General features: G+C 72.8%; 56 protein-coding genes (1 of these 56 running past the window's edge). 19 read left to right on the top strand and 37 right to left on the bottom strand.

What is annotated here, in order from left to right; genetic code table 11:
- The 7 genes in view from smc to folD are tightly spaced (at most 58 nt apart) and all read right to left on the bottom strand, a layout consistent with a single transcriptional unit that may run on beyond the window.
- A protein-coding gene (gene smc / locus E6J59_07340) for a chromosome segregation protein SMC (protein ID TMB20884.1) crosses the window boundary here: on the bottom strand, window position 1 shows a 1-nt sliver of it. 3,581 nt of this gene lie to the left of the window's left edge; only 1 of the gene's 3,582 nt is visible here; only part of the start codon is in view: it crosses the left edge, with 1 base visible at window position 1; its stop codon lies off the left edge, out of view.
- 58 nt (window positions 2-59) lie between these two features.
- A complete protein-coding gene (locus tag E6J59_07335; GenBank protein TMB20883.1) occupies window positions 60-653 on the bottom strand; it encodes an HNH endonuclease in 594 nt (197 codons plus the stop codon).
- 50 nt (window positions 654-703) lie between these two features.
- On the bottom strand, window positions 704-2,176 hold the full coding sequence (locus E6J59_07330; protein TMB20882.1) for a glycine dehydrogenase subunit 2: 1,473 nt from the start codon (window positions 2,174-2,176) through the stop codon (window positions 704-706).
- A 4-nt stretch (window positions 2,177-2,180) separates the two neighbouring features.
- On the bottom strand, window positions 2,181-3,512 hold the full coding sequence (locus E6J59_07325; GenBank protein TMB20897.1) for an aminomethyl-transferring glycine dehydrogenase subunit GcvPA: 1,332 nt from the start codon (window positions 3,510-3,512) through the stop codon (window positions 2,181-2,183).
- A 38-nt stretch (window positions 3,513-3,550) separates the two neighbouring features.
- Window positions 3,551-3,949, bottom strand: a complete 399-nt coding sequence (gcvH, locus tag E6J59_07320) for a glycine cleavage system protein GcvH (protein TMB20881.1) — start codon at window positions 3,947-3,949, stop codon at window positions 3,551-3,553.
- A complete protein-coding gene (gene gcvT, locus E6J59_07315; GenBank protein ID TMB20880.1) occupies window positions 3,946-5,043 on the bottom strand; it encodes a glycine cleavage system aminomethyltransferase GcvT in 1,098 nt (365 codons plus the stop codon). Before gcvT ends, gcvH begins: the two co-directional genes overlap by 4 nt.
- Window positions 5,044-5,052: 9 nt before the next feature.
- The gene (gene folD, locus E6J59_07310; protein ID TMB20879.1) at window positions 5,053-5,898 is read right to left on the bottom strand and encodes a bifunctional methylenetetrahydrofolate dehydrogenase/methenyltetrahydrofolate cyclohydrolase FolD; all 846 of its coding nucleotides are present in this window, start codon (window positions 5,896-5,898) and stop codon (window positions 5,053-5,055) included.
- A gap of 94 nt (window positions 5,899-5,992) precedes the next feature.
- Here folD and ald point away from each other — a divergent pair, with 94 nt between their 5' ends.
- Window positions 5,993-7,102, top strand: coding sequence for an alanine dehydrogenase (gene ald, locus E6J59_07305; GenBank protein ID TMB20878.1), 1,110 nt, complete (start codon window positions 5,993-5,995; stop codon window positions 7,100-7,102).
- A 110-nt stretch (window positions 7,103-7,212) separates the two neighbouring features.
- Here the strand turns inward: ald and aspS are convergent, their stop codons facing one another.
- Window positions 7,213-8,991, bottom strand: a complete 1,779-nt coding sequence (aspS, locus tag E6J59_07300) for an aspartate--tRNA ligase (GenBank protein ID TMB20896.1) — start codon at window positions 8,989-8,991, stop codon at window positions 7,213-7,215.
- 8 nt (window positions 8,992-8,999) lie between these two features.
- On the bottom strand, window positions 9,000-10,292 hold the full coding sequence (locus E6J59_07295; protein TMB20877.1) for a histidine--tRNA ligase: 1,293 nt from the start codon (window positions 10,290-10,292) through the stop codon (window positions 9,000-9,002).
- A gap of 158 nt (window positions 10,293-10,450) precedes the next feature.
- Between E6J59_07295 and E6J59_07290 the strand changes: the two genes are divergently transcribed.
- Window positions 10,451-11,020 carry a hypothetical protein gene (locus E6J59_07290; protein TMB20876.1) on the top strand — a complete coding sequence of 190 codons (570 nt, stop codon included), beginning with the start codon at window positions 10,451-10,453 and terminating at the stop codon, window positions 11,018-11,020.
- A 179-nt stretch (window positions 11,021-11,199) separates the two neighbouring features.
- Here the strand turns inward: E6J59_07290 and E6J59_07285 are convergent, their stop codons facing one another.
- The 10 genes from E6J59_07285 to E6J59_07240 all read right to left on the bottom strand — a co-directional run bounded on the left by E6J59_07285 (window position 11,200) and on the right by E6J59_07240 (window position 20,566).
- Window positions 11,200-11,889 (bottom strand): class I SAM-dependent methyltransferase, encoded by a 690-nt coding sequence (locus E6J59_07285; GenBank protein TMB20875.1) that lies wholly within the window; start codon window positions 11,887-11,889, stop codon window positions 11,200-11,202.
- 91 nt (window positions 11,890-11,980) lie between these two features.
- On the bottom strand, window positions 11,981-12,172 hold the full coding sequence (locus tag E6J59_07280; protein TMB20874.1) for a helix-turn-helix domain-containing protein: 192 nt from the start codon (window positions 12,170-12,172) through the stop codon (window positions 11,981-11,983).
- A gap of 521 nt (window positions 12,173-12,693) precedes the next feature.
- Window positions 12,694-13,677, bottom strand: a complete 984-nt coding sequence (gene secF / locus E6J59_07275) for a protein translocase subunit SecF (GenBank protein ID TMB20873.1) — start codon at window positions 13,675-13,677, stop codon at window positions 12,694-12,696.
- The gene (gene secD / locus E6J59_07270; protein TMB20895.1) at window positions 13,674-15,200 is read right to left on the bottom strand and encodes a protein translocase subunit SecD; all 1,527 of its coding nucleotides are present in this window, start codon (window positions 15,198-15,200) and stop codon (window positions 13,674-13,676) included. Before secD ends, secF begins: the two co-directional genes overlap by 4 nt.
- Before the next feature lie 38 nt (window positions 15,201-15,238).
- Window positions 15,239-15,574 (bottom strand): preprotein translocase subunit YajC, encoded by a 336-nt coding sequence (gene yajC / locus E6J59_07265; GenBank protein ID TMB20872.1) that lies wholly within the window; start codon window positions 15,572-15,574, stop codon window positions 15,239-15,241.
- 1 nt (window position 15,575) lies between these two features.
- Window positions 15,576-16,685 (bottom strand): tRNA guanosine(34) transglycosylase Tgt, encoded by a 1,110-nt coding sequence (gene tgt / locus E6J59_07260; GenBank protein ID TMB20871.1) that lies wholly within the window; start codon window positions 16,683-16,685, stop codon window positions 15,576-15,578.
- Window positions 16,682-17,698, bottom strand: a complete 1,017-nt coding sequence (queA, locus tag E6J59_07255) for a tRNA preQ1(34) S-adenosylmethionine ribosyltransferase-isomerase QueA (protein TMB20870.1) — start codon at window positions 17,696-17,698, stop codon at window positions 16,682-16,684. The genes tgt and queA overlap by 4 nt, the downstream gene beginning before the upstream one ends.
- A 7-nt stretch (window positions 17,699-17,705) precedes the next feature.
- Window positions 17,706-18,461: a slipin family protein gene (locus E6J59_07250; protein ID TMB20869.1), complete on the bottom strand. Its 756-nt coding sequence runs from the start codon at window positions 18,459-18,461 to the stop codon at window positions 17,706-17,708.
- 12 nt (window positions 18,462-18,473) lie between these two features.
- Window positions 18,474-19,850 (bottom strand): nodulation protein NfeD, encoded by a 1,377-nt coding sequence (locus E6J59_07245; protein ID TMB20868.1) that lies wholly within the window; start codon window positions 19,848-19,850, stop codon window positions 18,474-18,476.
- A complete protein-coding gene (locus E6J59_07240; GenBank protein ID TMB20867.1) occupies window positions 19,793-20,566 on the bottom strand; it encodes a uracil-DNA glycosylase in 774 nt (257 codons plus the stop codon). Before E6J59_07240 ends, E6J59_07245 begins: the two co-directional genes overlap by 58 nt.
- Between E6J59_07240 and E6J59_07235 the strand changes: the two genes are divergently transcribed.
- Window positions 20,428-21,441 carry a zinc dependent phospholipase C family protein gene (locus tag E6J59_07235; GenBank protein ID TMB20866.1) on the top strand — a complete coding sequence of 338 codons (1,014 nt, stop codon included), beginning with the start codon at window positions 20,428-20,430 and terminating at the stop codon, window positions 21,439-21,441. The genes E6J59_07240 and E6J59_07235 overlap by 139 nt on opposite strands.
- On the opposite strand, the gene coaBC is transcribed toward E6J59_07235, so the two are convergent.
- From coaBC to E6J59_07205, 6 genes are all read right to left on the bottom strand, one after another.
- Window positions 21,371-22,645, bottom strand: coding sequence for a bifunctional phosphopantothenoylcysteine decarboxylase/phosphopantothenate--cysteine ligase CoaBC (gene coaBC / locus E6J59_07230; GenBank protein ID TMB20865.1), 1,275 nt, complete (start codon window positions 22,643-22,645; stop codon window positions 21,371-21,373). The two genes, E6J59_07235 and coaBC, sit on opposite strands and share 71 nt — an antisense overlap.
- Before the next feature lie 4 nt (window positions 22,646-22,649).
- Entirely contained in the window at window positions 22,650-23,750 is a 1,101-nt protein-coding gene (locus E6J59_07225) for a flippase-like domain-containing protein (protein TMB20864.1), read from the bottom strand.
- A complete protein-coding gene (locus E6J59_07220; GenBank protein TMB20863.1) occupies window positions 23,707-23,901 on the bottom strand; it encodes a hypothetical protein in 195 nt (64 codons plus the stop codon). The genes E6J59_07225 and E6J59_07220 overlap by 44 nt, the downstream gene beginning before the upstream one ends.
- Entirely contained in the window at window positions 23,898-24,656 is a 759-nt protein-coding gene (locus tag E6J59_07215; protein TMB20862.1) for a CDP-alcohol phosphatidyltransferase family protein, read from the bottom strand. Before E6J59_07215 ends, E6J59_07220 begins: the two co-directional genes overlap by 4 nt.
- A 2-nt stretch (window positions 24,657-24,658) precedes the next feature.
- On the bottom strand, window positions 24,659-25,762 hold the full coding sequence (locus E6J59_07210; protein ID TMB20861.1) for an inositol-3-phosphate synthase: 1,104 nt from the start codon (window positions 25,760-25,762) through the stop codon (window positions 24,659-24,661).
- 348 nt (window positions 25,763-26,110) lie between these two features.
- Complete coding sequence (locus tag E6J59_07205) at window positions 26,111-27,190, bottom strand: Mrp/NBP35 family ATP-binding protein (protein TMB20860.1); 1,080 nt, start codon at window positions 27,188-27,190, stop codon at window positions 26,111-26,113.
- A 37-nt stretch (window positions 27,191-27,227) separates the two neighbouring features.
- Between E6J59_07205 and E6J59_07200 the strand changes: the two genes are divergently transcribed.
- From E6J59_07200 to E6J59_07190, 3 genes are read left to right on the top strand one after another with little or no spacing between them, the layout of a single operon-like run.
- Complete coding sequence (locus tag E6J59_07200) at window positions 27,228-28,310, top strand: polyprenyl synthetase family protein (GenBank protein TMB20859.1); 1,083 nt, start codon at window positions 27,228-27,230, stop codon at window positions 28,308-28,310.
- Window positions 28,311-28,365: 55 nt separating this feature from the next.
- Window positions 28,366-29,355, top strand: coding sequence for a GTP 3',8-cyclase MoaA (gene moaA / locus E6J59_07195; protein TMB20858.1), 990 nt, complete (start codon window positions 28,366-28,368; stop codon window positions 29,353-29,355).
- A gap of 56 nt (window positions 29,356-29,411) precedes the next feature.
- A complete protein-coding gene (locus E6J59_07190; protein TMB20857.1) occupies window positions 29,412-30,035 on the top strand; it encodes a hypothetical protein in 624 nt (207 codons plus the stop codon).
- Between the two features lie 199 nt (window positions 30,036-30,234).
- Here E6J59_07190 and E6J59_07185 read toward each other — a convergent pair whose 3' ends face one another.
- A complete protein-coding gene (locus E6J59_07185) occupies window positions 30,235-31,098 on the bottom strand; it encodes a YihY/virulence factor BrkB family protein (protein TMB20856.1) in 864 nt (287 codons plus the stop codon).
- Between the two features lie 120 nt (window positions 31,099-31,218).
- Between E6J59_07185 and E6J59_07180 the strand changes: the two genes are divergently transcribed.
- From E6J59_07180 to E6J59_07160, 5 genes are all read left to right on the top strand, one after another.
- Window positions 31,219-31,467 carry a hypothetical protein gene (locus tag E6J59_07180; GenBank protein TMB20855.1) on the top strand — a complete coding sequence of 83 codons (249 nt, stop codon included), beginning with the start codon at window positions 31,219-31,221 and terminating at the stop codon, window positions 31,465-31,467.
- 1 nt (window position 31,468) lies between these two features.
- Window positions 31,469-32,662 carry a CoA transferase gene (locus tag E6J59_07175; GenBank protein ID TMB20854.1) on the top strand — a complete coding sequence of 398 codons (1,194 nt, stop codon included), beginning with the start codon at window positions 31,469-31,471 and terminating at the stop codon, window positions 32,660-32,662.
- Entirely contained in the window at window positions 32,663-33,880 is a 1,218-nt protein-coding gene (locus E6J59_07170; protein ID TMB20853.1) for a CoA transferase, read from the top strand.
- 127 nt (window positions 33,881-34,007) lie between these two features.
- Complete coding sequence (locus tag E6J59_07165; GenBank protein ID TMB20894.1) at window positions 34,008-35,300, top strand: selenium-binding protein; 1,293 nt, start codon at window positions 34,008-34,010, stop codon at window positions 35,298-35,300.
- 1 nt (window position 35,301) lies between these two features.
- On the top strand, window positions 35,302-36,012 hold the full coding sequence (locus E6J59_07160; GenBank protein ID TMB20852.1) for an SCO family protein: 711 nt from the start codon (window positions 35,302-35,304) through the stop codon (window positions 36,010-36,012).
- A 113-nt stretch (window positions 36,013-36,125) separates the two neighbouring features.
- Here the strand turns inward: E6J59_07160 and E6J59_07155 are convergent, their stop codons facing one another.
- From E6J59_07155 to pfkA, 3 genes are read right to left on the bottom strand one after another with little or no spacing between them, the layout of a single operon-like run.
- Window positions 36,126-37,307, bottom strand: a complete 1,182-nt coding sequence (locus E6J59_07155) for a sodium:calcium antiporter (protein TMB20893.1) — start codon at window positions 37,305-37,307, stop codon at window positions 36,126-36,128.
- A 50-nt stretch (window positions 37,308-37,357) separates the two neighbouring features.
- The gene (locus E6J59_07150) at window positions 37,358-37,888 is read right to left on the bottom strand and encodes a GNAT family N-acetyltransferase (GenBank protein TMB20851.1); all 531 of its coding nucleotides are present in this window, start codon (window positions 37,886-37,888) and stop codon (window positions 37,358-37,360) included.
- Complete coding sequence (gene pfkA / locus E6J59_07145; protein ID TMB20892.1) at window positions 37,828-38,790, bottom strand: 6-phosphofructokinase; 963 nt, start codon at window positions 38,788-38,790, stop codon at window positions 37,828-37,830. The genes E6J59_07150 and pfkA overlap by 61 nt, the downstream gene beginning before the upstream one ends.
- Before the next feature lie 65 nt (window positions 38,791-38,855).
- Here pfkA and E6J59_07140 point away from each other — a divergent pair, with 65 nt between their 5' ends.
- Entirely contained in the window at window positions 38,856-39,212 is a 357-nt protein-coding gene (locus tag E6J59_07140; GenBank protein ID TMB20850.1) for a sulfite exporter TauE/SafE family protein, read from the top strand.
- A gap of 11 nt (window positions 39,213-39,223) precedes the next feature.
- Window positions 39,224-39,706 (top strand): PTS sugar transporter subunit IIA, encoded by a 483-nt coding sequence (locus E6J59_07135; protein TMB20849.1) that lies wholly within the window; start codon window positions 39,224-39,226, stop codon window positions 39,704-39,706.
- Here E6J59_07135 and E6J59_07130 read toward each other — a convergent pair.
- Window positions 39,703-39,915: a hypothetical protein gene (locus E6J59_07130; protein TMB20848.1), complete on the bottom strand. Its 213-nt coding sequence runs from the start codon at window positions 39,913-39,915 to the stop codon at window positions 39,703-39,705. The two genes, E6J59_07135 and E6J59_07130, sit on opposite strands and share 4 nt — an antisense overlap.
- 60 nt (window positions 39,916-39,975) lie before the next feature.
- Between E6J59_07130 and E6J59_07125 the strand changes: the two genes are divergently transcribed.
- The 5 genes from E6J59_07125 to uvrA all read left to right on the top strand — a co-directional run bounded on the left by E6J59_07125 (window position 39,976) and on the right by uvrA (window position 50,311).
- Complete coding sequence (locus tag E6J59_07125; protein ID TMB20847.1) at window positions 39,976-40,821, top strand: DUF4912 domain-containing protein; 846 nt, start codon at window positions 39,976-39,978, stop codon at window positions 40,819-40,821.
- Window positions 40,822-40,838: 17 nt separating this feature from the next.
- Complete coding sequence (locus E6J59_07120; GenBank protein TMB20846.1) at window positions 40,839-42,416, top strand: DUF1957 domain-containing protein; 1,578 nt, start codon at window positions 40,839-40,841, stop codon at window positions 42,414-42,416.
- 49 nt (window positions 42,417-42,465) lie between these two features.
- A complete protein-coding gene (locus E6J59_07115) occupies window positions 42,466-43,011 on the top strand; it encodes a hypothetical protein (protein ID TMB20845.1) in 546 nt (181 codons plus the stop codon).
- A 63-nt stretch (window positions 43,012-43,074) separates the two neighbouring features.
- A complete protein-coding gene (locus E6J59_07110; protein ID TMB20844.1) occupies window positions 43,075-44,574 on the top strand; it encodes an AAA family ATPase in 1,500 nt (499 codons plus the stop codon).
- A gap of 2,785 nt (window positions 44,575-47,359) precedes the next feature.
- On the top strand, window positions 47,360-50,311 hold the full coding sequence (uvrA, locus tag E6J59_07105) for an excinuclease ABC subunit A (GenBank protein TMB20891.1): 2,952 nt from the start codon (window positions 47,360-47,362) through the stop codon (window positions 50,309-50,311).
- 12 nt (window positions 50,312-50,323) lie between these two features.
- Here the strand turns inward: uvrA and E6J59_07100 are convergent, their stop codons facing one another.
- The 6 genes from E6J59_07100 to E6J59_07075 all read right to left on the bottom strand — a co-directional run bounded on the left by E6J59_07100 (window position 50,324) and on the right by E6J59_07075 (window position 54,652).
- Complete coding sequence (locus tag E6J59_07100) at window positions 50,324-50,581, bottom strand: hypothetical protein (GenBank protein TMB20843.1); 258 nt, start codon at window positions 50,579-50,581, stop codon at window positions 50,324-50,326.
- 635 nt (window positions 50,582-51,216) lie between these two features.
- Window positions 51,217-51,465 (bottom strand): hypothetical protein, encoded by a 249-nt coding sequence (locus E6J59_07095; GenBank protein TMB20842.1) that lies wholly within the window; start codon window positions 51,463-51,465, stop codon window positions 51,217-51,219.
- Between the two features lie 228 nt (window positions 51,466-51,693).
- Window positions 51,694-52,065, bottom strand: coding sequence for a hypothetical protein (locus E6J59_07090; GenBank protein TMB20841.1), 372 nt, complete (start codon window positions 52,063-52,065; stop codon window positions 51,694-51,696).
- Between the two features lie 384 nt (window positions 52,066-52,449).
- Entirely contained in the window at window positions 52,450-52,758 is a 309-nt protein-coding gene (locus E6J59_07085; GenBank protein ID TMB20840.1) for a hypothetical protein, read from the bottom strand.
- Between the two features lie 314 nt (window positions 52,759-53,072).
- On the bottom strand, window positions 53,073-53,276 hold the full coding sequence (locus E6J59_07080; protein TMB20839.1) for a cold shock domain-containing protein: 204 nt from the start codon (window positions 53,274-53,276) through the stop codon (window positions 53,073-53,075).
- 212 nt (window positions 53,277-53,488) lie between these two features.
- The gene (locus E6J59_07075) at window positions 53,489-54,652 is read right to left on the bottom strand and encodes an acyl-CoA dehydrogenase (protein ID TMB20838.1); all 1,164 of its coding nucleotides are present in this window, start codon (window positions 54,650-54,652) and stop codon (window positions 53,489-53,491) included.
- Window positions 54,653-54,844: 192 nt separating this feature from the next.
- Here E6J59_07075 and E6J59_07070 point away from each other — a divergent pair, with 192 nt between their 5' ends.
- Window positions 54,845-55,021: a glutaredoxin family protein gene (locus tag E6J59_07070; GenBank protein TMB20837.1), complete on the top strand. Its 177-nt coding sequence runs from the start codon at window positions 54,845-54,847 to the stop codon at window positions 55,019-55,021.
- A 12-nt stretch (window positions 55,022-55,033) separates the two neighbouring features.
- On the opposite strand, the gene E6J59_07065 is transcribed toward E6J59_07070, so the two are convergent.
- Window positions 55,034-56,372: methylcrotonoyl-CoA carboxylase (locus E6J59_07065; protein TMB20836.1), on the bottom strand; the 1,339-nt coding region annotated here is incomplete at its 5' end.

Here is a 56,372-nt window from a genome sequence, read left to right as displayed (position 1 = left end):
TCCGGGTTCCTTGCCGGCCGCCGCGCGGCCGTCACACCCGGGGATGGGGGCCCCGAGCGCTACTCCGCCACCAGCTCCGTGTTCCAGTACGCCGCATCCACCGCGCTCAGAAAGGGCATCCACTCCTTGTAGCGACGGAGGCTGTAGGTCTCCGTCATGAACGGCGTCCACTGCGGCCGCCGCGGCTGCCGGACGAGCCGCATGCCCGCCTCCGCCGGCGTGCGCCCGCCCTTCAGGCGGTTGCAGCGGTGGCACGAGCAGACGACGTTCTCCCACACCGACGTGCCGCCCCTCGAGCGTGGCACGACGTGGTCGAGGTTCAGCTCGACGCGCGCGAACTGCCGGCCGCAGTACTGGCAGCGGTTCCCGTCGCGCGCGTAGATGTTGAAGCGGCTGAAGCGCACGTAGCGGCGCGGGATGCGATCGTAGCCCTGCAATAGGATGACGCGCGGGACGCGGATCGCCCGGTCGACCAGACCGATCCTGTCCTCCTCGGCCACCAGGTCGGCCCAGCTGGCGAAGTCGAACGTGCGGTACTGCTCGTCCACGGCGTGCGCGATGCCCTGGTAGAGGAGCGAGAGCGCGCGCCGAACCACCGTGATGTGGATCGGCAGGTACGACCGGTTGAGGACGAGCACCTTGGTGTTCAACACCGACACGTTCCGCGCAGGGTACCGGCGGGCTGCGGCGAAGTCAACGAAACTCAAGCGGATCCTCCAGGATTCGAAGGTCGCTCGGGCCACCAGCGCAGCACCGGCCGGCGCGCGGCGCGGGTCTCGTCGAGGCGGGCGAGGCGCGTCGAGTGCGGGGCCTCGCGCACGCGGGCGGGGTCGGTGCGGGCCTCCTCGGCGATCGCGAGCATGGCGTCGGCGAACCGGTCGAGTGTCTCCTTGGTCTCGGTCTCGGTCGGTTCGATCATGAGGGCGCCCTTCACCACCAGCGGGAAGTAGATGGTGGGCGCGTAGAAGCCGTAGTCGAGCAGACGCTTGGCGACGTCCAGGGTGTGGACATCGTAGTCCTGGAGGCAGCCGTCGGAGAACACGCACTCGTGCAGCGAGGGCGTGTCATACGGGAGATGGTAGGTCCCGCTGAGGCGCGCCCGCAGGTAGTTGGCATTCAGGACCGCGAAGCGCGTCGCTTCCGCCAGGCCGGGGCCGCCGAGCCGGGCGAGATAGGCGTAGGCGCGCACCAGGACGCCGAAGTTGCCGGAGAACGCCCGCAGGCGCCCCACGCTCTTGGGTGCATCGTCCGTCCACTTGAGGACGCCGTCGCCGCGCACGAGCCGCGGCACCGGTAGGTAGTCCGCGAGCGCCGCGCGAACCGCGACCGGCCCCGCGCCCGGCCCGCCCCCGCCGTGCGGCGTGGAGAACGTCTTGTGCAGGTTGAACTGCATCACGTCCACGCCCATGTCGGCGGGCTTCGCGATCCCCATGATGGCGTTCAGGTTCGCGCCGTCCAGGTAGACGAGGCCGCCCTGCGTGTGGACGGCGGCCGTGATGCCGTCGATCTCGCGCTCGAAGAGCCCGAGTGTGTTCGGGTTGGTGATCATGAGCGCGGCGACCGACTCGTCCATGGCGGCCGCCACCGCCGCGGCGGTCAAGAGCCCGCGGGCGTCCACCGCGACCTCGGTCACCTCGTAGCCGCACAGCGTGGCGCTCGCCGGGTTCGTGCCGTGCGCGCTCGCGGGGATGAGGACGCGCCGGCGCGCCTGCCCGCGGTCGGCGTGGTAGGCGCGCACGAGGAGCATGCCGAGCAGCTCGCCGTGCGCCCCGGCGGCGGGCTGGAGGCACACCGCATCGAGGCCGCTCACGGCGGCGAGCCCCGCCTCCAGGGCCGCGAGCAGCTCGAGCGCTCCCTGCGCGAGCGCCTCGGGCACGAGCGGGTGGAGAGCCGCGAAGCCCGGGAGGCGCGCCAGCTCCTCGTTCACCACGGGGTTGTACTTCATGGTGCACGACCCGAGCGGGTAGAGCGTCGTCGCCGCGCTGTAGTTCCACTGCGAGAGGCGGAGGAAGTGGCGCAGCACCTCGAGCTCGCTCACCTCGGGCATGCCCGCCAGCTCGTCCTCGCGCCGGAGGTCCGCCGGCAGGTCGGCGACGCCCGCACCCGCGGCCGCCCGCACCGGCCAGCCGACTCGCCCGGGCGATCCCCGCTCGAAGATGAGCGGTTCGTCGAACATCGGCTCATCCACCCGCAGCACGCGCGGCCGGCGCCGGCGCCGCGAGCACGCCGATCAGCCGATCGACCTGCTCGGGCGTGTGGGTCTCGGTCACGCAGAGGACGAGGCTGCCCTCCAGCTCCGGGTACCAGCGGCCGAGCGGGAACCCGGCCACGACCCCGGCCTGCGCGGCCGCTTCCCACGCGCGCGCCGCCGCGGGTGCCCGGACGACGAACTCGTTGAAGAAGGGCCCCGCGAAGCGCGCCGGGACCCCTGCCGCCTCGAGGCGGGCGGCGGCGGCGTGCGCGGCGCGGTAGTTCGCCCGGGCCAGGCTCGCGAGCCCGTGCCGCCCGAGGAGCGAGAGGTAGACGGTCACGGCAAGGGCGCACAGCGCCTGGTTCGTGCAGATGTTCGAGGTAGCGCGCTCGCGGCGGATGTGCTGCTCGCGCGTTGCGAGCGTCAGCACGTAGCCGCGGCGACCGCGGGCGTCGACGGTCTCGCCGACCAGGCGGCCCGGCATGCTGCGCACGAAGCGCTCGCGGGTGGCGAAGAGCCCGACGCCCGGGCCGCCGTATGACAGCGGGAGGCCGAAGCTCTGCCCCTCCGCCACCGCGATGTCGACGCCCGAGGCGCCGGGCGAGCGCACGAGGGCCAGCGCGAGCGCCTCGGGCGTCGCCGTGATGGTGAGCGCGCCAACTGCGCGCACGGCGTCGGCGAAGAGCGCAACGTGCTCCACCACCCCGAAGACGTTCGGGTAACCGAGCACCAGACAGAGCGTGTCGCCGCCGAGCCCGGCGCGGAGCGCGCCCAGGTCGGTGCGGCCATCGGCGCCGAACGGTACCTCGCGCACCTCCACGCCGCCGAGGCCGCGCAGGTAGGTTGCGACCGTCGCGCGATAGTGGGGATGGAGCGCGCGCGCCAGCCAGACCACCCGGCGGCCGGGCCGGAGGCGGCGGGCCATGAGCACCGCCTCGGCGGTCGCCGACGCACCGTCGTACAGGCTGGCGCTCGCCACCTCGAGGCCGAGCAGCAGCGCCGAGAACGTCTGGAACTCGAAGGTCGCCTGCAGCGTGCCCTGGCTCACCTCCGGCTGGTAGGGAGTGTAGGCGGTCGCGAACTCGCTGCGCAGGAGGATCTGGTCCACCACGGCCGGGACCCAGTGCGGGTACGCGCCCGCGCCCAGGAAGACGGCCGCGCCCGCCGCGTCCGCGTTGCGGGCCGCCAGCGCGCCCAGGTGGCGCCGCAACTCGGGCTCGGTCATGCCCTCCGGAAGCGCGATCGCCGCGCGTGCCCGCAGGCGGGCCGGAACGTCCGCGAACAGGTCGTCGATCGAGCCGACCCCGATCGCCTCCAGCATGGCGGCGATGTCCCGCGCGGTGTGAGGGCTGTAGCCGCTCACTTCCTCAGCTCGCTCGCGATGTGAGCGCGGTAGGCGGCCGCGTCGAGGAGCCCATCGACCTCGTCCGGCCTGACGACCCGCAGGCGGATCATCCAGCCCGCGCCGTAGGGATCCGTGTTGACGTGCTCCGGCCCGTCGCGCAGGACGTGGTTCACCGCGATCACGCGTCCGCTCACCGGCGCGAACAGATCGGAGACCGTCTTGTTGGATTCCACCACGCCGAGCACCTGCCCCTGCGCGAGCGTGGCGTCCACCGCCGGGAGCTCGACGAAGACCACGTCGCCGAGCGCGTCCTGCGCGAAGTCGGTGATGCCGACCACGCCTTCGTTCCCCTCCATGCGGAGCCACTCGTGATCCCTCGTGTACCGGAGGTCGTCGGGGAACTCCATGCTCAATCCTCCCGCTGCACACGGCGATAGAAGGTACGCGCGACGACCCGCGCCGGAACGCGGCGCCCGCGGATCTCGACCGCGACCGGCGTGCCGGGCGCCGCCGCGCCGGCCGTGACGTAGGCGAGGCCGATGTAGCGCCCGAGGGTGGGCGACCTGGTGCCGCTGGTCACGCTGCCGACGGCGTCGCCGTCGCGCCACACGGCGCAGCCATGGCGCGGGACGCCGGGCTCGGCGAGCTCGATGCCGACCAGGCGGCGCACAACGCCGCGGGCGGCCTGCTCGGCCAACGCTGCGCGGCCGACGAAGTCCCCCTTGCCGAGCTTCACCACCCAGGCGAGACCCGCCTCGAGCGGCGTCGTCGTCTCGTCCATGTCGGTCCCGCAGAGCGGGAGGCCGGCCTCCAGCCGCAGCGTGTCGCGCGCGCCGAGCCCCGCCGGGAGCCCGTCCCGCCGCCGCGTGGCGTCGAGCACAGCCTCCCACAGCCGCGGCGCATCCGAGGCGGCGACCAGGAGCTCGAACCCATCCTCGCCGGTGTACCCCGTGCGCGACACCAAGGTCCGCACGCCGGCCACGGGCCCTTCGAGGGCGGTGAAGGGGCGGAGCGCCGCCAGGTCGAGGGCGGTGAGCGTGCGGAGCGCGCGCTCCGCCTCGGGTCCCTGCAGCGCCAGGAGCGCGAGCTCGGCGCTGCGGTCGACCACCTCGGCGCGCTCGCCCGCGCGCGCGCGGACCCAGGCGTAGTCGGTCGCCGTGTTGGCCGCGTTCACCACCAGGAGGTAGCGCTCGGCGCCGAGGCGGACGACGATCAGGTCGTCCAGCACGCCGCCGCGCTGGTTGCAGAAGAGCGTGTACTGCCCGTCGCCGATGCGGAGGCGGCGGATGTCGTTCACGGTGAGCTCCTGGCAGACCACGGCGGCCCCGGGGCCACGCAGCTCGATCTCGCCCATGTGGCTCACGTCGAAGAGCGCGCAGCGCTCACGGACCGCGCGGTGCTCCTCCGCGGCCCCGCGGTAGGAGAGCGGCATCTCCCAGCCCGCGAACTCGCCCATCCGGGCGCCGAGCGCGCGATGGACGTCGAAGAGCGGGGTGCGGCGGGCCATGCGCGGGCTCTAGGCCGCCTGCTCCGCGGCGCTCAGGGTGTTGGCGAGCAGCATCGCGACCGTCATCGGTCCCACCCCGCCCGGAACCGGAGTGATGTGAGAGGCGCGCTCGCGCGCGCCGGCGAACTCGACGTCGCCGCAGAACCGGCCGTCCGGCCCGCGGTTCATGCCGACGTCGATCACGACCGCACCGGGGCGGATCCATGCGCCCCGGACGAGTCCCGCCTGCCCGGTAGCCGCCACCAGCACCTCCGCGCGTCCGACCTCGTGCTCCAGGTCCGCGGTGCGGGAGTGACACACGGTGACGGTCGCGTGGCGCTCGAGGAGGAGGAGCGCCACCGGCTTGCCGACCAGCAGGCTGCGGCCCACCACCACCGCGCGCGCGCCCTTGAGCGCGACACCGGTCTCGTCGATCAGTCGGAGCACCCCGAGCGGCGTGCAGGGACGCAGACCCGGCTCGCCCGCCAGCAGGCGACCTTGACTCACGGGATGCAGCCCGTCGACGTCCTTCTCGGGTGGGAGCGCCTCGATCACCGCCCGGGCATCGAGCCGGGGAGGCAGGGGAAGCTGGACGAGGATGCCGTGCACATCGCGCCGGCGGCCGAGCTCGCGGACCAGGGCGAGCAGCTCCGCTTGCCCTGTGCTCGCCGCGAGCCGATGGCCGAAGGAGCGCATGCCCACCTCCTGGCACGCCTTCTCCTTGTTGCCGACGTAGAGGTGCGAGGCGGGATCGTCGCCGACGAGCACGGTGGCCAGACCCGGGATCACCCCGCGGCTGGCGAGGCGCGCGACGCGCTCCCGCACCTCGCTCCGTACCACCGCCGCCACGCTCTTGCCGTCGATCGTGTGTCCCACGCAGCGATCCCGATCGGCTTCTTCTATAGGGCTGCTCGCGGGCAGGGCAAGTCGGCGGTCGCACGCGCCCCGGGCCGTGCTACACTCTGGACGCGTGATCGTCGGCGTCCCGCGCGAGATCAAGGCGGAGGAGAACCGCGTCGCGCTCACGCCGAGCGGCGTCGGCGCGCTGGTGGCGCACGGGCACACCGTGGTGGTGGAGCACGGCGCGGGCACCGGCTCGAGCCTGCCCGACCGGCTCTACCGCGATGCCGGCGCGACGCTGGCCGACGCCGCCGCGGTCTGGGGCCGGGCAGAGCTGATCCTCAAGGTGAAAGAGCCGCTCCCCTCCGAGTACGACCTCCTGCGCCCCGACCAGATCCTGTTCACGTATCTGCACCTCGCGGCCAACCCGCAGCTCGTGCGGGTGCTCGTCGCGCGCCGCGTGCGCGCCCTGGCCTACGAGACGCTGCAGCCCCCGGACGGCTCGCTGCCGCTGCTCGCTCCCATGAGCGAGATCGCGGGGCGGCTCGCGGTGCAGGTGGGCGCCTGGTGCCTTCAGGCCCAGAACGGCGGCCGCGGCGTGCTCCTCTCCGGTGCGTCGGGCGTGCGGCCCGCGAAGGTCGTCATCCTGGGCGCCGGGATCGCGGGGACCAACGCCTGCCAGGTGGCCGTCGGGGTGGGGGCCCACGTGTCGATCCTCGACGTCGACCCCGCCAAGCTCCGCTATGTGCACGACATCCTCGGCGGCCACGTGACCACCGTCATGTCGAACCGGGCCAACATCGAGGAGGAGGCGGTGAGCGCCGATATGATCGTGGGCGGCGTGCTCATCCCGGGCGCCCGCGCGCCGCGGCTCATCTCCCGCGCACTGGTCGCGGCCATGCGTCCCGGCGCGGCCCTGGTCGACCTCTCGATCGACCAGGGCGGGTGCGCCGAGACCTCGCGCCCCACTACGCACGCCGATCCGACCTACCGGGTCGAGGGCGTGGTGCACTACGCCGTCGCCAACATGCCGGGAATGGTGCCCCACACCGCGACCCTCGCGCTCACCAACGCGACCCTCTCCTACGCGCTCGCGATCGCGGACCATGGCTTCGCGGATGCGCTGCGCCGTGACCCGGCGCTCTGCCGGGCGTGCAACGTGCTCGCCGGGCGCGTGACCCACCCGGGCGTGGCGGAGGCGATCGGCGTCTCGGCGACGGCGCCCGAGACGTTGCTCTAGGAGCCGCCGTCCGTCTTCCTCGGAGGCCCGTCCAGTGCTCGTGCGCTGCCCGCTCCCCATGCCCGGAGCGCAACCCCCGCGCGGCTAGGCGCCTCTCGGCGCCGGCCTCCCTACGACACGACCCGGATGCCCAGCTCACGCAGCTGCGCCGGGTCGACCGGGGTCGGCGCCTCGGTGAGGAGACAGACCGCACGCTGCGTCTTCGGAAAGGCGATCACCTCGCGGATCGAGTCGGCGCCCGCGAGCAGCATCACCAGGCGGTCGAGGCCGAGGGCGATGCCGCCGTGCGGCGGCGCGCCGAAGGCGAGCGCCTCGAGCAGGAAGCCGAAGCGCGCCTGTGCCTCGCTCTCCGACATGCCGAGGAGCGCGAACACGCGCTGCTGCACGTCGGGGCGATGGATACGGATGCTGCCGCCGCCGAGCTCGATGCCGTTGAGCACCAGGTCGTAGGCCTGCGAGCGGACGGCGAGCGGGGCGCGCTCGAGACGGTCGAGATCCTCCTCGGCGGGTGCCGTGAAGGGATGGTGCACGGCGACGTAGCGACCCGCGTCCGGGTCGCGCTGGAGGAGCGGGAAGTCGACCACCCAGAGGAAGCGATCCTCGTCCCGCGCCACCCGGCCCAGCCGCTCCCCGAGCCGGAGGCGCAGCTGTGAGAGGATGGGCGCCGCCGTAGCCTCCGGCTCGGCCAGCAGCACGAGGAGGTCGCCGATCTCGAGGCGGGCCGCCGCCGCCAGGCGCGCCCGCTCGGCGCCGGAGAGGAACTTGACCGCCGGCGATTGCCAGCCGTCGGCGCCGACCTTGATCCAGGTGAGGCCGCCCGCGCCCTCCGCGGTCGCGAAGCCGACCAGGTCGTCGAGCTCGCGGCGCGAGAGCGCCGCGCCGCCGCCGGGGACGGCGAGGCCGCGGATGGGATTGCCCGCGGCGAGCGCCTCCGCGAACACGCGGAAGCCGGTCCCCGCGAAGCAGGCGGTGAAGTCGGCGAGCTCGAGGTCGACGCGCAGGTCGGGCCGGTCGATTCCATAGCGCAGCATCGTCTCGGCGTGGCGAAGGACCGGAAACGGGCGCGGCGTGGGCCGCCCGCGCACCTGCGTGAACAGCGCCGCGATCATGGGCTCCACGACCGCCATCACGTCGCCCGGGCCGACGAAGGACATCTCGAGGTCGATCTGCGTGAACTCCGGCTGCCGGTCGGCGCGCAGGTCCTCGTCGCGGAAGCAGCGGACGATCTGGTAGTAGCGATCGAGTCCGGCCACCATGAGCAGCTGCTTGAAGAGCTGCGGCGACTGCGGCAGCGCGTAGAAGCTGCCGCGCTGCACGCGGCTCGGCACCAGGTAGTCGCGTGCCCCCTCCGGGGTGGAGCGCGTCAGCACCGGGGTCTCGACCTCCACGAAGCCGGCCGCGTTCAGGTGCTCGCGCACGGCGCGCGTGACCTCGTGGCGCAGGAGGAGGTTCCGCTGCATGCGCGGCCGGCGCAGATCGAGGTAGCGGTAGCGGAGGCGGTTCGGCTCGCTCACCTCGGTGACGTCGTCGATCGGGTACGGCGTCGGCCGTGCGGTGTTGAGCACCCGGAGCTCGCGGACGGACACTTCGATCGCGCCCGTCGGCAGCTCGACGTTGACCGTCTCCGGGGGACGGGCCCGCACCTCTCCGCGCACCGCGATCACGTACTCGAGCCGCACCTCGCCCGCACGGGCATGCGCGGCCGGGCTCTCGGCGGGGTTGCAGACTACCTGCACGAGGCCGCTGCGGTCGCGCAGATCGATGAAGAGCACGCCCCCGTGGTCGCGCCGCGCATGCACCCAACCGCAGAGCGTCACCGCACGCCCGATGTCCGTGGGGCGGAGCGTGCCGCACGGGTCGCTGCACCGCCAGTCGCCCAGCGGCTCGATCGGCGCGCTCACTCCCCGCCCCCGATCATCGCCTGCAGCAAGCGTGCAAGCTCGGGCCCGCTCGCGTCGAGCGGGAGGACCTGGCGGCGGTCCTGGTGCCGCACCAGGTCGCGCACCGTCGCCCGCCCGGCCCGCAGCTCCTCCTCGCCCAGGATGGCCGCGAGGCGCGCGCGCCGGCGGTCGGCGGCGCGGAGCAGCGCCTTCAGGCTCCGCCCCGCCGGCTCGAGCCCGATGGCGAGCCCGCCGTCGCGGAGTCGGGTCGCGAGCGCGAGCGCCGGACCGATCGCGCCGGCCTCGAGCGGGAGGATGACGGCGGCCGGACCCGCCGCCTCGGCCTCGGTCCCGGGCGCCGCCATGGCGAGGCGCTCGAGGCCGAGCGCGAAGCCGACGCCGGGGACGTCCGGGCCGCCGAGCGCCGCCACCAGCCCGTCGTAGCGCCCGCCGCCGCCCACCGCGTTCTGCGCGCCGAGCCCGCTGGCGACGACCTCGAAGGCCGTCCGGCAGTAGTAGTCGAGTCCGCGCACCAGGCGCGGATTCATCACGTAAGCCACCCGTTCCTGCTCGAGGAGCGCGCGCACTTGGGCCAGGTGCGCCCGGCAGCCGTCGCACAGGCTGTCGGCGGCTACCGGCGCTCGGGTCATGATCTCCCGGCACGACTCCACCTTGCAGTCGAGCATGCGCAGCGGGTTGCGCTCCACGCGCCGGTGGCAGTCAGGACAGAGCCCCGCCAGGTGAGCGCGCCCGAACTCCCGCAGGCGCTCGCGGTAGACCGGGCGGCAGACGCGATCGCCGACCGAGTTGAGCTCGAGCCGCGCCGCGCGCGCGCCCACCGCCGCGAGGTAACGCTCGAGCATGACGAGCAGCTCGGCGTCGGCGAGCGGGTCGTCCCGCCCGAGCACCTCGGCCCCGATCTGGTAGAACTGCCGGTAGCGACCGCGCTGCGGCCGCTCGCGCCGGAACATCGGCCCGCGGTAGAACAGGCGTGCGGTCGGGTCGCTCTGCACGAGGCCGTTCTCGAGGTAGGCGCGCACCACCCCTGCCGTCGCCTCGGGGCGGAGCGTGAGCCCCGTCGTGTCGCGGTCCGCGAACGAGTACATCTCCTTCTCGACGATGTCCGTCGTCTCGCCGAGTGAGCGGGCGAACAGCTCCGTGCGCTCCACCACCGGCAGCCGGATCTCGCCGAACCCGTAGCGCGTGAACGTGCGCTCGGCCGCCTCTTCCAGGGCACGCCAGCGCCGGCTCTCGTCGGGGAGGACGTCCCGGAAGCCCTTGACGGCAGCGATCGCCTGGGGAGCCGACATGCGGAGGGGTGAACGGCGATTTGTAGCAAAGGCCCTCACCCCCTTCAATGCGAGTACGTTTGATACTGCGGCGTTTTGTCACCACAATGGTGAACGTGAAGTCGTGCGGGTGGCCGCGATATCGCGCGCGGGGCCCGAGCCACGCTGAGCGAGTCGGCATGCTGTCCACGAGCAATCTCACCGTCATCTTCCGCGACATGGTGCGCACCGCCATGGCCGCGCAGCGGGTCGCGTCGTCGGAGACCACCGAGTTCTACCTCGTCCGGCTGCTCGAGGGTTTCGCACGCCCCGCGCGCGGGGATCTGCTCGACCCGCCCCTCGCCCTCGACTATCTGGAGGCGTTCCATCTCCCGGCCGCCAGGGGTTACGAGAAGCTGAAGCGCGTCGCCGACACCGCGCTCTTCATCACGGGCATGTTCGTCGACAGCCTCGAGCGGAGCCTGGTGGGGCCCGAGTACTACGCCGCGCTCGGCCGCAACGCCTACGCGCGCCTGTCGGCGCAGTCATCCCGCGGCGCCCTCGCCACCCTGTTCGAGGAGCTCGCGGGACGCTTTCCGGAGTTCGTGCGGGTGCTCACCGAGATCAGCGCGCAGGAGCTCTTCCGTCGCGAGCAGGACACGCTCCGGCTCTACAAGCGCTGGCTCCACACGCGCGGGCGGCGCGAGGCCGACCTCCTCATGCGGCGGGGCATCATCCCGTTCGCCCCGCCGGCGAAACACCGGCACTGATCGGCCAGCACACTCGCTAGTGTCCCGGACCCGAAATCCGTTGCCAAAGTCGGGGGTGGATCGGCGGCGCTGGCAAGGCGCGACAACGAGGAATAGTTGGCGCTATTCCGAGGAGGAGCAACGCAGCCAGTGTCGCCGAGACGCCCCCGAATTTGGTGACGGACTTCGGGTTCGGGACACTAGGCGAGGGCAGCCTCGGAGCGGCGGGCCCGCGTGCTGGGCCTCCGGCGCGCCGCCGGCACGGCCTTGGCATTGCGCGCCACCACGATGGTGAAGAGCGAGCGCGGCGACGTCTTCCACTGCCGCTCGACGTGCAGGGTTTGCTGATCGAGCACGTCCGAGAGCTGGAGGGTCGTCCAGCCGAGCCAGCGCGTGACCGGGTCGATCGTACGCTGGAGGCGGGCGAGCCCCGGCTTCGGGCTGCGGAAATGGTTGATGAGGGTGATGACCCCGCCCGGCCGGCACACGCGCCGGGCTTCGGCCATCATGCGATCCGGATCCGGCACCACGCTCACCACGTGGAAGGCCATCACGTAGTCGAAGCTGTCGTCGGGGAACTTCAGGCTGAGCGCATCCCCTTGCTCGAGCGTGATGTGCCGCCAGCCGTTGCGGTTCACCTTGTCCTGCGCCCGCTCCAGCATGTCGGGCGCGAGATCGATCCCGGTCACGTGGCAGTGCGAGGGATAGGCGTCGAGGGAGAGCCCGGTCCCGACCCCGAGCTCGAGCACGCGCGCCCCGGGCTCGATCGCGAGCGAGCGGATGACCCGGGCGATCCGCGGATAGAATACGCGCCGGAAGAGCAGGTCGTAGAGATGCGAGAACTCGTAGTACAGCCGGCTTTCGTGCGGCTGCGCGTTCGCGAGAGCCATACGCCTCCTTCGTGTTGTCGCGTGCCCGGAGCGCGGGACGCCCGGGGCGCCGGTCCCTAGCGCGAACGCCCGCCGCGGGGTGCCGCTCCGTTCATGCGGCGGTCTTGCCTCGCAGCTGCCGCTTGAAGGAGGTGATGTCCCGCTTGCGGAAGCGCCACTGCCGGCCCCGCTTGAAGGCGGGCAGGATGCTCTTCCTCGCCAGCTCGTTCACCGTGTCCGGACTGCAATCGAGGAGCTCGGCTACCTCTTTGCTATTAAGTAAGTTATCTTCGACGTCCAGCATGGCACCGCCCGCGGCTGTTCCGGGACGGCGTTTTGGTAGCAGGGCGGTCCGCCGCCGTCAAGGAACGCCGAATTCGCGTGCATTCTCGGTTACTTGAGGCGCTCGCGGAGGGCTGCTCCCGCGCCGGTCGAGGACCTCCGGCTCGAGGCGCTCCCTGCCCTGCCACCGCGCCAGCCGGGCCCGGAAGACGACGTCGGCGCGCTGCCCCGGCCGTACAGCGGGAGCCCTCCCGGAGCGTAGCCCGATGGCGGGCAACGTGCGACCGTCCTGCCCGGAGCCGCAGGCGGAGGTGCGGGCGGGTCGGGTCCACCCGGCGCGCGCCCTCGATCTCCACCCGGCGCGCGAGGAGCACCGGCTCGGGACTTCCGGGACCGGACGGCTCGAGGGTCGCCAACGCCTCGGCGGGCGCGGGCGTGATGATCCCGAAGGGCATCTACGCGTCGATCTCGAGCAGCGGCTCCGGGTCGGCGGGCGTCGTCTGGCCGCGGAGCACCCTCCTCGAAGCGCGTCGCCGGCTCGCGTCAGCGCCGCGCCTGCCGTCCCTCCAGATAGAGCACCACGGGACTCGCCACGTAGATCGACGAGTACGTGCCCACGATGAAGCCGACCAGCAAGGCGAAGGCGAAGCTGTGGATCACCGGGCCACCCAGCACGAAGAGCGCCGCGGTCACCAGGATCGCCGTGCCGCTCGTGATGAGCGTCCGCGACAGCGTCTCGTTGATCGAGATGTTCATGATGGTGGCCAGGCTCTCGCGCCGCATCTTCTTCATGTTCTCGCGGATGCGGTCGGAGACGATGACGGTGTCGTGCACCGAGTAGCCCACGACCGTGAGCAGCGCCGCCACCGTGGTCAGATCGAACTCCATGTGGGCGATGGCGAGCGCCCCGATCGTCATGAGCACGTCGTGCACGAGGGCGATGGCGGCGCCGATCCCGAAGCGCAGCTCGAAACGGAGCGCGATGTAGACACCCATGACGAGCGTCGCGGCGAGGACCGCCAGCGCGGCGCTCCGGCCGAGATCCTTGCCGACCCTCGGCCCCACCGTCTCGACGCGCAGCACGTCGTGCGTCCCCTCGCCGAACTTCTCGCGCAGGGCGGCCCGGATGGCGTCCGCCACCGAGCCGCTGCCGCCCTTCTCCGCCCCGCGGACCCGGATCTGGAACTCGTTGCCCGCCCGCCCCACGTCCTGGACGAGGACCTCACCGATCTCCGGCTTCGAGAGCGCCGCGCGCACGTCGCCGATGGGGGTCGGTGCCGCGAACTTGACGTGCACCATCGTGCCGCCGGCGAAGTCGATGCCCCAGTTGATGCCCCTCGCGTAGGCCCACGCGAGGCCGATCGCGATCAGGGTCCACGAGAGGACGAGCATCTTGAAGCGCAGCCCGACGAAATCGATCTTCGTCCCGGGCGGGATCAGCTCGAAGAAGCGGTGCTCGACGGGCGCGGGCTCCGCCGCGCCCCGGACCGGGCGGCTCGTGGGCATGGTGCTCGTGTCCCCCTTCATACGCTCACCGTCGCGAGCCGTCGGCGCGAGGTCAGGAAGTCGTAGACCACGCGCGTGCCGAACACGCCGGTCGCCAGACTGGTCAGGATGCCGAGGCAGAGGGTGATCGCGAAACCCCGCACCGGGCCGCTGCCGAACTGGAACAGGATGAGCCCCGAGCAGAAGGTGGTGACGTTCGAGTCCCGGATCGCATACCACGCCCGCTCGTAGCCCGCCTCGATCGCCGCGCGCGCGGTCTTTCCCAGGCGCAGCTCCTCGCGGATGCGCTCGAGGATGAGGACGTTGGCATCGACGGCCATGCCGATGGTGAGCACGATACCGGCGATGCCCGGCAAGGAGAGCGTGAAGCCGAAGGCGGCGAAGGCGCCCACGAGGAGGAGGACGTTCAGCAGGAGGGCCCCGTCCGCGATCACCCCGCCGCCGCGGTAATAGACCAGCATGAACACGATCACGAGCGCGCTCCCCACCACGAAGGAGAGCACGCCCTTGCGGATCGAATCCTTCCCGAGCGACGGGCCGACCGTGCGCTCCTCGATCAGCTTGAGGGGGGCGGGCAGCGCCCCGTTGCGCAGCACGTTGGCCAGGTCCTGCGCCTCGGTGAAGTCGAAGCGGCCGCGGATGAGCCCCCGGCCGCCGGTGATCGGCGTCTCGATCACCGGCGCCGACTCGACCACGCCGTCGAGGACGATGGCGAGCTGGCGGCCGACGTTCGCGCTGGTGATCTCGCCGAACTCCTTGGTGCCGCGCGCGTCGAGCACGAAGTCGACCACCATGCCCTCGGTGGCCGCGCCCTGGGAGACGAACGCATCCGTCAGCACGTCGCCGGTCATGAGGGTGCGCCGCTCGACCGCGACGGGGCTCGCGCGGCGACCCTTCTCGCTCTTGCCCGGCAGGTACTGCACGTTCGGCCCGGGGTGGTCGGGAGTCCCCGCGTCGCCCGCCCGCGCCACCAGCTTGAACTCGAGGAGCGCCGTGCGCCCGATCAGCTCCTTGGCGCGCTGCGGATCTTGGACGCCGGGCAGCTGCACCACGATCTCGTCCGTCCCCTGCGCCTGCACGGTCGGCTCCGCCACGCCGAACTGGTCGATGCGGTTGCGGATGATCTTCAAGGCCTGCTCCTGGACGTTGTCGCGCAGGCGCTGCACCTCGCGCGGCTCGAGCGTGTAGGCGAGGTCGCCCGCCTCGACGTCCGATTCGGGTACGGCGACCAGGCTCGGGAAACGGTCTTTCACGAGCGCCTCGACCTGCGCACGCTTGTCCTTGTTGGCGAGCCGCAGGTGGACGGTCCGGCCCTCCCGCTCGACCGAGGCGGCGCCGATCTGCTCCTCGCGCAGCGTCCGCTCGAGGTCCTGCATCTGTCGATCGACCGTGTTGTCGACCGCCTGATCGATGTCGACGCCGTAGAGGAGGTGGGTCCCGCCCTGCAGATCGAGGCCAAGCCGGATCGGCTGGCGCCAGGGCCAGAACGCCGGCGCCGGCCGCACGAAGCTCGGCACCAGGAAGACGAGGGCGGCCACTGCCAGCGCCGCGTAGAGCGCCCCCCGGGTGAGAACCGATCGGCTCACGACTTCTCCCGCTCTTTCTCCCGGACCTCGAGGGCCGGGCCCTTGGTGACCGTCTGAATCGAGCTGCGGTCCACCTCGACCTGCACGTTGCGGGCGATCTCCACGGTCACCACCTTCTCCGCCACGCCCGTCACCCGGCCGTGGATGCCGGAGGCCATCACCACGCGGTCGCCCCGCTTGAGCGCCGCGACCATCTGCGCGTGCTCCCGTCGGCGCTTCTGTTCGGGGCGCAGGAGGACGACGTAGAAGACCACGCCGAGCAGGAGAAGCGGCAGTATCTGGAGCACGGGCGGTGCGCCCCCGTCCGTCCCCTGCGTGAAGAGCCCCCCCACGCTACGCCCACGCCCCGGCTGCAGCCGCCGCCCGCGCCGGGAAGCTGCCCTCCGTGAGCGCGGCGCGTACCTCGCGCATCAGGTGCAGATAGAAGTGCAGGTTGTGCAGCGTGGCGAGCTGGGCGCCGAGCATCTCGCGGGCCAGCACCAGGTGCCGGAGCGCGCCCCGGCTGAAGCGCGTGCAGGTGTAGCAGGGGCAGCCGTCCTCGACCGGACGCGCGTCGCGGGCGTGCGCGGCGTTGCGGATCATCAGCTTGCCTTGTCGAGTGAAGAGCGTCCCGTTGCGGGCGTTGCGCGTGGGCAGGACGCAATCAAAGAGATCGTATCCCATCGCCGCGAAGCGAAGCAAATCGCGCGGCGTGCCGACGCCCATCAGGTAACGGGGTCGCTCGGGCGGAAGGAGGGTCACCGTGGCGGCTGCGACCCGGGCCGTCTCGTCCGGCGGCTCGCCGACCGAGAGGCCGCCCACCGCGTAGCCGTCGAAGCCGAGTCCGGTGAGCGCCCACGCGCTCTCGGCGCGCAGCGCCGGGTCGAGCCCGCCCTGCACGATACCGAAGAGCGCCGTCGCCGCGCGCGTGCGCGCCGCGAGGCCGCGCGCCGCCCACGCGCTCGTGCGCGCGACGGCGTGCGCCACCTGCGCGTGTCGCGCGCCCGCCGGGACGCACTCGTCGAGCGACATGGCGATGTCGGCCCCGAGCGCCTCCTGCACGGCGACGGCGTCCTCGGGGGCGAGGCGTCCGGCGCGCCCATCCACGTGCGAGCGATAGTGCAGACCGCCGTCGTCGACGCGCACCAGCTCGCCGAGGCTCATCACCTGGAAGCCGCCGCTGTCGGTGAGCAGCGGCCCGTCCCACCCCATGAGCGCGTGCAGCCCGCCCAGCGCCCGCACCGCCTCGACCCCGGGCCGCTGGGCCAGGTGATAGGCGTTGGCGAGGAGGATGGTCGTCCCGAGCGTGCGGAGCTGCTCCGGGACCACGCCCTTCACCGCCCCGTGGGTGGCGACCGGCATGAACACCGGGGTGTCCACCACCCCGTGCGCCGTGGTGAGCCGGCCGAGCCGCGCCCCGCTCGGGTCGACGCGCACCACCTCGAAGCCGAACGGCGCGCTCACGTGATGAGCATGGCGTCGCCGTAGCTGTAGAAGCGGTAGCCGAGTCGCACCGCCTCGGCGTAGGCGGCGCGGACGCGCTCCCACCCGGCGAACGCCGCCACCAGCGCGAGCAGCGTCGAGCGCGGCAGGTGGAAGTTCGTGAGCAGCGCGTCCACCACCCGGAAGCGATGGCCCGGGCGGATGAAGAGCGCCGCCGCGCCCGGGCCGGCGTGGAGCGCGCCGTCCGCGCCCGCCGACTCGAGGGCGCGCACGGTCGTCGTGCCGACCGCGACGACCCGTCCGCCCGCCGTGCGGGCCGCGGCGATCGCCTCGACCGTCGGCGGCGGGATCTCGAAGCGCTCGGGCACCATCACGTGCCGGTCGAGGTCGGCGGTGCGGATGGGGAGGAACGTGCCGGGTCCGACGTGCAGCGTGAGGGTCGCGACCCGGACGCCCGCCGCGGCGATGGCGCCCAGCAGCTCCCGGGTCAGGTGGAGCCCGGCCGTCGGTGCCGCCACCGCGCCCGGCGCGCGCGCGTACACGGTCTGATAGCGCTCGCGATCGGCCGGCGTCGGGGCGCGCCGGACGTAGGGTGGCAGTGGCACCTCCCCCACCCGCTCGAGCCAGGTGAGCGCGGGTTCGTCGAGCGCCAGGCGGAGCCGCCAGCGGCCGTCACCGAGCGGCGCGACCCACTTCCCCTCGTCGCCCGCGAGGTGGACCCGCTCGCCGGCGCGCGGCGCGCCGCGCACGAGCACTTCCCACTCGCCCTCTTCACCGAGCGGCGCGACGAAGAGGACCTCGAGCCGCCCGCCGCTCGGCCGCCGCCCGCGCACCCGGGCCGGGATGACCCGCGTGTCGTTCAGGACGAGCACGTCCCCGGTGCGGAGGAGGGCGGGGAGGTCGGCGACGCGCGCGTGGCGGAGGGCAGCGCCGCCCCGGTCGAGCAGGAGGAGCCGGGCCGCCACGCGCTCGGGCGCGGGCTGCTGCGCGATCAGTGCCTCCGGCAGCGGGTAGTCGAGGTCCGCGAGCCGCATCCGCCCTTCAGGTCGAGCGCGTGCCCCGGACCTCGAGGAAGGGTCTCAGGATGTCGATCGGCACCGGGAAGATGGTGGTCGAGTTGTTCTCCGAGGCCACCTCGACCAGCGTCTGCAGGAAGCGGAGCTGGAGCGCGATCGGCTCCCGCGCCATGATCGCCGAGGCGTCGGCGAGGCGCTGCGCCGCCTGGAACTCGCCCTCGGCGGCGATCACCTTGGCCCGCCGCTCGCGTTCGGCCTCGGCCTGGCGCGCCATCGCCCGGCGCATCTCCTCGGGCAGGTCGATGTGTTTGACCGCCACCTGCACCACCTTGATGCCCCACGGCTCGGTGTGCTGGTCGATGATCGACTGCAGGTGGGCATTGATCTTCTCGCGCTCGGCGAGGAGCTCGTCGAGCTGGGCCTCGCCGCACACGCTGCGCAGCGTGGTCTGCGCGAGCTGCGAGGTGGCGAAGAGGTAGTTCTCCACCTCGACCACGGCGCGGTTGGAGTCGATCACCCGGAAGTAGAGGACGGCGTTCACCTTGAGCGAGACGTTGTCCTTGGTGATGACGTCCTGCGAGGGGATGTCCATGGTGATGGTGCGGAGATCCACGCGCAGCGCCTTCTCGACGGCGGGGATGACGTAGACGAGCCCGGGGCCGCGCGCTCCGACCAGCCGTCCCAGGCGGAAGACGACCGCCCGCTCGTACTCGCGCAGGACCTTGAGCCCGCTCAGGAGGAACACGACCACGATCGCTACTGCCCCCAGCAAGCCTGGCATCGGAGCCTCCTTTCAGCCGCCCCCGCGGCGGGCGCGCCGCACCCGCAGCCGGAGCCCGTCCACCGCGGTCACCTCGACCCGCTCACCCGCGTCCACGACCTCGTCGCTCTCCGCCACCCAGTACTCCCCGCGTATCAGCACCGGCCCGGCGGGCGCCAGCCGGCCGCGCGCCACCCCGATCGCGCCGACCATCCCCTCCGCCCCTTGCGACGGCCGCGCCCGCTGCGAGCGGGCCACCAGCGTCGCCACCACCAGCATGATGCCGGCGACGGCCGCGCTCACCCCGAGGATCAGACTCCTCGGCACCACGACCCCGGTCTCGGCCGCGTCGAAGAGGAAGAGTGCGCCCAGGACGAAGGCGATGAGCCCACCGGCACCGACCACGCCGAAGGTGGGCAGGAACGCCTCCGCGACGAGCAGCGCCACGCCGAGCAGCAGGAGTGCGAGCGCCGAGGTGTTGACCGGCAGCACGTGGAGGGCGGCGAGCCCGAGGATCAGGCAGATCGCACCCGCCACCCCGGGGAACGCGAGCCCCGGGTGCGTGAACTCGACGTAGAGCCCGAGGAGCCCCGCCATCATGAGGAGCGAGGCGATGCGCGGATCGGCGATCACGTTGAGCACCCGCTGCGAGAGCCGCATCTCGTAGGGGTGCACGCGCACGTGGCCGTCGGCGCCGCGGACGGCCCTGCCGAGCGCGAGCTTCCGGCTCTCGCCCGCCACGTCCACCGTACGCCCGTCGGCGCGCGCCACCACCTCGTCGAGGTCCTTGGCCACGAAGTCGACGACGTTCAGCTTCGCGGCCTCCTCGGCGGTGATGGAGACGCTCCGGCGGACCGCCCTGGCGGCCCACTCGACGTTGCGGCCCCGCTTGTGCGCGATCGCCTCGCTGAACGAGGCGGTGAAGTTGACGATCTTCCGCCCGAGGGTCCCCTTGATGTCCTCGCCCCCCCCGCCCACGGGGTGCGCTGCGCCGATGCTCGTGCCCGGGGCCATGGCGGCCACGTGCGCCGCGAGGGTGATGAAGACGCCCGCCGAGCCGGCGCCCGCGCCGCTCGGGGCGACGTAGACGATCACGGGCACCGGCGCCGCGAGGATGTCCTTCACGATCGCCTGCATCGAGGGCAGGAGCCCGCCCGGCGTATCGAGCTCGATCACCAGCGCCGGCGCGCCCTCCGCCCGGGCACGCGCGATCGACTCGTGCACGAAGCCGGCCACCGCCGGGTTGATGGAGCCCTCGATCACGATCCGCGCCAGCGCGGCCGCCGCCGGGGCTTCCGCTCGTACCGGCGCCGCCGCCAGCAGGAACGCGCTCAGCGCCGCCGCCGCCCGTCTCACGGGCGCCCGCCCGCGATGCCGAGCGCCCGCATGACCTTCTGGATGTCCTCCCACACCAGGCGCTTGTCGCCGGGGTTGCGCAGCAGATAGGCGGGGTGGAAGGTCGGCATCAACTTGATGCCGTGGTAGTCGTACCAGCGGCCGCGCAGCCGCGTGATCGGGGCCTTCGTCCGGAGCAGCGTCTGGGCCGCGAACTTGCCGAGCGCCACGATCACCTCGGGCCCGATCAGCTCGAGCTGGCGGAGGAGGAAGGGCTCGCAGCTCGCCACCTCGTCGGGCTCGGGATTGCGGTTCTCCGGCGGCCGACACTTGATGACGTTCGCGATGTAGACGTCGGTCCGGTCGAGCCTCATCCCCTTGCTGATGATCTCGGTCAGGAGCTGGCCGGCGCGGCCGACGAAGGGCTCGCCCTGCAGGTCCTCGTCGCGGCCCGGCGCCTCGCCCACGAACACCAGGCGCGCGCGCGGGTTGCCCACGCCGAAGACCAGGTGCGTCCGGTGCGGGGCGAGCTTGCAGCGCTGGCAGTCGCCGATGTGGCTGCGCAGCTCCTCGAGGGTGCGCGTCGCGCCGAGTCCGGGCGCGCCGAAGAGAGCCCCGCTCGACGCCGGCACGCTCGCCGGGCGCTCGCCGGGTGCGGCCGCGGCGGGCGCGCGCGGCGGCGGCGCCGCCCGCGGGAAGCCGAGCACGCCGAGCTCGCGCTGGTACTCGACGTAGGCCCGCACCGCGGCCGCCAGCGCCGCGCGTTCAGCTTGAGACGGTGCGTCGCGCATTGTACGATCCGGTCGTGCTGCTCGTCGGACTGGTTGCGGCCCTCGTGCTCGCCTGGCCGCACGACGCGCTCGCCTGGGGTCCCGTGACCCACCTCGTCCACGGGTCGCAAGTACTGGACAGCCTTAGCATCCTCGGACCGGCGCTTCAAGAAATTCTGGGCGCCCACCGCCTCGCCTACCTCTACGGCTGCGTCGCCGCCGACATCGTGCAGGGGAAGAAGTACACGCGCAGTCTCTACACGCACTGCCATTGCTGGCCGGTCGGCTGGCAGATCGCCGAGGCCGCGCGCGGCGAGCGCGAGCAGGCCTTCGCCTACGGCTACCTCTCGCACCTGGCGGGCGACGTCTACTCCCACAACCACTTCGTGCCCGTTCAGATGGTGGTGAGCTACCCGTCGCGCACCGCCCGCCACGTCTACTGGGAGGCGCGCTTCGACGCCGCGCAGGCGCGTGACCGCTGGCGGCTCATGCGCACGGTGTTCGAGCACCGCTACCCGGACTGTGACCGCCTGGTCGAGCAGGTGGTCGAGCGTACCCTCTTCTCCTTCAGGACCAACAAGCGCATCTTCAGCTCGGTCATGGCGGTCCAGCGGCTCGGCCAGTGGCAGCGCCTGATGCGGGGCCTCTCGGCTCGCTCCCGCTATCCCCTGCCGCGCGGCGAGGTCGAGCGCTTCAACTCGCTCTGCATTCGCGCCGTGCAGGACCTGCTCGCCCGCGGGCGGAAGAGCGTTTGCCAGCACGCCGATCCGACCGGGCGCGAGGCGCTCGCCCGGGCCGACGTGCTCCGCCGCAAGCTCAGGGCGCTCAAGCGCCGCGGCCAGATGACGGAGGCGATCGCCGCGGAGCTGCGCGCCCTGGCACCGGCCGCAGCGTAGCCGTCCCCGCGCGGTGCCGATGCGCCGCGACCCAGTCGAGGACCCGCACCGCCACCTCCTCCTTGTCGAGGACGGGCAGCGCCTCGTCGAGGCCGCTCGTGTCGAGCAGGCGCACCGCGTTGGTGTCGGTGCCGAAGCCCGCGCCGGGCGCGGTCACGTCGTTGGCGACGATGAGATCGAGGTGCTTGGCGGCGAGCTTCCGCCGCGCCTCGGCCGCCACGTCGCCGGTCTCGGCCGCGAAGCCGACCAGGAGCCGGCGTCCCTTGCGGGCGCCGAGCCCGGCCAGGATGTCGGGGTTGCGCTCGAGCTCGAGGGTGAGCCCGGCGGCGTCCTTCTTGAGCTTGCGCGCGAGCGGCTCGCGCGGCCGGTAGTCGGCGACCGCAGCGGTCATGATCACGACGGTGGCGCTCGGGAAGGCTTCCTCGACGACGGTCGCCATCTCGCGCGCCGTGCCGACCGGCACGACCCGCACGCCGGGCGGGGGTGCGAGCGCGGTGGGCCCGATGACCAGCGTCACCTCGGCGCCCCGGCGGCGTGCGACGCGCGCCACCGCGCAGCCCATCTTCCCGCTCGAGTGGTTCGAGAGGTAGCGCACCGGATCGATCGGCTCCCGCGTCGGCCCCGCGGAGACGAGGACGCGCTCGCCCGCGAGATCCCGCGCGGCCAGCGCGCAGCACACCTCCTCCACGATGTCCGCGGGCTCCGCGAGCCGCCCCGTCCCCTCGTAGCCGCAGGCGAGCGCGCCGCTCGCCGGACCGACGACGCGCGCGCCGCGGCCGATCAGGCGGGCCAGGTTCTCCTGCACGGCGGCGTGCTCCCACATATGGACGTTCATGGCCGGCGCGAGCACGAGCGGCGCACGCGTGGCGAGCAGCACCGTGGTGAGGAGATCGTCGGCGATCCCGTTCGCGAGCTTCCCGAGCACGTTCGCGGTCGCCGGAGCGATGACGATCGCGCCCGCCTGGTCCGCCAGCCGGATGTGCCCGATCTCGGACTCCTGGGTCAGGCTGAAGGTGTCGGTCGCGACCGGCTGCCCGGAGAGCGTCTGCAGGGTGAGCGGGGTCACGAACTGCTGCGCCCCCGCGCTCATGATGACGGGCACGCGCGCACCGGCGGCGGCGAGGAGCCGCACCACCTCGCACGCCTTGTAGCAGGCGATGCCGCCGGTGAGGCCCACCACGACCGTGCGTCCCTCGAGCCGCACCGGCCTAGCTCTCCGCCCCCGCCGCCGGCGCCGGCGCCTCGCGCGAGGCGAGCCGCAGAAGCCGCGCGAGCGGCAGGTCCTCGCGCGCCAGGAAGATGCCCCCGGTGGCGATGTTGACCGCCATCTGGATGACCCAGGTGAGGAGCGAGAACCCGACCGCGACCTCGTGAGGCACGTCGAAGAGGCGGAGCGCGAGCACGCAGCCCGCCTGCCACGTGCCTACGAAGCCGGGTGCCTGGGGCAGGAAGACCGCAGCGGCCACCACCACGACCGTGGTGAGCGATGCGGCCACCAGCGGCACCTGGATGCCGAGCGCCAGGAAGGAGAAGAGAAAGGTGAGCGTGATCACACCCCACAGGTAGGCCGAGTAGGCGAGCACGAGCAAGACGGTCGGCAGGTCGGCGAGGCCGCCCAGGCCGTTCATGAAGGAGGCGACGAGCGGCACCAGGCGGCGGCCAACCGGGCGCGGCAGGAGCCCGAGCAGCCGTCCGACGACCGCCTCGGTGCTCGTCCTGTATCGCTGCGCGAGCGCCAGGCCGAGGAAGCCGAGGGCGGCCAGCGCCGCGAGCGCGAACGCGCCGCGGCGCATGTCGGGCGGCACTTCGGGGTTGACGAGGGCGACGGCGAGAAAGCAGCCGATGACGAGCAGCATGTCGAAGAGCCGCTCGAGCACGACGCTCGAGAGCGCCGCGCTCATCCCCACGCCCGGCTGCCGTCCGAGGAGGGCCGGCCGCACGAGCTCGCCGGCGCGGAAGGGCAGCACGGAGCTCGCCCCGAAGCCGATGGCGGTCGCGGAGAGGGCCGGATAAAGGGGCACGCGCCCCACCGGCCGCAACAGCACGCACCAGCGCTGCGCCCGGATGTACACCGTCGCCAGGCTCGCCAGCACCACGGCCGCGATCCACGCGGGGCGCGCCGCGGCCAGCACGCCGCCCACCCCCGCCCAGTCGGTGCCGCGCGTGGCGAAGTAGAGGCAGGCCAGGGATACGGCGATGCCGGCGGTCAGACGGAGCGCGTTGCGCAGACGGTTCCTCCTCGGTAGTCCCTCGGATCGCTCCGCATTATCGCTCGCGCACCGGCGGGACGAAAGGCTCGCCGGCCGTATCGCGGCGGAGCGCCCATAGGCCCGCGCCGCCGGCGGCCGCGCCGGCCGCCAGCAGCACCCCGGCCACCCCTTGCCACTCGCTGTCGAGCCGGAGCCCGAACCCGAGCATGAGGATGAGGAAGCCGAGCGGGCGCCACACGCCGGCCGTCATGGGGCCGACTGCCTGAGCGCCGCGGCGGCATGGCGCGCCCGCTCGAGCGCCGTCCACGCGGAGAGAGCGGCGAGCACGACGATCGCGGCGGCCAGCACGACTTGCGTCGGGCGCCCCGTGAGCGTGCACGTCAGGTGGGCGACCAGGTCCGAGGCCCACGCCCCGCAGCCGAGGATCACGTAGCGCTCGGGGCGCTGCACGCGGCCGAGCTGCGCCTCGACACCCAGCCCCTCGGCGCGCGCGCGCGTGTAGCTCACCATGAAGGAGCCGAAGCACGCCACGATGAGGGGCACGAGGACCCAGCTGTCGCGGTAGAAGGCGCCCAGGCCGAGGAAGGTCGCGAACTCGGCCCAGCGGTCGACCAGCGAGTCGACCAGCGCGCCGCGCCGGCTCTCCACCCCCGCGCGGCGCGCCACGCCGCCGTCGAGGACGTCGAGCGTGCCGGCGACGATGGTGAGCCAGCCGCCGACGAAGAGCCATCCCGCCCAGAACACCGCCCCCGCGAGCACGCTCACGGCGAGCTGCGCCCAGGTGAGCGCGTCGGGATGCACCCGCGCCCCGACCAGCGCGTCCTCGAGCGGCTCGAGCACGCCGCGGTACCAGGCCCGCACGCGTGGTCCGACGAGCGGCGCGGACGCGTCTCGCGTCACGCCGGGGACCACCACGCGGGCGAGGCCGCGCAGCGACAGCCACACGGTCGCCGCGATCACGAGGGTCGCGGCCACGGCCGTCCCCGGCCGGCAGGCCGGCGACACCCCTAGCGCTCGACCTCTCCGCGCAGGAAGGCCTCGACCCGCTCCCTGGCGAGATCGTCGGTCAGCTGACGCGGAGGGTGCTTCATCAGGTACGCGGCCACGCTGAGCAGCGGGCCGCCGATCTTCCGCTCCCGCGCCACGCGGCAGCAGCGGATGGCGTCGATCACGCAGCCGGCGGAGTTGGGGCTGTCCTCGACCGAGAGCCGGAGCTCGAGCTCGAGCGGCGCGTTGGCGAAGCCGCGGCCCTCCATGCGCAGGAAGCAGACCTTGTTGTCGCGCTGCCAGGGGACGTAGTCGCTCGGCCCGATGTGGATGCGGGTGCGCGGCAGCGGGCTCGGGAGCACGCTCTGCACCGCCTCGGTCTTCGAGAGCCGCTTGGCGCCGGTGCGGGCGCGGTTCAGCATGTTGAGGAAGTCCGTGTTGCCGCCGGTGTTCAGCTGATAGGTCCGGTCGAGCACGACGCCGCGATCGTCGAACAGCCTGGCCAGCATGCGATGCACGATGGTGGCCCCGAGCTGCGACTTGACGTCGTCGCCCACGATCGGGATACCGCGGCGCTCGAACTCGCCGGCCCATTCCGCATCCGAGGCGATGAAGACCGGGATGCAGTTCACGAGCGACACCCCCGCCTCGAGGCAGGCGCGCGCGTAGTGCTCGGTCGCCGCCTGGCTGCCGACCGGGAGGTAGTTGACCACCATCTCGGCGCCGCTGCGCTCGAGCACCTCGACCACGTCCGCCGGCCGGCGCTCGGCCACCACGAACGCCTCCTCGGGCGGGTACTCGCTCATGTGCTCGGCCACCCCGTCGAGGACCGGCCCCATCTCGACGATCACGCTCGAGCGCGGCAGCTTGGGGTAAAGCGGGCGGGTGTTGTTGGGCGGCGCGAGCGCGGCCACGTCGAGGGGCTGACCCACCTTGCGCTGGTCGACGTCGAAGGCGCACACGACTTCGATGTCGCCCGGGCGGTAGCCGCACACGTCGAAGTGCATGAGGCCCACGTGCGCGTCCGCGGTCTTCTCGTCGGCGGCGCGATAGAACTCGATGCCCTGGAGGAGGCTGCTCGCACAGTTGCCCACCCCGACGATGCCGATCCGGATCTTCCCCATACGCTTCGCTCGCGTGCGCCGCCGCCGGCCCGTGCACGGGCGCGCCCCATATACTCAACGGGGGGAGGCCTGTAAATCGCCCGATCGACGCGCGTGCTCTATTTCTTTCGGAAGCGGGACGGGAAGTCGGGCGGGAAGTCGCGCTCGGGATGGATCGCGCGCGCCTGGGCGAGGAGCTGCGACTCCGTCTCGGGTCGTCGGGGTTCGGCACGCAGCAGTCGGCCGGTCGCACCACCGCGCACTGCTCGGTTCTGCCAGGACACCCCGCCCTCGCAGGTCGCGTCGGTTGGCGCGGACCATGACCGCGGCCCGGCGGCGAGACAACCGGCGCGAGGGCGGCTCGGCCTCTCAGGCGGGCGCGGCCGCAGCTGCGCCGGACGGTGCCACCGTCTCGGCCACCCGCGCCGCGAGCGCGGCGAAGAGCCGGCTCACCGGGTGCTCCGGCTGGGCGGCGACCAGCGGGCGCCCGGCATCGCCGCCCTCGCGCAGGGCGGCGACGAGCGGGATACGCGCCAGCACGGGCACGCCGAAGCGGGCCGCCAGCGCCTCGGCCCCGCCCCGGCCGAAGATCGGATCCTCCGTCCCGCAGCGCGGGCAGAGGTAGCCGCTCATGTTCTCCACCACGCCCAGCACGGGTGTGTTCACCTGCAGGAACATCCCCATGCTCCGCCCCGTGTCGAGGAGCGCCACGTCCTGCGGCGTGGTCACGATGACCGCGCCCGTGACCGGCACCTGCTGGACCAGCGTGAGCGGCGCGTCGCCCGTCCCCGGCGGGAGGTCCACGACGAGGAAATCCAGCTCGCCCCACTCCACGTCGCGCAGGAACTGCCGCACGACGCCCATGACGATCGGCCCGCGCCAGATGACCGGCGACTGCTCGTCGAGGAAGAAGCCCATGGACATGAGCTTGATCCCGTACCGCTCGAGGGGATGGATGCGCTTGTCCGGTGTGACGCGCGGGCGTGCGTCGGTGCCCAGCATGATGGGCAGGCTCGGACCGTAGACGTCGGCATCGACGAGCCCGACGCGCCGGCGTCCCTCGCCCGCCAGCCCGAGCGCCAGGTTGACGGCCACGGTCGACTTGCCGACCCCGCCCTTCGCGCTCGCCACCGCGACGATGTGCGCCACGCCGGGCAGCGCCGCGCGCTCGGTGAAGGGATCGCGCCCCCTCCCCTCCTCGGCACGCGCGAAGTGCACGTCGACGTGCACGACGCCGGGAAGACGGCGGAGCGCGGCGTCGATCGCGTGCGCCAGCTGCTGCAGCGCCTCGGGCTTGTCGGTCCCCGGGCGCACGTGCAGGCGCACGGTGTCCCCCGCGATCGCGATGTCCTCGCCCACCATGCCGAGGGTCACGATGTCGCGCCGAAAGTTCGGGAAGAGGACGGTGCGAAGCGCCTCGCGCACCCGCTCGGGCGTGAGCTCCGCCATGCCCGCCGGACACTAGCCGCGGCCCCGCGCGAGTGCAATGTTGCCTGCGATCGCCGGGCACTCCGCGCCCGTCCTTGACTTTGGGGGCCCGTTCTCGTTGATTCGCCTCGCCTCCGCCGTGAAGACCCTCGCCGACAGCGCCGCGGCCGCCGCCACCCCGCCCCTCCCGCCGGCCATCGAGGAGGACCTCGTCCGGATCGAGGCGCGGCTCGACGCCGAGCTCCGCTCACGCGAGGACCGTCTGCACGCGATCGCCACGCACCTCGTCGCGGCGGGCGGCAAGCGCGTCCGCCCGCTCGTCGTCCTGCTCGTCTACCACGCCTCGGCGGGCGAGCGGCCGCTTCTGCGGCGCGCCGATGCGACCCTGGCGGCGGTCGCGCTCGAGCTGATCCACTCCGCCACCCTCCTGCACGACGACATCATCGACCGGGGCGAGACGCGCCGCGGCCGGCCCTCGGCCCCCAGCACCTTCGGCGTCGCCGACACACTGGTCACGGGCGACTTCCTCTTCAGCCGAGCCTTCGCGCTCTGCGCGGGCTTCGAGCCCGAGGTCATCCGCTGGGCGGCCGAGGCGTGCATCAGCCTGACCGAGGGCGAGATCATGCAGGGGCGCTTCCGGCATAATCCGGCGGTTACCGTTTCCGACTACCTCGAGATCGTCGAGCGCAAGACGGCCTCGCTGTTCGCGGCGGGCGCGCGCACGGCGGCGCACCTGGCCGGCGCGCCGCCGGCGCTCGTCGACACGATGGGCTCGTGCGGCCGCCACCTGGGCCTCGCCTTCCAGATGAGCGACGACCTGCTCGACGTCGAGGGCCAGCCCGCGCTCACCGGCAAGCCGCGCGGCGTCGACCTGCGCGACGGCAATCCGTCCCTGCCGATCGTGCTCGCCCTCGCGCGCGACGGCGAGCTCGCCCGTCTCTTCGCCAGCGAGCGCCTCGTGGCCGCGGACATCGAGGCCGGGCTCGCGCGCATCCGCCTTACGGGCGTCCTCACCGCCGTCGCGGAGCGGGCGCGCGCCCACACCGACGCCGCGCTGGCCACGCTCGCGGAGCTCCCCGACTCGCCGTACCGGAGCGCGCTCTTCGCCCTGACGCACGGGCTCGCCGAGCGGCCGAGCTGACCCAGAGCGGGGCGTGCGAATTGACTTGGCCCGGCGCCGGGCCGAAGATGCGCCCGTGCCGCGCGACGCCTTCGGCCGCGAGATCGACTACCTGCGTATCTCCCTCATCGACCACTGCAACCTCCGCTGCGTCTACTGCATGCCGCTCGACGGCCCGGCGCTCGCCCCGCCCGCCGACGTCCTGACCGCGGCCGAGATCGAGACCGTGGCCCGCGCCGCGCTCGCCGTGGGCTTCCGGAAGCTCCGCCTGACCGGCGGCGAGCCGACGCTGCGCGCCGACCTGCTCGAGATCGTCGCGCGCCTGGCGCGCCTGCCGGGCCTCGGCGACCTGACCATGACCACCAACGGCGTGCGCCTGCCCGCGCTCGCGGCGCCGCTCGCTGCGGCCGGGCTGCGGCGCGTGAACATCCACCTCGACAGCCTCGATCCGCGCCGCCTCGCCCGCATCATGCGCCGGGGCACGCTCGCCGAGATCTGGGCCGGGATCGAGGCGGCCGAGGCCGCGGGGCTCTGCCCCATCAAGCTGAACGTGGTGGTTGCGCGCGGCTTCAACGAGGAGGACGTCGTGCCCCTTGCGGCGCTCACGCTCGAGCGGCCGTGGCACGTGCGCTTCATCGAGACGATGCCACTCGGCACCGGTGCCGTGGCGGCGCTGGCGCGCGGGCGGCTCGTCCCGAACACGGAGACGCGCGCGCGCATCGCGGACGTCCTGGGCGCGCTGGCACCCGTGCCGTCGGTCGAGCGCGCCGACGAGGCACGCAACTACCGCCTGCCGCGCGCGCGCGGCGTGGTCGGCTTCATCAGCCCGGTGAGCGAGCCGTACTGCGCCGACTGCAACCGCATGCGACTCACGGCCGACGGCCGCTTCCACCTCTGCCTCTTGAACGACGACGAGCTCGACGTCCGCGGCACGCTGCGCGCCGGCGGGGGGCCCGAGGCGGTCACCGACATCCTCATGCGCGCCGTCCGTTTCAAGCCGACCGGCCACCGCCTCGACCTCGGACGCTCCACGGAGCGGCGCGAGATGTACCAGCTCGGCGGGTGATGAGGCCGGGTGACATCCACGGGCTGGACGCCGCCACACGCGCGCTGGGGGGAGGGATGCTGGGGCCGCGCGAGCTCGCGGCCGCCCTCGGCTTCGATCCGCTCGCGGTCCTGACGCCGGCCGAGCAGAAGACGGTGGCGCGCCTGCCCTTCGGCCCCTCCGACCTGGAACGGGCGCGCGCCGCGGGCGAGATGCTCGTGCTGCGCCTGCCGCGCGATCCCGAGGGGCCGCTCACCATGCTTCGCCTGGCCGCGCGCCTGCAGGCCGGCCTCGACCCGGCCGTCCACAAGGGCGTCGGCTACCTCCTCCGGCCGGAGTGGACGATCGACGATCAGCCCTTCGCGGCCGAGGAGACCTGTGCGGCGGGCTGGTGGCTGGTGCGCCGCGAGCCGCTCGGCGAGACCCTGAACCGCACCTACGGCGATCAGGACCGCCTCCTCGGCGCCGCGCCGCCCGACCGTCCCCGCCGGCGGAGCGCGCCCGAGATCGCCCTCGACACGCTCCTCTGGCAGCGCGTCCACGGCGAGCGCCTGCTTGCCGCCACGTGGGACTGGTCGCGCAGCCTGAGCACCGACCAGGGCTACGCGGCGCTCGGCGAGTTCGGGCCGGACGGGCTCCGCGTCATCGCCTATTCGCGCGCCGTCCGCTTCGGCACGCTCGGCGTCTGCGCGCAGCGCTAGTGTGGTTTCCGCACGGTGGCTTTGCTGCGAGCGTCGATCCGGGGCCTGCGGCGGGCGTGCTCGCTCCTCCCTCTTTCCTGCGGCCGCGGCGCGGGACGCGCCGCGTGTGTTTGGCTACGCCTCGTCGGTCGTCGCTGCGCTCGCCCGCCTCGGCTCCCGGCTCGACGCTCTCGCGACAAGCCACCGCGCGGACACCACACTAACCACTCCCGGCCTCCGCGCGGCGTGAGCCGTAGCGGCGCGAGTACACCTCGGTGAACTCGGCGCCGACGAGCAGGATCTGCGCCGAGTAGTAGACCCACAAGAGGAGGACGACGAGCGACGCGGCGGCGCCGTAGACCGAGGCGCGGCCGGTGCGACCGAGATAGAGGGCGATCAGCCCCTTCCCCGCCGTGAAGAGGAGCGCGGTCACCGCCGCGCCGAGCCACACGTCCCGCCAGTGCATGCGCGCGTCGGGCAGCACCTTGAAGATGAGGGCGAAGAGGGCGGTGATCATCAGGAGCGAGACCAGGAAGTTGAGCGGTGGGAGCAGCGCGCCGAGCACGGGCAGATGCTCGGCCAGGAGCTGCTTCACGGCGGCGAGCACGGCCGACACGACGAGCGAAAGGAAGAGGAGGAAGCCGATGCCGAGGATCAGGCTGAAGGAAGTGACCCGCCGGCGAACGAGGCTACGCACCCCGCGGCGGGGGCCGCCGGTCACGCCCCAGATCTGGTTGAGCGAGGTCTGGAGCTGGCCGAAGACCCCCGACGCGCCGAACAGCATGGTGGCGAGGCTCGCGACCGTGGCGATCACCCCCGAGGTGGGCGCGCTGGCCCGTGCGATCATGCCCTCGATCACCTTCGCCGCCTCCGGCCCGACGGCGCCCCCGACGCGCGCCACGATCTCGCCCTGCGCGGCGGCGCGACCGAAGACCAGGCCCACGATCGCGACGACCAGGACGAGGAGCGGCGCGAGCGAGAAGAGCGTGTAGAAGGCGAGCGCGGCGCCCAGGCTGAGCGCGTTGTCCTTGCGCCACTCCGCCGCCACCTCGCGCAGGAAGGACAGGCCGGGCTTCAGGTTCATGCGAGGACCTCCGCCACACCGCCCTGGCATCCCTAGCGCATCGCCGGCATCAAGTGAACCCGGAAGGGCGTGGCCCTCTCGGTTGCCGGTGCCGGGGCGAGCCTGGTAGGAGACGCCCGGGTGTACTTCGTCACCAGCAAGCGCGCGGGCTACGCGCTCTTCGCGATGACCCCGAGCGAGCGCGCCGCGATCGGCGTGACCGACGACCAGAAGCGGGTGCGCGTGCTCGAGCGCGTCGGCGGGGACTGGCGCGTCTTCGAGGACTGGGCGGTGGAGGAGCACTCGCACACCGAGCTCATGGCGCGCCTGGCGGTCCTCGAGGAGCCCGCGACGGTCGCCGAGCTGGTGCGGCTCGCAAGCGGCGGCTGACATGTCCGCGGCCCTCGACCACCTCAGCGTGCTCGAGGTCGGGAGCGGCGTGGCCGCGGCCTACGCCGCGAAGCTGCTCGCGGACCTGGGCGCGCAAGTGGTCAAGGTCGAGCCGCCCGCAGGGGGGGACGCGACGCGCGCACGCGGCCCCTTTCCGGGCAACGTCCCGCACCCCGAGAAGAGCGGCCTATTCCTCTATCTCAACGCCAACAAGCGGGGCATCACCCTCGACCTCACCCGGCCGCGCGGGCGCGAGGTCCTCGAGCGCCTGATGGCGCGGGCGGACCTCCTGGTGCACGACGTCCACCCGAGCGAGATGGCGGGCCGCGGCCTCGACTACGAGCGCCTGGCGGCCGCCCGCCCGGGGCTGGTGATGACCTCGATCGCGCCCTTCGGCCTCTCCGGCCCACATGCCGGCTACCGCGGCCCCGACGTCGTCACCTGGAGCGCGGGCGGCGTCGCGGCCTTGAACGGCGAGCCCAGCCGTCCCGACCTCCCGCCGCTCAAGGCGTTCGGCGACCAGTCCGGCTTCCAGGCGGGGCTCAACGCGGCCGTCGGCTCGCTCGGCGCCCTCTTCGCCCGCCTCGCCACCGGACGCGGCGAGCACGTCGAGGTGTCGACGCAGGAGTGCGTGGCGGCGATCCTCGAGCTCACCTTCGAGTTCTGGCCCTACTGTCGGCTGACGGCGTCACGCCTCGGCGCGAAGCCGATCCAGCCGCTCTGCTTCATGGAGTGCCGCGACGGGTGGATCTTCCTGTGCTGCGTCGAGGAGCACCAGTGGAAGAGCCTGGTCGACATCATGAGCAACCCGGAGTGGGCGTCGATGGAGCTCTTCGCCGACCGCCTCTCGCGCGGCGCCAACTTCGACGCGCTCCAGGTCTTCCTCCAGGAGTGGTGCCGCGAGCAGTCGGTGCACGAGCTCTACGAGGCGGCGCAGCTCCGACGGGTCCCGCTCGCGCCGGTGTCGACCATGGGGGACCTGCTCGCCTCGCCGCACCTCCAGGCACGCGGCTTCTTCGCCACGATCGCGCACCCCGTGGCCGGCGCGGTCACCGTGCCGGGCGCGCCCTGCAAGCTCTCCGCCACGCCGTGGACCCTGCGCGCGCCCGCGCCCTGCCTCGGCCAGCACACCGCCCAGGTGCTGGCCGAGATCGGCCTCGACGCGGCCGCGCTCGCCCGCGAGGGGGTGGTATAGATGGCGGACCGCGCGCCGCTCGCGGGTATCCGCGTCGCCGACTTCACCTGGGTGTGGGCGGGCCCCTTCTGCACGCTCCAGCTCGCGCACCTCGGCGCCGAGGTCATCCGCGTCGAGACCGCGACCCGCCCGTGCGTGACGCGCCTCCTGCCGCCCTTCGCCGACTTCGAGCCCAGCCCGGACCGCAGCGGCTACTTCAACCAGTACAACCAGGGGAAGAAGAGCATCGTGCTCGACCTGAAGCGGCCCGAGGCGATCGAGGCCGCCAAGCGCCTGTGCGCCGCGAGCGACGTCGTGGTCGAGAACTACGCCGCAGGGGTGATGGAGCGCATGGGCCTCGGCTGGGACGTGCTCCGCGCACTCCGCGCCGATCTCGTCATGATCGCGCTCTCCGGCTACGGCGCGACCGGCCCCGACGCCGACAAGGTGTCGTACGGGCCCGCGCAGGTGCCCCTCTCGGGGATGTCCTCGGTGACCGGCTACCACGGCTTCCCGCCCATGCACGTCGGCATCTCGTACGGCGATCCGACCGGCGGGCTGCACGGCGCGGTGGCGGTGCTGGCGGCGCTCGTCCACCGAGCGCGCACCGGCCAGGGCCAGTACATCGACCTCTCGCAGTGGGAGACCTCGATGGCCGTGCTCGCCGAGGCGATCACCGCCTGGACGATGAACGGCGCCGCGCCCGAGCGCGACGGCAACCGGGACCCGCACATGGCGCCGCACGGGGTCTTCCGCGCCGCCGGCGAGGACCGCTGGGTCGCACTCGCCGTCGAGGACGACGCGGCCTGGGCCCGCTTCGCGGCGGCGGTCGGTTGTCCCGAGCTGGCGAGCGACCCGCGCTACGCCACCGCCGCCGCACGCAAGCGCCACGAGGACGCGCTGGAGGAGATCGTGACCGCCTGGACCCGCGCGCGCTCTCCCGAGGAGGCGACCGCGACCCTCCAGGGCGCCGGCGTCGCGGCCTTCACCGCCGCCACCAACCGCGACCTCGCGGAGGATCCGCACCTCGCCGCGCGCGGCTTCTTCGTCGAGCTGCCCCACCCGGTCGTCGGCACCCGCAAGCACGTCGGCGTCCCATGGCGGATGTCGGAGAGCGACTGCCGGGTGCGCCGGGTGGCGCCCTGCCTCGGTGCCGACACCGACCAGGTCCTGCGCGACGTGTGCGGCTACAGCGAGGCGGAGATCGCCCGCCTGCGCGCCGCACAGGCGCTCGTGTAGCGCCGGCCGCGTTCCCCGTCGGCCTTCATGCGAAACAGATCGTGAGGCCCCTACTCGACAGCGCCGAGCGAGGCTGCTAGCTGCCGGGGGTCCAACGGAGGGTTCACCAGTGACACGACGCCGCCTCATGGGCGCAGCGCTGGCCGCGCTGCTGCTGAGTCCGGTCCGCGTCCGCGGCGACGAGACCTGCATGTCGCCGTACATGCCGAAGATCACCGGGCAGGAGGACTACGTCTACGTCCTGACCCTCGGCATCGACGGCGTGGGCGACGGGTCCGACAAGCTGGTCACGATCGGCGGCAACCCGGCCGACCCGGCCCGCTACGGGAAGGTGATCTCCACGGTGTCGGTCGGCGGCCGGCACGAGGCGCATCACGGCGGCTTCGGCGAGGACCGCCGCCACCTCTGGGCCGGCGGCCTCGACGACAGCATGATCTGGGTCTTCGACGTGGCCGGCGATCCCGCGCACCCGAAGCTCGTCCGCACGATCGACTCCTTCGCGAAGGAGAGTGGCGGCGTGATCGGCCCGCACACCTTCTTCGCGCTGCCCGGCCGGATGCTGATCACCGGCCTCTCCAACGACAAGGAGCGCGGCGGGAGGACGGGGCTCGTCGAGTACAACAACGACGGCAAGTTCATCCAGACGCTCTGGCTGCCCGAGCACGCAGAGTACGGCTACGACGCCCGCGTGCAGCCCCGGCTCAACCGCATGCTCACCTCGTCCTTCACCGGCTGGAACAACTACATGACCGAATTCGGCAAGGTCGTGGCCGACCCGGAGGCGATGAAGCACTTCGGCAGCACCATGGTCGTCTGGGACTTCCACGCCCGGAAGCCCATCCAGACGCTCGCCGTCCCCGGCGCGCCGCTCGAGATCCGCTGGGCTCTCCAGCCGCGCCACAACTACGCCTTCACCACGACCGCGCTCACCTCCAAGATCTGGCTCGTCGAGCAGCAGGACGACGGCGCGTTCAAGGCGACCGCGGTCGCGGACATCGCCGACCCCAAGCAGACGCCGCTCCCGGTCGACGTGAGCCTCTCCGCCGACGACCGCTTCCTCTTCGTCGATACCTTCATGGACGGGTCGTGCCGCGTCTACGACGTGAGCGACCCGCACCACCCGCGCCTCGTGCACACGCAGCGGATCGGCTCCCAGGTGAACATGGTGTCCGAGACCTGGGACGGGAAGCGCGTCTACTTCACGTCCTCGCTGCTCAGCAACTGGGACAAGAAGGGCAAGGACGGCGAGCAGTTCCTCAAGGCGTACGGCTGGGACGGCAAGCGCCTGACGCCGCTCTTCGCCGTGGACTTCCTGAAGGAGGGGCTCGGCCGCCCCCACATCATGCTCTTCGGGCAGGAGCGCTTCTACAAGAACCAGATCTACGCCGGCGACGCGGCGCGCGGAGCCGGTCTCCGCTGAGATCGCCGTGCGGCGGCATCGTCTCATCGCGGCCGCCCTGCTCGCGCTCGTCGGAGCGGCGGCGGCCGGCGATCCGCGTCTCGGCGCGGTCGATCCCGCGGCGGCCCGCTACACCTACGCGGTCGGCGCCTTCGCCCCCGAGTACACGCCGCCCGCGCCCGGTTCCTACTCGCTGCCCCCCATCAACACGGTGACGGACCACCCGCTCCTCGACGCGGACGGGCGGTCCACGACCCTCTTCGCCGTGACGCACGGCCGGCTCGCGGTCGTCGCCTTCGTCTACACGACCTGCATCGAGGCGACGGGCTGTCCGCTGAGCCTCGCCGTCCTCGATCGGGTCGACCGCGCCGTCGCCGCCGACGCGGAGCTCGCGCGACGTGCCACGCTCGTCACGATCAGCTTCGATCCCGAGCGCGACACGCCCGGGCGCATGGCGGTCGTACGCTCGTTCCACGCGCCGCGGAGCGACTGGCGCTTCACGACGACCCGGAGCGAAGAGGACCTGCGGCCGCTGCTCGCCGACTTCGATCAGCCGGTGGCGAAGCTCCGCTTCGACGACGGCACGTGGACCGGCCTCTTCCGCCACGTGCTCAAGGTCTTCCTGCTCGACGGGCGTGGCCGGGTCCGGAACGTGTACAGCGTCGGGCTCCTCGACTCGGCGCTGGTGCTGAACGACCTCCGCACACTGCTCCTCGAGTCGGACACTCGCTAAGCCGCGCCCCAATCTCGGACTTCTCCCTCGGATTCGGCTCGACGAGCGATCGTTGCGCGCGCTCCGCGCCCGCGGGCGCGATGCGTTTCCGTCGGACGCGGCTGCGTCGGCCGCTACGACGAGCGCCGTCGCCCGAGCGGCAGGAGCTGCCGGACCCCTGCGCGCGCCGTCGGGCTCAGGCACACGACGGCGACGGCCAGAACGAGGTAGAGACCGGCGTGCGTCCAGCGCGCCGCCGCCGTGGTCAGGAAGAGCTGCGGCACGAAGAGCGCGAACAGCACCGCCGCCTCCAGGCGCGAGAAGGTGAAGTTCGCGATCACCACCAGCGCGAACACCGACTGCGCCGAGGTGAGGAACATCTCCTCGCGCTGCCGCCCGTCCAGGTGCATGGGGACGATGCCGCCGTGCGAGAGCGCAAAGGCCGCCGGGAGCGCGCCCACGAGCAACGTCCACTGGTTCACGGTCGAGGAGATGAGCGTCCCGATGCTGGCCGCGGCCGAGCCGCGCAGCGCGAACAGCACCGCCACCACGAACTCCGGCGACTCGGAGACGAGCGGTGCCAGCCACTGAACGAGCAGGAACTCCTCGATGCCGAACTGGCGCCCGGTCGCGATCAGGCTCTCCGCGAACGGCTCCGCGGCGGTCACGATGGCGGCGCCGGCGATCAGCGCGAGGGCCAGGACCACACCCCGGCGCCGGGCGGGCGCGAGGCGCGCGAGCAGCTCCGCCGGCCCCTCCAGCTCCGGTTCCTCGTGGTGCGTCCTGCCGGCGGCGCGCACGTAGCCCGCGAACATGAGGAAGAGGACGGCCGTGTCGAAGAGCGAGAGCGTGCCCTTGGCCGGGATCACGAAGGAGTAGAGCGTCGCCAGCGCGAGCCAGTTGACCTCCACCGCCTGCGCGCGAGGCAGGCGCACCTCGCGATGGCGGTACCGCAGCCAGAGGGCGAGGACGCTGGTCGCCCAGCCGACGCCGATCAGGAGACGGTTGCCGCCCGTCATGTTGGCGGTCGCGTACGCCGTGTAGGTCGGGTCCTGCCCGGCGCGCCACGCGAAGTAGACGTCGACGGCGTACTCCGGGAGGACCGCGATGAGCGCCAGGAACGCGAGCGCGAGCGCGCGGGTGATGTCGAGCTGCGCCACCTCCGAGGCCCAGGAGAGCAGGAAGGCGGCGCCGAAGATGCCGCCCCCCGACCAGAGCACGACCTCGAGCGGCGTGGTGGCGAGATGGCCCAGGTGGACCACGAACCAGGCGATCGGCGGCGCGAGCGCCGCGCCGATCCAGATCAGGCCCCGGATCCCGCGCCGCCCGCCGTCGGGACGAAACGCGATGGCAGATCGGCGCGGGGTCAGAAATCCGTCCACCCGCGGTGCAGGCGCTTCACCAGCACGGCGCCCGACGGCGATCTGCGCGCCGGATCGACGGCGAAGTCGAGGCGCTCGAGCGCAGCGAGGTAAGCGGTGTCCTCAGGATGCAACGTGGCCTCGAGGCGCTCGACGCCGAGAGCGGCGGCGAGATGAACGGCGTCGAGCACGAGCCAGGTGCCGAGGCGCCGCCCGCGGTACTCGGGATCGATGACGACGCTCAGGCGGGCCACCTCGGGCGCGCCCCGCTCGAGGGCCGCCGCCGCCACCACCCGCTCGCCGTCACAGGCGAGGATCACGGGCTCGGCGTCGGGCGCGAAGCGCTCCACGGGCGCCGCATGGGCGAGGACCCTGCCGAGCGCGCCCTGCTCGGCGGCACCCAGCGGGCGCAGCACGAGATGCGCCCCGTCCTTCAGGACGACGGTCTTCGGGTAGTCGGCGAGCGCGTCGTCGCTCACACCAGGTCCCGCACCAGCGCCAGCAGGTCGGCCGCCAGGGCGCGCCTCTTCTCCCACGTGTCGCGGAGCGGCACCCGCACCACCCGGCCGCCCGCCTCCCCCGCCATCATGCCGCCGCCGTCGAGCACGATGTCGACCGCGGCGGTGCCGAGCCGGCTGGCCAGGATGCGGTCGCGCGCGGTGGGCGTGCCGCCCCGCTGGATGTGGCCGAAGACGCAGACGCGCGGCTCGAGGCCCGTCAGGGCGCGCACGCGATCGGCGACCGTGAACACGTGGCCCTCCTTCCCGCTCTCCGCCACCACGATGATGCTGCTCCGCTTGCCGCGCTCCCAGCTCCGCTTGAGCTCGGCGCCGAGCGTGTCGAGGTCGGTCGGCTGCTCGGGGATGAGCACGTCCTCCGCCCCGCCGGCCACGCCCACCCCGAGCGCGATCTCGCCGCACGTGCGCCCCATCACCTCGACCAGGAAGAGCCGCTCGTGCGACGCGGCCGTGTCGCGGATGCGGTCGATCGCCTCCAGGGCCGTGTTCACGGCGGTGTCGAAGCCGATCGTGAAGTCGGTGCCGTAGACGTCGTTGTCGATCGTTCCCGGCACGCCGGCGATCGCGACGCCGTGCTCGGCGGCGAGGAGGGTCGCGCCGTGGAGCGTCCCTTCGCCGCCGACGACGACCAGCGCCTCGATGCCGGCGCCGCGCAGCACGGCCGCGGCGCGTGCCCGGCCCCCGGGCTGGTAGAACTCCGGCGAGCGCGAGGTGCCGAGGATCGTGCCACCGCGCTGGATGATGTTGGCGACCCCGGCGCGGGTGAGGGGGAGGAGCTCGCCCACGAGCAGCCCGGCATAGCCGCGCCGGATGCCCACCACCTCCAGCGAGCGGCCGAGGGCGTGGCGCACCACGGCGCGGATCGCCGCGTTCATGCCCGGCGCGTCGCCGCCGCTGGTCATGAGCCCGATCCGGCGCACCATGCGCGCTCTATAGCAGAGCCGCGCGGCTGGAAAAGGAAGGCGCGCTCGGGTATCGGGCCGTCATGCAAGCGGTGCTCGCGTTGATGGTCGGGTTCGTGGGCGGCGGGCTGGGCGGGCTGATCGGGCTCGGCGGTGGCTTCATCATGGTCCCGCTGCTCGTCTATCTCTTCCACATGTCGCAGCACGACGCCCAGGGGACCTCGCTCGCCGTGCTCCTCCCGCCGGTCGGCTTCCTCTCGGTGCTGCAGTACTGGCGCGCCGGACACGTCGACGTCCCGGTGGCCCTGTGGGCCGCCGGGGGCTTCCTCGTCGGCGGCTACGCGGGCGGCGGTCTCGCGCAGTTGCTGGCCGAGACGGCGCTCCGGCGGGTGTTCGCCCTCTTTCTGATGGTCGCGGCCCTCGACCTGTTGCGGCGCTGACCCGGGCGCACATGAGCTTCGTCGCCCGCCTCCGCCCCGCGCTGATCCGCGTCGCCCCGCCGTGGCGGACGTTCGAGGAGACGATCGCGGGCCTGGTGGCGGTGCTCGCGGGCGAGCGTCTACTGCCCGCCGCTGCCGCACCCACCGCCATCCAGGCCGTGACGGCGCGCGAGGCCGCGTCCTCGACCGCCCTCCTCGACATCCATGCGGGTGTCCCGCATGCTCGCCTTCCCGGCGTCACCGAGCCGGTCGCCGCCCTGGCGACCTCCCCCCACGGCCTCTACGAGGCCGTGCCGACGGTCCCGATCCAGGTGGTCGCGCTGGTGTTGTCGCCGCCGGCGGCGACCGCGCAGCACCTGACGATCCTGGCCGGCATCGCGACGCTGCTCCGCTCCCCGGAGCTGCGCGCCGGGCTGCTCGCCGCGCGCGACGCCGACGAGGCGCTGCGCATCCTCCGCGCGCACGCCGGGGGCCCGCGCCTCTCGCATTCCTAGATTTCCCAGGCGACGTACTCGTCGAGCGCCCGCCCGCCGAGCTCGATGGCGTAGGGTCCAGCGAGGCGGTACGCCGCAGCCCCGTCCGGTGACAGCCCGAGCCGCACGCGGTCGGCGTCGATCCGGGCGCGGATCTCCTGCTCGCTCGGTGGTCCGGCGCCGCGCGCCACGCGCAGCACGACGAGTGCCCTGGGAGACGGCTGGCTCACCGGAGCCCAGAACATTCCTCACCGGGGGCGCAGGTGCAAGCGCGCCGCGGCTCTCCGCTTTTGACCCACCCCATCGCCGCGGGTACGATCCACGATATGATCGCGGAGGGACTCAGCGCCGGGCTCGAGCTCGTGGGCGGCTGGCTCGACTTGGGCGGCAACGCGGTGCGCAGGGTCGGGGCTCGGGTGCTCGATCCGCTCGCCCGCCTGGCCGGCTGGGGTCGCGCGAAGCGCGCGGCGGTGGGGGAGCGGCCCCCCGCGGACAAGCCGAGCCCCGGCGAGACGCCCCCGCAGTCCCAGGTCGAGGAGGCGAAGTACTACCTTGGCCCGGCACACGAGCCGGCGGCGGGCTGGGCCGACCGCGAGAGCGGCGAGCTGCCGCGTGCGTATGGCCGCGACCGCATCGTGCTCCTGCCGCGCGACCCATGGTGGGTGTTCACCTACTGGGAGATCACCCCTGCCACGCGCGTCCAGGCGCTGCGCGCCCTCGGCACCGAGGCGGAGGGCGCGCGCGAGCTGCTGCGCGTCTACGACGTCACCTTCATCACCTTCACCGGCGACAACGCGTGGCGGTCCTTCGACGTCGAGCTGCCGCCGGGCGCCGACCATTGGTACCTGAACGTCGGGCGGCCCGCGGCGTCGTACTGCGTGGAGATCGGTCTCGCCAGCGCCCTTGGGCGCTTTCTCCCGCTTGCCCGCTCGAACGCGGTGACCACGCCGCGCGCCACCCCCTCTCCCGACACCACGGTGCGCTGGGTCGACCTCGCCGCGGGAAGCGTGCAGGAGACCGCCCGCGCCGGGGACGCGACCCCGCTGCCGAGCGCGCTCACCGAGAGCGCCGGCGCCGAGCCCGTCGACGGCCCGCCGCGCTCTAGCGACGCGCACACGCCGCGCAGGGCCAACTGATCCCGGCCGCGGCCTCGATGCCCCAGGCCAGCCTCGCTTTCGTCCTGCACGCCCACCTGCCCTTCGTGCGCCACCCGGCGCACGAGGACTTCCTCGAGGAGCGCTGGCTCGCCGAGGCGATCACCGAGACCTACATCCCGCTGCTCGAGATGCTGGGGGCGCTCGCGCGCGACCGCGTCCCCGTGCGGCTGACGCTCTCGCTCAGCCCGCCCCTCCTCGCCATGCTCGCCGACCACCTGCTGCGCAGGCGGTATCTCCGGCACCTCGACCGGCTGGTCGAGCTGGCCGAGAAGGAGGAGCGCCGCACGCGCGCCGACGAGCGCTTCCACAGCGTGGCGGAGATGTACCTCGCACGCTTCTGGCGCGCGCGCACGATCTTCCTCGATGAGTGGGGCCAGGACCTGATCGCCGCCTTCCGCTCCTGCCAGGAGCGCGGCCTCGTCGAGATCATCACCTGCGCCGCCACGCACGGCTTCCTCCCCTTGCTCGCCGTGACCCCCGGAGCGGTCCGGGCGCAGATCGAGGTCGCTGTCGCCGAGTACCGCCGCTTCCTCGGGCGGACCCCCGAGGGCTTCTGGCTCCCCGAGTGCGCGTACGAGCCCGGGCTCGACGCCGAGCTCGCTCGCCTCGGCGTGCGCTACTTCTTCGTCGACACGCACGGGATCGCGCACGCCACGCCCCGGCCCGTGTACGGCGTCTACGCTCCCGTCGCCTGCGACTCGGGCGTGGCGGCCTTCGGGCGCGACCCCGACAGCTCGAAGCAGGTGTGGAGCGCGGAGGAGGGCTACCCGGGCGATTCCTGGTACCGCGACTTCTACCGCGACATCGGCTTCGACCTCGACTACGACTACGTGCGCCCCTATCTCCCGCCCACCGGGCAGCGCATCCTGACCGGCCTCAAGTACCACCGCATCACCGGCAAGAGCGACATGAAGGAGGCCTACGAGGTCGCGCGCGCGCGCGAGCGGCTCGAGGCGCACGCGGCGGACTTCGTCGAGGCCCGCGTGCGCCAGGCGGCGTGGCTGGCGCGGGCGATGGACCGGCCGCCGATCATCGTCTGCCCCTACGACGCCGAGCTCTTCGGCCACTGGTGGTTCGAGGGGCCGTGGTGGCTCGAGGCGGTCCTGCGCCGCCTCGCCACCACGCCGGAGCTGCGCGCCGCGAGCCCGGGCGACGACCTCGCCCGCCATCCCACCCTGCAGCGCGCCACGCCGGCCGCCTCCACCTGGGGCTGGAAGGGCTACAACGAGGTCTGGCTCGCGGGCGAGAACGACTGGCTCTACCGCCACCTCCACGCCACCGCGGACCGCCTGCACGCGCTCTGCCGGAGCTACCCGAGCGCCGACGAGCGCACGCGCCGCGCGCTCACCCAGGCGCTGCGCGAGCTCTTCCTCGCCCAGGCGAGCGACTGGGCCTTCATGATGTCGCGGGCGACGACCGTCGAGTACGCCGTGCGACGGAGCAAGGATCACCTGCTGCGCTGCCAGGAGCTGTGCGCGCAGATCGAGCGCGGGGCGGTCGACGACCTGCGCCTCGCCCAGCTCGAGGACACCGACAACCTCTTCCCCACCCTCGACTACCGCGTCTTCGTGTGAACGCCCTTGTCTAGCCGCGGGCGTTGCCCTACAGTCGCCCCGATCCGGCATGTCGACGTGGCTCGTGGCGCTGGTGCTCCTGCCCCTCGCGCTGGTGCTCGTGGCCGGGCTCGTGGCGCTCCTCGCGCGACCGCTGGCTGCGCCCGCGCTGGCCGCCCTCGAGCGCGCCCGCTTCCAGCGCCGCCTCGCGCACACCGCGCGCGGCGATGCGCACCTGCAGGAGCGGCAGATCGAGGCGGCGCTGCGGGAGTTCGAGGCGGCCTTCTGCCTGCTCATCGTGCGCATCGACGGGCGTCTCGTCGAGCAGATCGCGCGCCACCACACCGGGCTGCTCTCGCGCCTGCTCTCGGTCGCCGATGACCTGCCCCAGCAGCGCGTGCGCCTGCTCGCGCTCGCCAAGGTCGACCGGCTCCTCGATCGGCGCGGCGACATGCAGCGCGCCTACCTCCACCTCCGCAACCGCCCGCTGCGCGACAGCCGGCGTCTCCAGCTCGAGCGGGAGCTGCGCCGCAACGCGCGCGAAATGCGCGCGGCGGTACGCGAGCTGATCGCCGACCTCCAGCTTCTCTGCGGACGAAAGGTCGCCTACCAGTAAACGGCGTTCGGAAGGCGGACATCCTTTTTCCTTGCCATCCGACCCGGGCCCGGCCTATAGGCGGTGATCCGCCGGCGCACCCCGGCGGTCCCCCACGCTGTCGATGCCGCGTTTCCGCGCCGCCCTGGCCATTGGCGGCCCGGGCCGGCGGGCTGGACCGGACGGTGGGATGGCTACTGCGACAAGCGGGAGAAGCGCCTGCCTACACGAGCGAGTGACGCGAGTCTCCACAGGTGTGGATGGAGCGGGGAAGCCGTGAGGTTGCCGGCCGGCTCGGGACAGCGAAAGGACGCGGCGGCGGTCTGGGCGCGGGTCTGCGAGACTGTCCGTAGCCGGGTGGGCGAGCGGAACTTCACCACCTGGGTCGCGCCGCTGCGCTCGAGCTGGGCACCCGAGGGCTTCGCCCTCGCCGCGCCCGATCCGGTCACGCGCGACCGCGTGGCACGTCACTTCCTCGCCACGATCGAGGAGGCACTGACCGACGCGCTCGGCGAGCGCTACCCGGTGCGGCTCGGTGTGGTGGCCGCACGCCCGTCCCTCCCCATCCGCGCGATGTCGCCCAGCACGGGCCACACCTTCGACACCTTCGTCGTCGGCGACAGCAACGGGGACGCCCACGCCGCCGCGCGCGCCCTCCTCGCGACGCGCGATCCCGCACCCCTCTTCCTCTGGGGGCCCTCGGGGGTCGGCAAGACGCACCTCCTGCACGCGGTCTTCCACGCGCTCGACGCGGCTGGCACCCCGGCCGCGTGCCTGTCCGCCGCCGAGCTGGTCGCCGCCATGGTGGCCGCCTACGAGGCCGGCGCCCCCGAGCGCTTCTGGCGCGACCTGACCCCCCTCGGAGGCCTGCTGCTCGACGACATCCATTCCATCGAGGGGCGCGAGGTCACCCAGGAGCGCCTGCTCGACGGCCTGACCGACTGGGCACAGGCCCGGCGCTTGCTCGTGATCACCTCGGACCGTGCGCCGAGCGACACGCCGGCGCTGGCCCGACGCCTGCAGGAGCGGGTCCGGGGGAGCGTGGCGGCGCGGATCGAACGGCCCGAGCCGGCGCTCCGGCTGGCGATCCTCCGCCAGAAGGCGCAGGCCCTCGGCCTCGTCCTCGAGCCGCAGCTCGCGGCACGCGTGGCGAGCGCCTTCGGCGACAACGTGCGCCGGCTCGAGGGCGCCCTCAACCGGCTCCTCGCTCACGCCCGCCTGAGCGGCCGGCAGATCGACGCGGAGCTCGCCGCCGAGGTCCTGGCCGAGCTGCGCCCGCGCCCGCCCTCCGTCCTCACGGTGGACGACGTCATCGCCGCCACGGCGGCGAGCTTCCACACCACGGCCCGGCGGCTGCGAGGGCGCAAGCGCAGCGCCGATCTCCTGCTGCCGCGCCGCGTCGCCATGTATGTCGCGCGCCAGCTGCTCGGCTGGCCGTTCGCCGAGCTGGGCGTGGCCTTCGGACGCGATCACACGACCGTGCTGCAGGCCTGGCGGGTGGTGAGCGCCCGGCGCCAGACGGACCCGTCTCTCGCCGCCAGGCTGGAGCGAATCGAGCAACGACTCGGGGCCGGCGCATCCTGAAGTGCCCCGTCGCCGCGCGCAGCGCCGTGCCGGCCGCGGCCGGCGCGTAGGAAGGCCCGGCGCGCGCAGCGCCGGCGGCTCCCCCCGCCGCGCCGGGCCTCTTCCCCCGCTCCACCACGCCGGTATACTCGACGGTTCCGCGCCCGCGCCGGCGCGCGCAGCCGTACACGCCCTCATGGAAGAGTCCGCGATCGAGATCCTCGGTGCCCGCGAGCACAACCTGAAGGGCATCGACGTCCGGGTGCCGCTCCGTGCCCTCACGGTGGTGACGGGCGTGTCCGGGTCCGGAAAATCCTCGCTCGCGTTCGACGTGCTCTACGCCGAGGGCCAGCGACGTTACGTCGAGAGCTTCTCGACCTACGCCCGTCAGTTCCTCGACCGGATGGAGAAGCCGCGCGTCGACCGCATCACGGGCATCCTGCCGGCGATCGCGATCGACCAGCGCCGGCTGGTGAAGACCTCACGCTCCACGGTCGGGACCATGACCGAGCTGCACGATCACCTGAAGCTGCTCTTCGCCAAGGTGGGCGTGCCGCACTGCCGCAAGTGCGGGCGCCCCGTCGAGCGCGACACGCCCGAGAGCGCGGCCACGAGGCTGCTCGCGGCGCACGCCGGCGCCCGGGCGGCGGTGACCTTCGATCTGCCCATGCCCGAGGGGCTCCCCTGGGAGGAGATGCGCACCGGGCTGCTCGCCGCCGGCTTCGTGCGGGCGTTCGGGCCGGAGGGCATGGTCGATCTGGAGAGCGCCGCCGCGCCGCCGGTGCGCGAGGGCCAGCTCACCATCGCGCAGGACCGGCTCAGCCTGCGCGCCGCGGAGCGCGCGCGGCTGGTCGAGTCGCTCGAGCAAGCGCTCCGTCACGGGCGGGGCCGTGCCGCGGTGTGGCTCCCCGACGCGGGTGACCGCGTCGAGCGCTTCTCGAGCGCGCTCGAGTGCGCCACGTGCGGCTTCGCGGTCCGCGACCCGGTGCCGAACCTGTTCTCCTTCAACAGCCCGCTCGGGGCGTGCGAGACATGCCGCGGCTTCGGGCGGGTGATCGACGTCGACCTGGACCTGGTGATCCCCGATCCGCGCCGCTCGCTGGCCGAGGGCGCCATCAAACCGTGGTCGACCAAGGCGACCGGCTGGGAGCGCAGCGAGCTGCTCAAGTTCTGCCGGCGCCGCGGCATCCCGACCGGCGTGCCCTGGGCGGAGCTGTCGCCCGCGGAGCGCGCGCTCGTCCTCGAAGGCGACGGGCGCGGCCACTACCCCGGCGTGCGCGGCTGGTTCCGCTGGCTCGAGGGCCGCACCTACCGGATGCACGTGCGCGTCTTTCTCTCGCGCTACCGGAGCTACACGCCGTGCGCGGCGTGCGGCGGCGCGCGCGTCAAGCCCGAGGCCCTCGACTTCCGCGTGGGCGGCCTCAGCATCGCCGACGTGAGCCGCCTCCCCATCGGCGAGGCGGAGCGCTTCTTTGCCGGGCTCGCGCTGCCCAAAGGTCTGGCCGAGGAGGTGGCGGGCCTGATCCTGGGCGAGATCCGCAGCCGGCTCCGCTACCTGGTCGAGGTAGGGCTCGAGTACCTGGCCCTCGACCGGCAGTCGCGCACGCTCTCGGGCGGCGAGCTCGAGCGCGTCGATCTCACCACCGCCATCGGCTCCTCGCTCGTCAACACGCTCTACGTGCTCGACGAGCCCTCGGTCGGCCTCCACCCCCGCGACACGGAGCGCCTGACGCGCATTCTCCACCGCCTGCGCGACCTCGGCAACGCGGTCGTGGTGGTCGAGCACGACCCCACCCTCATCCGCGCCGCCGACCACGTGATCGACCTCGGGCCCGGCGCCGGCGAGCGGGGCGGCCAGGTCGTGTTCGCCGGGCCGCCCGCCGCGCTGGCGACCGCCCGCGGCTCGGCGACCGCGGAGTACCTGACGGGACGCGCGCTCATCCCCGTCCCGCCCAGGCGGCGGAAGCCCATTCTGGGTCTCGCGCTGCGCGTACGGGGCGCCTCTGCGAACAACCTGAAGAGCCTCGACGTCGACATCCCCCTCTCCTGCTTCGTCGCCGTGACCGGCGTGTCGGGCTCGGGCAAGTCGACGCTGGTGGACGACGTGCTCTACCGCGGGCTCAAGAAACGGCGGGGCGAGCCCGTCGGCATCCCGGGCCAGTGCCGGGCGATCGAGGGTGCCGAGCGCATCGCCGAGGTGATCCTCGTCGATCAGGCGCCGATCGGCTCGACGCCCCGTGCCAACCCCCTCACCTATCTGCGCGCCTTCGACGGCATCCGCGCCGCCTTCGCGCGCACCGAGGAGGCCCGGCTGCGCGCCTACACGGCGGCCACCTTCTCCTTCAACGTCCCCGGCGGGCGCTGCGAGACGTGCGCCGGCGAGGGCTTCGAGAAGATCGAGATGCAGTTCCTCTCCGACGTGTACGTGCCCTGCGCGGAGTGCGGCGGGGCGCGCTTCCGGCCGGAGATCCTCGAGGTCCGCTTCCGGGGCCGGTCGATCCGCGACGTCCTCGAGCTGACCGTCGCCGAGGCGACCGCGCTCTTCCCCGACGTCGCCGAGGTGGGCGCGCGCCTCCAGCCGCTCGCCGACGTCGGCCTCGACTACCTCCGCCTCGGGCAGCCGCTCTCGACCCTCTCCGGCGGCGAGGCGCAGCGCGTGAAGCTCGCCGCCCAGCTCGGCCGGGAGGGGAAGGCGCATACCCTCTTCATCTTCGACGAGCCGACCACGGGGCTCCACCTGGCCGACATCGAGAAGCTGCTCGCCTGCTTCGCCCGCCTGGTGGCGCGGGGCCACTCGCTGGTCGTCATCGAGCACAACCTCGAGGTCGTCAAGTGCGCCGACTGGGTGATCGACCTGGGACCCGAGGGCGGCGAGGCGGGCGGGCGGCTGGTGGCCGCGGGGCCGCCGGAGACGATCGCGGGCGCGCCGGAGTCGCACACCGGCCGCTTCCTCGCCGAGGCGCTGCGGGGCCCGCAGCGGGTCGCCGACGCGCCGCCCGCCTACGCCGGGGCGGCGCCCGCGGCGAACGGCCACATCCGGGTGGTCGGCGCGCGCGAGCACAACCTGCGCGACCTCTCCCTCGAGCTGCCGCGCGACCGGCTGATCGTGCTCACCGGGCTCTCCGGCTCGGGGAAGTCCTCGCTCGCCTTCGACGTGCTGCACGCCGAGGGCCAGCGCCGCTACGTCGACAGCCTGTCCGCGTACGCGCGCCAGTTCCTGGACGTGATGGCGAAGCCGGACGTCGACCTCCTCGCCGGCCTGCCGCCCACGGTCGCCATCGAGCAGCGCCTCTCCCGCGGCGGCCGCACCTCGACGGTGGCGACGGTGACGGAGATCTACCACTACCTCCGCCTGCTGTTCGCCAAGCTCGGTGTGCAGCACTGCACCGGCTGCGGCCAGGCGATCCGCTCCCAGACCCGGAGCCAGATCCTGACCCGGCTCCGCCGCGAGCTGCGCGGGCAGCGCGTCACGCTGCTCGCGCCGGTCGTGCGCGGGCGCAAGGGCTACCACAAGGAGGAGCTGGCGGCCGCGCGCAAGCTCCGCCTGCGCGAGGCGCGGATCGACGGCCGGCGCCTGGCGCTCGACCGGGTGCCGCTCCTCGATCGCTACCGCGAGCACGACATCGACCTGGTGGTCGCCACCCTGCCCCCGGAGCTGACCGGGCTCGACGAGGCCGTCGACCGTGCCCTCCGCCTCGGGCGCGGCACCGTGATCGCGCTCGCCGACGGGCGCGAGCGGCTCTACTCCGAGCGCCTGTTCTGCCCGTCCTGTGGCCTGGGCTTCGAGGCGCTCGACCCGCGTCTCTTCTCCTTCAACAGCCGTCAGGGCGCCTGCCCGGCGTGCAACGGGGCGGGGTCCATCGTCGACGTCGATCCCGCGCTGATCCTCGACCCGGCGCGCTCGCTCGCGGCCGGCGCGCTCCTGCCGTTGGACCTGCCGGAGCTGCGCGCCGAGAAGCGGCGCCTGCTGCGCGCGCTCGCCGCGGCCGGCGTGCCGCTCGAGCGGCCGGTCGCGCGCCTCTCCGCACGCCAGCGGCGCCTCGTCCTGGAGGGGTCGGGCGACCTTCCGGGCGCCCTCGCCGTCCTGCGGGAAGCCCTCGGGGCCGAGGAGGGACCCGGGCTCGACGAGTTCACCACCGAGCAGCCGTGCGCGGCCTGCGGCGGGCAGCGGCTCAACCCCCGCGCACGCGCCGTCCGCCTCGCGGGCCGGACGATCGCGGAGCTCACGGCGCTTCCCGTGAGCGACGCGGAGCGGGCGATCGGCGCGCTTCGTTTCGAAGGCCGCGAGGCGGCGGTCGCCGAGGGGCCGCTCAAGGAGATCCTGCCGCGCCTCGGCTTCCTCGCCCAGGTCGGCCTCGCCTACCTGACGCTCGACCGGCGCGCCGACACGCTCTCGGGCGGGGAGGCGCAGCGCATCCGGCTCGCCGCGCAGCTCGGCTCGAACCTGCGTGGCGTGTGCTACATCCTCGACGAGCCCACCATCGGCCTCCACCCGCGCGACAACGCCATGCTGCTCGACACGCTCGAGCTCCTGCGCGCGCGCGGCAACACGGTGCTGGTGGTCGAGCACGACGAGGCCACCATCCGCCGCGCCGACCTGGTCGTCGACCTGGGGCCCGGTGCCGGGGTGCATGGCGGGCGCCTGGTGGCCGTCGCGCCCCCCGAGAAGCTCGCCGTGTATCCCGCCTCGCTCACCGGCCGCTACCTGGACGCGCCCCGCCGCCGCCTGGGGCCGAGCCGCGCCCTCGATCGGCTGCCGCGCCTCACCGTGCGCGGCGCGCGCGAGCACAACCTGCGCGACATCGACGTCGCCCTCCCGCTCGGTGCGTGGACGTGCGTGACCGGCGTGTCCGGCTCGGGCAAATCGACGCTGGTGCGCGACGTCCTCTACCAGGCGACCCGCCGGGCCCTCGGCCTGCACAGCGGGCGGGTGGGTGCGCACCGGGGGCTCGAGGGCACCGAGCACCTCGCACGCGTGGTCGAGGTCGACCAGAGCCCGATCGGCCGCACGCCGCGCTCGACGCCGGCCTCCTACGTGGGTTTCTTCGACGACATCCGCCGGCTCTTCGCCCGGGTGCCCGAGGCGCGGGTCCGTGGCTTCGGCGCCGGCCGCTTCTCGTTCAACGTCGCGGGCGGCCGCTGCGAGGCGTGCGCGGGCCAGGGACGGCTCCGCGTTCGGATGAGCTTCCTCCCCGACGTCTACGTCGACTGCGACACGTGCGGCGGGCGGCGCTACACGGAGGAGACGCTCGCCATCCGTTACGCCGGCCGCACGATCGCCGACGTGCTCGCCATGACGGTCGAGGAGGCGGCGGAGTTCCTCGCGCCCCACCCGCCGGTCGCGCGGGCGCTCGCCGTGCTGGCCGATATCGGGCTCGGCTACCTGACCCTCGGCCAGCCGAGCAACACGCTCTCGGGCGGCGAGGCCCAGCGCATCAAGCTCGCCTACGAGCTCGCCAAGGAGTCACGCGGACGGACGCTCTACGTGCTCGACGAGCCGACCACCGGCCTCCACTTCGCCGACACGGAGCGGCTGATCGCCGTGCTGCACCGGCTGGTCGATCTCGGCAACACCGTGGTCACCATCGAGCACAACCTCGACATCGTGAAGGAGGCCGACTGGATCGTCGACCTGGGGCCCGAGGGTGGCGCCGGCGGCGGGACGGTGGTCGCGTGCGGGCCCCCCGCCGCGGTCGCCGCGACGGCGAGCTCGCACACGGGACGCTGGCTCCGAACGCTCCTCGCCTCCGCCGCCTGAGATACACCCGCCCTACAGCTCGAGGCCGGCCTGCCCCCCGCCCGGCGCGGGCGCCGCTGCCGGCGTGGGACGCGCGGCACCCTGCGCCCGCAGCGCCGCCAGCTCGTCGCGCAGCCGTCGGTTCTCCGCCTCGAGCGCCGCGACGCGCTTCTGGGCGGCCGCGAGAGGCCCCCCCCCCGTGCTCCGCGCCGCCTTCTTCGGCTTCTGCGCCGCGGCGCGGCGCGCCGGCTTCGTGCCCGCCTTCGTCTTGCCCTTCTTCGCCTTCGCCATTCCCGTCTCCTCGCCCCTCAGCGGAGCTTCACGTCGAACGTGTGCGGTGATCCGTGACGCAACCCATGCCCCGCCGGGTAGAAGCATCATTTTTCGTCGGAACACAAGAGCTGCGATAGCTGCGATGGGTAAGCATGGGCTCCGTCTCGGACACTACTGGGACACTGCGCGGCGCAGTGGGTGGACACGGGGCTCGCCGGGGAGAGTGGCGACGTAGCCTCCCTCGCGTTCTCGAAGGCGAGCCGGGGGAAGCTGGGCATCGTCGCCGCCTTCTTGGCCTTCTGCCCGAGCCGTAGGCTTGGTGGAGCGAGCCGAGGAAGCGGCTGATCGTGGCCGGCGCGTAGCCCTGCCCGCTGCCACTGCTGCACGCACTCCTCGAGCACCGGCAGCTCGACATTGATCGCCTTCTCTGCCCCGATCGGCGACTGCCGCCACGCGTCGATGTGGCCCCTGAGCGTCCGGGCCGAGGTGAGGCCCCGCACCTCGAAGTGGCGCTGGAGGTCCCCGAGCAGCTCGTCGACCGTGACGCGCTCAGCCTTCGGGCGACATAGATGTGCTGAGCGATCTTGGCGAGCCGTTCCTTGAGCTTGTCGACGGCCTCCTGCTTCACGGCGGACCCGGACGACTCCCGCACCTCACGCCCTCGGTACGGGTAGCTGATCCACCAGTACGGCGAGCGTGGTCGCCGGAACACGCGGCCGAACCCCTTGGCTCCCTTCATCGTGCGCCTCGTTCTTGGGTTTGAGATGGGTCTCAAGGGCGGCGATCACGATCTGGCGGAGGTCGGTCCGATCATCCATCGCGCGCACCTTGGCGGCGCGCCACAGCCGGATCGGCAGGTCCACCGTCGTCTTCACCGTTTCCCCCGAGCCGAGCACCTGCACGGCCTCCCTGAGCGTGTAGAGGCCGCTTCTCAGGTTCGGCCGGCGCGTTGTGGTGGCGTTCGTTGATGGGTTCATGGCCGGAGTGCGCCATCCACACACTGGCCGGACACGGCCGAGAAAGCCCGCCGCATAAGGCCCTTTCCGGGGGCGGCAGGTACCGAACGTGAGGCCTCTCCGGTCAAATCGACCGGGTCGCGGGGGCCTCGAGCGGGGGGCCGGGGCCGCCAATCACGGCGACACCCACTCGTACTTGTGGATCAGACGTCCGCCGTCGTCAAAGGCGTACGACCACGCCTCCGGAAAGAAGAACGAGTAGTACCAGAACTCGTGCACGCAACCCGGCGGAGCGGGATCGTATTCGGTCCTCTCGTCCCCGGCATACGTGGTGCTGCAATCGGTATTCGCCCACGGTTTGCCGAGCCGTGCGGTGATCTCTTCCGCTGAGGTTCCAAGCTCGATAGCCGGATAAGTGTTCTGGTATCGTGCGCACCGGTTGATGAAGAGAGCAGAGAGACTCAGGCTGGCTACGACAAGAAGGGCTCCGGCACGCCGCCGCGCGAGCCCAGTGGCGAGGAGGACGACCCCGAGGACGAGGGCCAACGAGAAGGGCAATCGTTCCTGGTACGTTCATGGTGCGACGTAACGGATCCCGCGGGTCAACGGCCGCCAGTGAAGAAGGCAGCACGGATTTGCAGCGACCTGCGCGGAGCCCAGTGCGGCCCGCGGACGCTGCCGCGAGTTAGGCAGACCAGCGGCATGGTCAATGTCATCCGGAGAGACCCCACCTGGCGAGATCCTCCTCCGAAGCCCAGTAGATGCAGTCATACGGGTTGGCGCGAATTCCTCTATCGACGCAGGCGACAAGGGAGCCCGGAACCCAGCTGATCAACAGATCGAGGTCGAATGGTTGGGGTGACGTAGGAGTTGTGGCGCTTCGTTGCATACAGAACATCCAGGTGTCCCACGGCGGTTCGGTCGCTGATGTCAAAGAACCCGTTCGTCTCCCTCAGATTCGCCGCTCGTGATCGACATATTGAACTCGCAGATCAAGACTCGCCCTTCTCGGTCCTCTACGTTCGGCTGTCCAGAGAGCAATGTTCGCCGCGTGGTGGCGAGCACGCTGACGGCCTGATTGAGTTCGGCGAAGGTGGGCCAGTCCTCAATCGCTGGTTCCAAGTGGGGTGTTCGCAGGTCACCTTGCGGATCCCGAATCGGATGCTTCGCCAAGCACCACGATGTCGTTTCAAGGAGACGACGGCGAACCTCGTTCTTGGCGGGCGGATCGAAGGGCATGTCTTGCCTGCCTAACTCCTACTTCGACGGGTCTATGTAGCACTCCCGCCTTCGCGGCGGGAGGCGGCGGCGGGGGCCGGGCGCTGTCCATGCCGATGCCCGACTGGTCTGAGATTCAACTGTCCGAGAACTGAAAGAGAGCGGGCGGCAACCCCAGAGCAGCGGGCTTGCACCCGTCACCCGACCGACGGCACGCCCGCTCCCGCTGTCGCCGCGCAAGACGGGAGGGCCTCGAGCACGGGGCCCGGCCCCGCATCTCGGACACTATTCGGACACTGGAGGGTGTGACCGGGGCTGAAGAATCTGGGGTTGCGTCAGCGGAGGCGCACGTCGAACGCCTGCGGCCCCTTTTCGCCCGGTCGCGTCTGGAACACCACCTGATCGCCCTCGCGCAGGTCCTCGAACGGGACCCGCGGCGCGAGCCGCGAGCGGTGGAAGAACACGTCGTCCGACCCGTCATCGGGGGTAATGAAGCCGAACCCCTTGTCGCGCACGATGCGCTTGATGGTGCCGGTCATCGCGCGCGCTTGTACGCTCGACGGGTTCTTTTGGCAAGCTGCGCCCGTCACCTCCTCGGACGAACGAAGCGGCAAGCACGCCCACCCGCCGCAGGCCCGCGCACGCCCGTACGGCCTTTCGGGGGGACGCTGCGGCGGACGCGTGCGTGGCCGAGCACGCCGGGGCGCCGGCGGCGCCCCCGCCCGCGGCTCCCCGCCGGCGCCGGGCGCCGTCAGTAGCTCCGCGGCAGCCCCAGCACGTGCTCGCCGATGTAGTTGAGGATCATCTCCCGCGACACCGGCGCGGTCTTGATGAGGCGGAGGAGCGGCCAGTACGTGATCACCTCGAATTCCCGGGTGAAGCCGTTGCCGCCGTGGACCTGGATGGCGACGTCACACGCCTCGAGCCCGGCGTCGGCGGCCGCCATCTTCGCCATGTTGGCCTCCGGACCGGCGGTCTCCCCGCGGTCGAACTGCCAGGCGGCCTTGCGGGTCATCACGCCGGCCAGCTCGAGATGCGTGGCCGCGAGCGCCATCGGGTGCGCGAGGCCCTGGTGCGTGCCGATCGGCGCGTCGAACACCCTGCGCTCCTTGGCATAGGCGACGGCGCGCCTGAGCACGTAGCGGCCGAGGCCGACCGCGATGGCCGCCCCGGCGACGCGCTCGGGGTTGAGCAGGTCGAAGAGGTAGCGGTGTCCCGCGCCCTCCTCGCCGATCAGGTTCGCGCGCGGCACGCGCACGTCGTCCAGGAAGAGCGTCCACTGCCGCTCGGTCTCGTTGAGCGCCGTGTCCTGCACCTGCTTCGAGAAGCCGGGGGCGTCCGTGTCGACGATGAAGAGGGAGAGGCCCGCTCGCTTGTCGCGCACCTCGCGTGCCGGGGTGCTGCGGGTCACGAGGAGCACGTGCTGCGCCTGCTCGACCCCCGAGATGAAGTACTTCTGCCCGCGGATGCGGTAACCGTCGCCGTCGCGGGTGGCGAGCGTCTCGAGGCGGAAGCTGTTCGAGCCGGCGTTCGGCTCGGTGATCGCGAAGCAGAACCGGGTCGTGCCGCACGCGAGCCCCGGGAGGTAGCGGCGCTTCTGCTCCGGGCTCCCGTGCTTGGCGAGCGCGATGGTCGCCATCACGGTGCTGACGATCATGAGGAGAAGCGCCATGCCCTCGGAGGCCATCGCCTCCATGAGGACCGCCATCTCCTTGAGACCGAGTCCCGCCCCGCCGTGCTCCGGCGGCACGAGGAGGCCCAGGTACCCCGCCTCGGCCAGCGCCTGCCACAGCCGCTCGGGGAAGGTGTTGGCGAGCGCGCGCTCGCGCCAGTGCACGCGGCCGTTGGGGCCGGCGGCCAGCTCACGCACCGCCTCGACGATCAGCTGCTCCTCGGCCGACAGCTCGAAGCTCATGGATCACCTCGCGGACCGCACCTATCCGGCAGCGGCGGTGGAGTCCAGCGGCGATCCCGGTTCCCCGCGTCCCGGCAGGAGGAGAGGCGGCGTCCTCCCTTGCTCCAGCGCGTCGGAGTGTGTAGGCCTGCGGCCATGATCCCATCGGTGGTCGTCTATCACCAGCCCGGCTGACAGCCCTGCCGCACGGCGATGGAGTTTCTATCGCAGAGGGGCATCCCGTTCGTCGCCAAGGACGTGTCCACGGATATGGAGGCGCGCGCGGAGCTGATCGCGCTCGGCAGCCGCGCGACGCCCACCATCAAAGTGGGTGGCGACGTGCTGATCGGGTTCAACCCGGCGAAGCTGCTGGCGCTGCTCGGCCGCTGACGGCCGCGCCGTTCACATCCGCAGCACCCCGTGCCGCGGCGCCGGCACCGGCGCGCGCAGCACCACCGCCAGCGCGAGCCCGAGGACGTCGCGCGTGTCCACCGGATCGATGATGCCGTCGTCCCACAGGCGCGCGCTCCCGTAGTACGCGCTCGACTCCTCCTCGTACTTGGCGAGGATGGGCGCCGTGAGCGCCGCCTCCTCCTCGGGCGTGAGCGTCTTCCCCTGCGCGCGGAGCTGCTCGCGCTTGACGGCGAGCAGCGTCATCGCCGCCTGTTCGCCACCCATCACCGAGATGCGCGCGTTCGGCCAGCTGAAGAGGAAGCGGGGCCCGTAGGAGCGGCCGCACATGGCGTAATTCCCGGCGCCGTGCGAGGCGCCGATCATGACCGTCAGCTTCGGCACCTGCGCGGTCGCGACGGCGTGCACCATCTTGGCGCCGTCCTTGGTGATGCCGCCATGCTCGTACTGTTTGCCGACCATGAAGCCGGTGATGTTCTGGAGGAAGACGAGCGGCACGCGGCGCTGGCAGGCGAGCAGGATGAAGTGCGTGCCCTTGAGTGCGGCCTCGGAGAAGAGGACGCCGTTGTTGGCGAGGACGCCGACCTCGAAGCCGTGGACGCGCCCGAACCCCGTCACCAGCGTCGTCCCGTAGAGCGGCTTGAACTCGTGGAAGCGGCTCCCGTCGACCAGGCGCGCGATCACCTCGCGCACCTCGTAGGGCCGGCGCGGGTCGCGCGGCAGGATGCCGTAGAGGTCGGCGGGATCCTCGGCGGGCGGCTCGACGGGCTCGGGCTCGACCGACGGACGGACGGGCGGGACCTGCGCCAGCGCCTCGCGCGCCAGCGCGAGACCGTGCGCATCGTCGCTCGCGAGATGGTCCGACACGCCCGAGATGCGGGTGTGGACCTCGCCTCCGCCCAGCTCCTCGGCCGTCACCTGCTCGCCGGTCGCGGCCCGCACGAGCGGCGGGCCGCCGAGATAGATCGCGCCCTGCCCGCGCACGATGATGTTCTCGTCGCACATCGCCGGCACGTACGCGCCGCCCGCGGTCGACGGCCCGTGCACCACCGCCACCTGCGGGATGCCCTCCGCGGACATGACCGCCTCGTTGAAGAAGATGCGCCCGCCGGGGGTGAAGATCTCCGCCTGCAAGGGCAGGAAGGCGCCGCCCGAGTCCACCAGGTAGGCGCACGGGAGCCGGTTCTCGAGGGCGATCTGCTGCGCGCGGAGCTGCTTCTGGACGGTGAGAGGGTAGAGCGTCCCGCCCTTCACCGTCACGTCGTTGCCGATCACCATCGCCTGGTGGCCGGCGACCGTGCCGATACCGGTCACCAGGCCGCCGGCCGGC

Source organism: Deltaproteobacteria bacterium, assembly GCA_005879795.1.
Taxonomy (GTDB): Bacteria; Desulfobacterota; Binatia; order DP-6; family DP-6; genus DP-6.
This window is presented reverse-complemented; position numbering and strand designations above follow the sequence as displayed.

What these genes read in the sequence shown, in the direction of transcription:
- E6J59_07330 (TMB20882.1), bottom strand. Translation starts at nt 2,176, where the DNA reads ATGTTCGACGAACCGCTCATCTTCGAGCGGGGATCGCCCGGGCGAGTC.
- E6J59_07325 (TMB20897.1), bottom strand. Translation starts at nt 3,512, where the DNA reads ATGCTGGAGGCGATCGGGGTCGGCTCGATCGACGACCTGTTCGCGGAC.
- gcvT (TMB20880.1), bottom strand. Translation starts at nt 5,043, where the DNA reads ATGGCCCGCCGCACCCCGCTCTTCGACGTCCATCGCGCGCTCGGCGCC.
- E6J59_07295 (TMB20877.1), bottom strand. Translation starts at nt 10,292, where the DNA reads ATGTCGGCTCCCCAGGCGATCGCTGCCGTCAAGGGCTTCCGGGACGTC.
- E6J59_07290 (TMB20876.1), top strand. Translation starts at nt 10,451, where the DNA reads ATGCTGTCCACGAGCAATCTCACCGTCATCTTCCGCGACATGGTGCGC.
- E6J59_07285 (TMB20875.1), bottom strand. Translation starts at nt 11,889, where the DNA reads ATGGCTCTCGCGAACGCGCAGCCGCACGAAAGCCGGCTGTACTACGAG.
- E6J59_07280 (TMB20874.1), bottom strand. Translation starts at nt 12,172, where the DNA reads ATGCTGGACGTCGAAGATAACTTACTTAATAGCAAAGAGGTAGCCGAG.
- secF (TMB20873.1), bottom strand. Translation starts at nt 13,677, where the DNA reads ATGAAGGGGGACACGAGCACCATGCCCACGAGCCGCCCGGTCCGGGGC.
- queA (TMB20870.1), bottom strand. Translation starts at nt 17,698, where the DNA reads ATGCGGCTCGCGGACCTCGACTACCCGCTGCCGGAGGCACTGATCGCG.
- E6J59_07250 (TMB20869.1), bottom strand. Translation starts at nt 18,461, where the DNA reads ATGCCAGGCTTGCTGGGGGCAGTAGCGATCGTGGTCGTGTTCCTCCTG.
- E6J59_07240 (TMB20867.1), bottom strand. Translation starts at nt 20,566, where the DNA reads ATGCGCGACGCACCGTCTCAAGCTGAACGCGCGGCGCTGGCGGCCGCG.
- E6J59_07220 (TMB20863.1), bottom strand. Translation starts at nt 23,901, where the DNA reads ATGACGGCCGGCGTGTGGCGCCCGCTCGGCTTCCTCATCCTCATGCTC.
- E6J59_07210 (TMB20861.1), bottom strand. Translation starts at nt 25,762, where the DNA reads ATGGGGAAGATCCGGATCGGCATCGTCGGGGTGGGCAACTGTGCGAGC.
- E6J59_07205 (TMB20860.1), bottom strand. Translation starts at nt 27,190, where the DNA reads ATGGCGGAGCTCACGCCCGAGCGGGTGCGCGAGGCGCTTCGCACCGTC.
- E6J59_07200 (TMB20859.1), top strand. Translation starts at nt 27,228, where the DNA reads ATGTTGCCTGCGATCGCCGGGCACTCCGCGCCCGTCCTTGACTTTGGG.
- E6J59_07190 (TMB20857.1), top strand. Translation starts at nt 29,412, where the DNA reads ATGCTGGGGCCGCGCGAGCTCGCGGCCGCCCTCGGCTTCGATCCGCTC.
- E6J59_07185 (TMB20856.1), bottom strand. Translation starts at nt 31,098, where the DNA reads ATGAACCTGAAGCCCGGCCTGTCCTTCCTGCGCGAGGTGGCGGCGGAG.
- E6J59_07175 (TMB20854.1), top strand. Translation starts at nt 31,469, where the DNA reads ATGTCCGCGGCCCTCGACCACCTCAGCGTGCTCGAGGTCGGGAGCGGC.
- E6J59_07170 (TMB20853.1), top strand. Translation starts at nt 32,663, where the DNA reads ATGGCGGACCGCGCGCCGCTCGCGGGTATCCGCGTCGCCGACTTCACC.
- E6J59_07165 (TMB20894.1), top strand. Translation starts at nt 34,008, where the DNA reads ATGGGCGCAGCGCTGGCCGCGCTGCTGCTGAGTCCGGTCCGCGTCCGC.
- E6J59_07140 (TMB20850.1), top strand. Translation starts at nt 38,856, where the DNA reads ATGCAAGCGGTGCTCGCGTTGATGGTCGGGTTCGTGGGCGGCGGGCTG.
- E6J59_07135 (TMB20849.1), top strand. Translation starts at nt 39,224, where the DNA reads ATGAGCTTCGTCGCCCGCCTCCGCCCCGCGCTGATCCGCGTCGCCCCG.
- E6J59_07120 (TMB20846.1), top strand. Translation starts at nt 40,839, where the DNA reads ATGCCCCAGGCCAGCCTCGCTTTCGTCCTGCACGCCCACCTGCCCTTC.
- E6J59_07115 (TMB20845.1), top strand. Translation starts at nt 42,466, where the DNA reads ATGTCGACGTGGCTCGTGGCGCTGGTGCTCCTGCCCCTCGCGCTGGTG.
- E6J59_07100 (TMB20843.1), bottom strand. Translation starts at nt 50,581, where the DNA reads ATGGCGAAGGCGAAGAAGGGCAAGACGAAGGCGGGCACGAAGCCGGCG.
- E6J59_07085 (TMB20840.1), bottom strand. Translation starts at nt 52,758, where the DNA reads ATGCCCTTCGATCCGCCCGCCAAGAACGAGGTTCGCCGTCGTCTCCTT.
- E6J59_07080 (TMB20839.1), bottom strand. Translation starts at nt 53,276, where the DNA reads ATGACCGGCACCATCAAGCGCATCGTGCGCGACAAGGGGTTCGGCTTC.
- E6J59_07075 (TMB20838.1), bottom strand. Translation starts at nt 54,652, where the DNA reads ATGAGCTTCGAGCTGTCGGCCGAGGAGCAGCTGATCGTCGAGGCGGTG.
- E6J59_07070 (TMB20837.1), top strand. Translation starts at nt 54,845, where the DNA reads ATGGAGTTTCTATCGCAGAGGGGCATCCCGTTCGTCGCCAAGGACGTG.